Origin of the sequence: Streptomyces sp. NPDC056161 (assembly GCF_042268025.1) — a bacterium.
Lineage (GTDB): Bacteria > Actinomycetota > Actinomycetes > Streptomycetales > Streptomycetaceae > Streptomyces.
This window is the reverse complement of sequence record NZ_JBHJUV010000005.1, coordinates 115,344-158,750: the sequence shown is the minus strand read 5'-3', so window position 1 is coordinate 158,750 and position 43,407 is coordinate 115,344. Positions and strand designations below refer to the sequence as shown.

At 71.6% G+C, this 43,407-nt stretch carries 34 protein-coding genes and 3 pseudogenes (1 of these 37 cut by a window edge); 23 read left to right on the top strand and 14 right to left on the bottom strand.

Annotation, left to right across the window (positions count from 1 at the left end):
• Positions 1-520: IclR family transcriptional regulator (locus ACFC09_RS07115; protein WP_376524602.1), on the bottom strand; the 520-nt coding region annotated here is incomplete at its 3' end.
• 158 nt (positions 521-678) lie between these two features.
• Here ACFC09_RS07115 and ACFC09_RS07110 point away from each other — a divergent pair.
• From ACFC09_RS07110 to ACFC09_RS07090, 5 genes are read left to right on the top strand one after another with little or no spacing between them, the layout of a single operon-like run.
• The gene (locus tag ACFC09_RS07110) at positions 679-2,070 is read left to right on the top strand and encodes an ABC transporter substrate-binding protein (RefSeq protein ID WP_376524600.1); all 1,392 of its coding nucleotides are present in this window, start codon (positions 679-681) and stop codon (positions 2,068-2,070) included.
• A 26-nt stretch (positions 2,071-2,096) separates the two neighbouring features.
• Positions 2,097-3,044, top strand: coding sequence for a carbohydrate ABC transporter permease (locus tag ACFC09_RS07105; RefSeq protein ID WP_376524599.1), 948 nt, complete (start codon positions 2,097-2,099; stop codon positions 3,042-3,044).
• Complete coding sequence (locus ACFC09_RS07100; RefSeq protein ID WP_376524597.1) at positions 3,041-3,919, top strand: carbohydrate ABC transporter permease; 879 nt, start codon at positions 3,041-3,043, stop codon at positions 3,917-3,919. Before ACFC09_RS07105 ends, ACFC09_RS07100 begins: the two co-directional genes overlap by 4 nt.
• Positions 3,919-4,776: an NAD-dependent epimerase/dehydratase family protein gene (locus ACFC09_RS07095; RefSeq protein ID WP_376524595.1), complete on the top strand. Its 858-nt coding sequence runs from the start codon at positions 3,919-3,921 to the stop codon at positions 4,774-4,776. The genes ACFC09_RS07100 and ACFC09_RS07095 overlap by 1 nt, the downstream gene beginning before the upstream one ends.
• Positions 4,773-5,867, top strand: coding sequence for a glycoside hydrolase family 99 protein (locus ACFC09_RS07090; RefSeq protein WP_376524593.1), 1,095 nt, complete (start codon positions 4,773-4,775; stop codon positions 5,865-5,867). The genes ACFC09_RS07095 and ACFC09_RS07090 overlap by 4 nt, the downstream gene beginning before the upstream one ends.
• Positions 5,868-5,969: 102 nt before the next feature.
• On the opposite strand, the gene ACFC09_RS07085 is transcribed toward ACFC09_RS07090, so the two are convergent.
• Positions 5,970-8,171 carry an RICIN domain-containing protein gene (locus ACFC09_RS07085; RefSeq protein WP_376524731.1) on the bottom strand — a complete coding sequence of 734 codons (2,202 nt, stop codon included), beginning with the start codon at positions 8,169-8,171 and terminating at the stop codon, positions 5,970-5,972.
• Between the two features lie 77 nt (positions 8,172-8,248).
• Positions 8,249-9,613: an RICIN domain-containing protein gene (locus tag ACFC09_RS07080; RefSeq protein WP_376524592.1), complete on the bottom strand. Its 1,365-nt coding sequence runs from the start codon at positions 9,611-9,613 to the stop codon at positions 8,249-8,251.
• Positions 9,614-9,935: 322 nt separating this feature from the next.
• Between ACFC09_RS07080 and ACFC09_RS07075 the strand changes: the two are divergent.
• Positions 9,936-10,092: pseudogene (locus ACFC09_RS07075) on the top strand (peptidase E); the annotation flags it as partial.
• A gap of 29 nt (positions 10,093-10,121) precedes the next feature.
• Here ACFC09_RS07075 and ACFC09_RS07070 read toward each other — a convergent pair.
• The 4 genes from ACFC09_RS07070 to ACFC09_RS07055 all read right to left on the bottom strand — a co-directional run bounded on the left by ACFC09_RS07070 (position 10,122) and on the right by ACFC09_RS07055 (position 13,876).
• On the bottom strand, positions 10,122-10,424 hold the full coding sequence (locus tag ACFC09_RS07070; protein WP_376524590.1) for a hypothetical protein: 303 nt from the start codon (positions 10,422-10,424) through the stop codon (positions 10,122-10,124).
• A gap of 365 nt (positions 10,425-10,789) precedes the next feature.
• A complete protein-coding gene (locus ACFC09_RS07065; RefSeq protein WP_376524589.1) occupies positions 10,790-12,001 on the bottom strand; it encodes an NAD(P)/FAD-dependent oxidoreductase in 1,212 nt (403 codons plus the stop codon).
• 382 nt (positions 12,002-12,383) lie between these two features.
• Positions 12,384-13,598, bottom strand: a complete 1,215-nt coding sequence (locus tag ACFC09_RS07060; protein ID WP_376524588.1) for a cytochrome P450 — start codon at positions 13,596-13,598, stop codon at positions 12,384-12,386.
• Between the two features lie 86 nt (positions 13,599-13,684).
• Positions 13,685-13,876: a ferredoxin gene (locus ACFC09_RS07055; protein WP_376524729.1), complete on the bottom strand. Its 192-nt coding sequence runs from the start codon at positions 13,874-13,876 to the stop codon at positions 13,685-13,687.
• A 350-nt stretch (positions 13,877-14,226) separates the two neighbouring features.
• On the opposite strand from ACFC09_RS07055, the gene ACFC09_RS07050 reads away from it, so the two are divergent.
• Positions 14,227-14,691: a MarR family winged helix-turn-helix transcriptional regulator gene (locus ACFC09_RS07050; protein ID WP_376524586.1), complete on the top strand. Its 465-nt coding sequence runs from the start codon at positions 14,227-14,229 to the stop codon at positions 14,689-14,691.
• A gap of 354 nt (positions 14,692-15,045) precedes the next feature.
• Positions 15,046-15,978, top strand: a complete 933-nt coding sequence (locus ACFC09_RS07045) for a LysR family transcriptional regulator (RefSeq protein WP_376524585.1) — start codon at positions 15,046-15,048, stop codon at positions 15,976-15,978.
• Positions 15,979-16,021: 43 nt separating this feature from the next.
• Here the strand turns inward: ACFC09_RS07045 and ACFC09_RS07040 are convergent, their stop codons facing one another.
• On the bottom strand, positions 16,022-17,608 hold the full coding sequence (locus ACFC09_RS07040) for a FadD7 family fatty acid--CoA ligase (RefSeq protein WP_376524583.1): 1,587 nt from the start codon (positions 17,606-17,608) through the stop codon (positions 16,022-16,024).
• Between the two features lie 347 nt (positions 17,609-17,955).
• On the opposite strand from ACFC09_RS07040, the gene oxc reads away from it, so the two are divergent.
• The 4 genes and pseudogenes from oxc (at position 17,956) to ACFC09_RS07020 (ending at position 22,419) form a co-directional block, all read left to right on the top strand.
• Positions 17,956-19,701 (top strand): oxalyl-CoA decarboxylase, encoded by a 1,746-nt coding sequence (oxc, locus tag ACFC09_RS07035; RefSeq protein ID WP_376524582.1) that lies wholly within the window; start codon positions 17,956-17,958, stop codon positions 19,699-19,701.
• Positions 19,702-19,756: 55 nt separating this feature from the next.
• Complete coding sequence (gene frc, locus ACFC09_RS07030) at positions 19,757-21,013, top strand: formyl-CoA transferase (RefSeq protein WP_376524580.1); 1,257 nt, start codon at positions 19,757-19,759, stop codon at positions 21,011-21,013.
• Between the two features lie 130 nt (positions 21,014-21,143).
• Positions 21,144-21,374, top strand: a pseudogene (locus ACFC09_RS07025) (hypothetical protein); the annotation flags it as partial.
• Entirely contained in the window at positions 21,364-22,419 is a 1,056-nt protein-coding gene (locus ACFC09_RS07020) for an NAD(P)-dependent oxidoreductase (RefSeq protein ID WP_376524578.1), read from the top strand. The pseudogene ACFC09_RS07025 and the gene ACFC09_RS07020, both read left to right, overlap by 11 nt.
• A 98-nt stretch (positions 22,420-22,517) precedes the next feature.
• Here the strand turns inward: ACFC09_RS07020 and ACFC09_RS07015 are convergent, their stop codons facing one another.
• Entirely contained in the window at positions 22,518-22,937 is a 420-nt protein-coding gene (locus ACFC09_RS07015) for a hypothetical protein (RefSeq protein ID WP_376524577.1), read from the bottom strand.
• 122 nt (positions 22,938-23,059) lie between these two features.
• Between ACFC09_RS07015 and ACFC09_RS07010 the strand changes: the two genes are divergently transcribed.
• The 5 genes from ACFC09_RS07010 (at position 23,060) to ACFC09_RS06990 (ending at position 28,633) form a co-directional block, all read left to right on the top strand.
• Positions 23,060-23,707 (top strand): HAD family hydrolase, encoded by a 648-nt coding sequence (locus ACFC09_RS07010; protein WP_376524575.1) that lies wholly within the window; start codon positions 23,060-23,062, stop codon positions 23,705-23,707.
• A 324-nt stretch (positions 23,708-24,031) separates the two neighbouring features.
• Complete coding sequence (locus ACFC09_RS07005) at positions 24,032-25,132, top strand: LLM class flavin-dependent oxidoreductase (RefSeq protein WP_376524574.1); 1,101 nt, start codon at positions 24,032-24,034, stop codon at positions 25,130-25,132.
• Positions 25,129-26,529, top strand: a complete 1,401-nt coding sequence (locus ACFC09_RS07000) for an NtaA/DmoA family FMN-dependent monooxygenase (protein ID WP_376524573.1) — start codon at positions 25,129-25,131, stop codon at positions 26,527-26,529. Before ACFC09_RS07005 ends, ACFC09_RS07000 begins: the two co-directional genes overlap by 4 nt.
• A gap of 322 nt (positions 26,530-26,851) precedes the next feature.
• Positions 26,852-28,129, top strand: coding sequence for an ATP-binding protein (locus ACFC09_RS06995; RefSeq protein WP_376524571.1), 1,278 nt, complete (start codon positions 26,852-26,854; stop codon positions 28,127-28,129).
• Positions 28,130-28,333: 204 nt separating this feature from the next.
• The gene (locus tag ACFC09_RS06990; RefSeq protein ID WP_376524569.1) at positions 28,334-28,633 is read left to right on the top strand and encodes a hypothetical protein; all 300 of its coding nucleotides are present in this window, start codon (positions 28,334-28,336) and stop codon (positions 28,631-28,633) included.
• Positions 28,634-28,769: 136 nt separating this feature from the next.
• Here ACFC09_RS06990 and ACFC09_RS06985 read toward each other — a convergent pair whose 3' ends face one another.
• Positions 28,770-29,207, bottom strand: coding sequence for a MarR family winged helix-turn-helix transcriptional regulator (locus ACFC09_RS06985; RefSeq protein ID WP_376524568.1), 438 nt, complete (start codon positions 29,205-29,207; stop codon positions 28,770-28,772).
• Between the two features lie 311 nt (positions 29,208-29,518).
• On the opposite strand from ACFC09_RS06985, the gene ACFC09_RS06980 reads away from it, so the two are divergent.
• The 3 genes and pseudogenes from ACFC09_RS06980 to ACFC09_RS06970 all read left to right on the top strand — a co-directional run.
• The gene (locus ACFC09_RS06980) at positions 29,519-30,988 is read left to right on the top strand and encodes an MFS transporter (protein WP_376524566.1); all 1,470 of its coding nucleotides are present in this window, start codon (positions 29,519-29,521) and stop codon (positions 30,986-30,988) included.
• Between the two features lie 214 nt (positions 30,989-31,202).
• Positions 31,203-31,643 carry a DUF3574 domain-containing protein gene (locus ACFC09_RS06975; protein ID WP_376524565.1) on the top strand — a complete coding sequence of 147 codons (441 nt, stop codon included), beginning with the start codon at positions 31,203-31,205 and terminating at the stop codon, positions 31,641-31,643.
• Between the two features lie 660 nt (positions 31,644-32,303).
• Positions 32,304-33,494: pseudogene (locus ACFC09_RS06970) on the top strand (cytochrome P450); the annotation flags it as partial.
• A 135-nt stretch (positions 33,495-33,629) separates the two neighbouring features.
• Here the strand turns inward: ACFC09_RS06970 and ACFC09_RS06965 are convergent.
• Positions 33,630-34,019, bottom strand: coding sequence for a cupin domain-containing protein (locus ACFC09_RS06965; RefSeq protein ID WP_376524728.1), 390 nt, complete (start codon positions 34,017-34,019; stop codon positions 33,630-33,632).
• 42 nt (positions 34,020-34,061) lie between these two features.
• On the opposite strand from ACFC09_RS06965, the gene ACFC09_RS06960 reads away from it, so the two are divergent.
• The 3 genes from ACFC09_RS06960 (at position 34,062) to ACFC09_RS06950 (ending at position 36,656) form a co-directional block, all read left to right on the top strand.
• Positions 34,062-34,646, top strand: coding sequence for a nucleosidase (locus ACFC09_RS06960; RefSeq protein WP_376524726.1), 585 nt, complete (start codon positions 34,062-34,064; stop codon positions 34,644-34,646).
• A gap of 298 nt (positions 34,647-34,944) precedes the next feature.
• Positions 34,945-35,742 (top strand): MerR family transcriptional regulator, encoded by a 798-nt coding sequence (locus ACFC09_RS06955; protein ID WP_376524564.1) that lies wholly within the window; start codon positions 34,945-34,947, stop codon positions 35,740-35,742.
• Between the two features lie 14 nt (positions 35,743-35,756).
• A complete protein-coding gene (locus ACFC09_RS06950) occupies positions 35,757-36,656 on the top strand; it encodes a hypothetical protein (RefSeq protein ID WP_376524562.1) in 900 nt (299 codons plus the stop codon).
• A gap of 116 nt (positions 36,657-36,772) precedes the next feature.
• Here ACFC09_RS06950 and ACFC09_RS06945 read toward each other — a convergent pair whose 3' ends face one another.
• The 3 genes from ACFC09_RS06945 to ACFC09_RS06935 form a co-directional block, all read right to left on the bottom strand.
• On the bottom strand, positions 36,773-38,005 hold the full coding sequence (locus ACFC09_RS06945) for a glutamate--cysteine ligase (protein WP_376524561.1): 1,233 nt from the start codon (positions 38,003-38,005) through the stop codon (positions 36,773-36,775).
• 169 nt (positions 38,006-38,174) lie between these two features.
• On the bottom strand, positions 38,175-39,359 hold the full coding sequence (locus ACFC09_RS06940; protein ID WP_376524559.1) for a HupE/UreJ family protein: 1,185 nt from the start codon (positions 39,357-39,359) through the stop codon (positions 38,175-38,177).
• Between the two features lie 138 nt (positions 39,360-39,497).
• Positions 39,498-43,407: the 3' portion of a metallophosphoesterase gene (locus ACFC09_RS06935; protein WP_376524558.1), read on the bottom strand. 83 nt of this gene lie beyond the right edge of the window; 3,910 of the gene's 3,993 nt are visible here — the last part of the coding sequence; the start codon falls outside the window, past its right edge; its stop codon occupies positions 39,498-39,500.

The following is a 43,407-nucleotide window of genomic DNA, read 5'->3' as shown; positions in this document are numbered from 1 at the left end:
GGCTCTTTTTCCCCCGGGCCCTGGTGCCCCGGGGCCCCCCCGGGGGGGGGCCGCGGTGGTACACCCCCCCTTGCCCCCGGGGGGGGGGGGGGCCCGCCCCCCCCCGCCCCACCGCCGAGTACATCCGCAGCGCGTGCCGCGACTCGCGTTTGGCCAGGTAGACGATGTGCGTGCCGTCGAGCCTGCCGAGATGCACGGCCTCGCCGGTCTCCTCGGCAAGGGTGTCGAGGACCGGCCCGGCCAGGCTCGCCACGTCGTCGCCCGCCAGGTAGGCGGTGCCGGTGAGCAGGGCTTTGAGACCGAGGCTGTAGCGCGTGCCGGAGGGATCGACGTCCACCCAGCGCCGCCCGTGCATGGTGCGCAGGACCGCGTGCAGGCTGCTTTTGGGCACGGCCATCGCGCTCGCCATCTCGGCGAGCGAGAGACGGGCGCCGTCCTGCCCGAGCAGTTCCAGAACCTCCAGCACCCGGGCCGCCGACTTGACCTCGTCACCCTTGCGTTCCCGCGCGGTATCCGTCACCGATTCCACTGCCCCTCCGCTTGCCACCCAGATGCCGACTGGACCTTCACCCGACACCTAATCCCACCCTGCGTCTTGACGCTATATCAAGGCGAGCCTAAGTTCAGTCACTCCAACGCCATTCGGCCTTCTGAACGGTCGACCCTAGGTAGGGGCTCATGCGTATATCAGCTTCCCGTACGGTCAAGTACGTCGCCACCGCCGTGGCCGCCACCCTGTCGCTCACCTCGCTGACAGCCTGCGGCGGCAGCGGCTCCGGAGGATCGGACTCCAAGAGCCTGGAGATGTGGACCTTCAAGCAGTCCCACGTCCAGGCGCTGCGCAACGCCGCCAAGGAGTTCAAGAAGGAGACCGGGATCTCCGTGAGCGTCGAGGCGTTCACGCCCGAAGAGGCATACATGACCAAGGTGCAGAGCGCCGCGAAGACCGGCGACCTGCCCGATGTCCTGGAGGTGCACTCCGACGGCGAGGACCGTGTGCTCGGCGCGTCCGGCATCGCCGCGGACCTCAAGGACGACTACAAGGGCGCCTGGCTCGACCGGATCCAGTCCTCCGTGCACGACTCCGGCCTCGTCACCCCCGAGCGCTACGAGAAGTCGCGCAGTTCGAAGTCCACGGACAACGGCATCGAGAAGGGCGCGCGGTACAGCGTCCCGCTGACCATCGGCACGTTCGGCATCGTCTACGCCAACAAGCAGAAGCTGGCCGATGCCGGGATCAAGGAGGCCCCGAAGACGTGGGAGGACCTGCTCGCCGCCCTCAAGGCGACGACGGCGAAGGACCCCAGGAACGGCGGCCTGACCACCGGTCTGAAGGCCAGAGGACCCGGCCTGAACTGGATCCTCCAGCCGCTCGCCTTCGCGCAGTTGGGCAAGGAGGGTTACGACAACCTCTTCGGCAAGGACAGGAGTTCCGACTTCGGTTCGCCGAACGGCGTCAAGGCGCTCTCCCTGTACGACCAGCTGACCCCGTACTGGACGCCCGGCACCCAGTCCCTCGACGTCGACCAGGCGGACCAGACCTTCGCCCAGGGCAAGGCCGCGTTCGACGTCGGCGGCACGTTCACGCTCGCCTTCCTCCAGCAGAACGGCATGAAGCCGGACGACGTCTACGCCTTCGGTCTGCCCGCCCCCAAGAACGGCGCGGTCACCGACCTGTCGCTCGCGCCGATGGCCCTGACCGGTATGACGCTCAACTCGGCGAGCAAGCAGCCGGAGAACGCCAAGAAATGGATGGAGTTCCTCTCCGAGAAGCAGGTCGCGGCCCAGTTCGCGACCGACGCCACCGACCTGCCCGCCACCGACCTCGGCGCCGACTCCGCGAAGGCGCTCGGCCCGACGCTCGACTCCATGTTCCAGACCTTCAAGGGCACGCCTGAGACCACCTACGACGCCAACCTCAACCAGGACATCCAGGCCCCCGGTTACGAGCAGAACGACGTCGGCGACATCCTCGCCGACCTGACCCCGCTCAAGCGCGCCTCCGTCGAGGACACCGCGCGCAAGATCAGCGAGCTGAACCAGTCGTACTGGAAGGCAGCCGGCCAGTGACGGTCCAGCCCACACTCCCCGCGAGAGTGGCGAAGGGCCGCGCCGCGGCTCCCGGGAACGCACCCCGGCGGCGCAGGGATCGCAGGTACGAGGCGCTCACGGGCTATCTGTTCGTCGCGCCGGCCGTCGTCCTGTTCCTGGTGATGGGCCTTTACACCGTCGGCTACGGCTTCGTCCTGTCCTTCGCCAAATGGAACGGCTTCGCCCCGAACTGGGAATGGGTCGGCCTCGGCAACTACAAGGACCTGCTGTGGCACGACCCCGTGTACGCGCCACGGCTGCGGCAGGCCGCCGTCAACACCTTCTGGGTGATGCTGGCGGCTCCCGCCCTGACGGTCATCGCGTCCTTCCCGCTCGCGGTCCTGCTCAACCAGGTCAAGCGGTTCCAGAGCGTGCTGCGCTCGGTGTACTTCCTGCCGTACGTCACCAGCGGCGTCGCGGTGTTCTTCGCCTGGCAGTACATCCTGCAGCCGGACGGCGCCATCAACAGCCTGCTCAGCGGCCTGGGTCTGGGCTCGCTTCAGCAGCCGCAGGGATGGCTGGGCAACCCCTCCACGGCCATGCCCACCATGATCGTCGTCCTCGTGTGGGGACACGTGCCCGTGGCGATGCTGCTGTACCTGACCGGGTTGCAGGGCATCGACCGCAGTGTGCTGGAGGCCGCCGAACTGGACGGCGCCGGCTGGTGGCGGACCAATGCGTCCGTGGTGTGGCCGCTGGTCCGGCCGATCACGGCGATCGTCGTGCTGCTGAATCTGCGCGAGGCGCTCCAGGGGTTCCAGACCTTCCTCGTGATGACCAACGGAGGGCCGGGCGACCACACCAACGTGCTGGGTCTTGAGGCGTACCGCCTGGCCTTCCTGAAGAACCTCTCCCCCACCCTGGGCCTGGCCAGCGCCCTGGGCTGGCTGCTGTTCGCGGTCGCCCTCGTCCTCGCCCTGATCAACCTGCGAGCGCTGCGGAGCAAGACATGACATCGATATCGACGGCCCGTCCCCGTGCGGGCCGCCCCGCCCTGCGACCGCCGTCCGGCCGGGCCCTGGCCCGGGTCGTCGTGGGCCTGCTGCTCGCCCTGTACGCGCTGGTCAGCCTGTACCCGTTCCTGTGGATGGTGTCGGCGGCTTTCAAGGACCAGGTCGAGGTGATCAGCGGTGGGCATCTGATCCCGCACCACCCCACGTTCCAGACGCTGATCGACACCTGGAACGAACTGCACTTCTTCGACTTCTTCGTCAACAGCCTCCTCGTGACGCTGTACACGGTCGTGCTGACGGTGGCGTTCTACTCCGCCGCCGGATACGCCTTCGCGGTACTGCGTTTCCCGGGGCGCGGCGCGCTGCAGAAGCTGTTCGTCTCGCTGCTGTTCGTCCCGGGCATCACGGTGATGCTGCCGATCGTGCTCCTGGAGAACAAGATGGGCATCCTCGGCACGCACTGGGGGCTCGTGCTGCCCTTCGTGAACGGGGGTGCGCCGCTCTCGATCCTGTTGATGACGGGTGCGTTCACCGCGGTGCCCGGGGAGCTGCGGGACTCGGCCCGGGTCGACGGCGCCGGCGAGCTGCGGATCTTCGCATTCGTCTATCTACCGCTCGTGCGCCCCGCGTTGATCACCGTCGCGCTGCTGACGGCGATTCCCACGTGGAACGAGTTCCTGCTGACCCGGGTGTCCCTCAACGACCCGTCCACCTACACCCTGCCGATCGGTCTGCAGTCGCTCTCCTCGGAGAACGTGCCGCACTACAACAACCTGATGGCCGGTGCCCTCATCGTCGTGGTCCCCGTCATCCTCCTCTTCCTGTGCCTCCAGAAGTACTTCGTCAACGGCCTGGTGGGGGCGGTGAAGGGCTGATGCGTGTCCTCGTCACCGGTGCCGCGGGGCACATCGGGGGATTCACGACCCGTGAACTGGCCGCCGCGGGACATGAGTTGACCCTCACGGACCGCGTGCCGTTCGACGCCCCGGCCACCGCACAGGTGCTCGTCGGCGACCTTCAGGACGCCGAGCTGGTGCGCAAGGCGGTGGCCGGCGCGGACGCCGTCGTCCACCTCGGGGCGATCCCCCACCCCAACGCCGGCGACCCCAGCACCCTGTTCGCCACCAACTGCCTCACCGCACACCGGGTGCTGGACGAGGCCGGACGGGCGGGCGCGCACCGGATCGTGGCGGCGTCCAGCCTCGCGGCAGTCGGGCTCGCCTGGTCGCCGGTGCCCGTCTCACCGCAGTACGTGCCCCTCGACGAGGACCACCCGCTCCTCGTTCGCGACCCGTACGGCCTGTCCAAGGTGGTCCTGGAGGAGACGGCCCGCAGCACCCGTCTGCGGTGGGGCACGGACATCGTGTGCCTGCGGTTCCCCTTCACCGGGACCGGGCAGCGGCTCGCGCAGCAGTTGGCCGAGGTCGCCGCCGATCCGGGCGCCCACCGGCACGACCTGTGGGGCTGGCTGGACACCCGGGACGCCGCGGCCGTGATCCGCCGTGCCGTGGAGGCCGACATCACCGGCTGCCACGTCCTCAATGTCGCGGCGCCCGACACCTCCTCCCCGCTGCCCACCTCCGAGCTGCTCCAGCGACACCACCCGGGCGTACCGGCGTTCGCGCCGCTGCCCGGCCGCGCGTCCCTGATCGACACGAAGACCTGCGCGGATCTGCTCGGTTTCACCCCGCGCCACTCCCGTCCCTCCGACCAAGGAGATCGACCCGGATGACCGCACATCACAGACACCTGTCCCGGCGCGGCTTCATCGCCGCCGGCGCCGCGGCGACGGCCGCCGTCGCGGCCGGCACCGGCACCGCGTCGGCCGCCGGCCCGAGCAAGGTGTCCCCGCGCGCACACATCTTCTACTACCCGTGGTACGGCTCGCCCCAGGTGTACGGGCAGTGGCGCCACTGGCAGCAGGGCGCGCTGACCCCGCCCGACGAGATCAGCTCCAACTACTACCCGCTGCTCGGCGCCTACGACTCCGGTGACCGCCGGGGAGCCGTCGCCCGGCACATGCGCTGGCTGCGGCAGGCGGGCACCGGTGTCCTGGTCAGCAGCTGGTGGGGGCAGGGCAGTTACGAGGACCGGATGGCGCCCGTGGTCCTGGACGCCGCGGCCGCCGCGGGTCTCCAGGTGGCCTGGCACATCGAGCCGTACCAGGGGCGCGACGCCACGTCGGTCGTCTCCGACATCCGCTATCTCACCGAGCGGTACGGCGACCACCCGGCGTTCCACCGCGCCGCGGACCACGGGAACCGCTGCGCCTATTACGTCTTCAACAGTCTGCTGACCGTGGACTGGTCTCCGCTGCACGAGGTCGAGGACCGGGCGATCGTGATGGCCCAGACCTGGGACCTCACCCGGATCGGCGACTTCGGCGGTGTGTACACGTACGACGCGATCGCCACGGCCAACAAGCCGGACTGGACGCAGGTCGCTGCGTTCTGCGCGGAGCGGGGCATGGTGTGGGCGCCTTCGCTCGGCCCGGGCTACCTCGACGACCGGGCCGTCCCCGGGAACACGACGCCCACCCTGGACCGCGCGCAGGGGCGGACCTATGACCTGGAGTGGGAGTACGCCCTGGCCAGCGGGCACGAGGACGCCGTGCCGGACTGGGTGAGCATCACCTCGTTCAACGAGTGGCACGAGGGCACCCAGATCGAGCCGGCCACGGCCGACGCCCCCGGTTCCCTCGACTATCTCTCGTACGAGGGTGCCTACGGCCGCAAGGGCGTCCACGCGCAGACGGCCTACCTGGACCGCACGGCGTACTGGGTCGCCCGTTTCGAGGCCGCCCGCGCACGGCGGCGCGGCTGACGGCGCTCCGGCACGGCGGGGACCCGCACAGAGCGGGCCCCCGCCACGCCGATCAGGACACCGGCGGGCCGGACCAGTCCCGCCGGCCCGGCCATCGGCCGGTTATGGATAGCTTCTGAGGTTCGCGACGTTGCTGCCGGAGTTGGACGGGCCTCCGGTGTTGTTGATGACGTGGCTGATGGTGCCCGTACCGCCGAGGGAGACCGTCACCATGCTGGTGAAGCGCACGTTCGCGTTGTTCGGTGCCTCGATGGCGTGTGCCGCGGTCACGCTCGGGTTGACGTTGAAGTAGCAGTAGCTGCCGAGGCCGTACGCCTGGTGGCTGGTGACGGAGTCGGCCACCTTGTAGGCGGCGTAGCCCTGGGTGGAGCCGTTCATCCAGGCCGCCTGGTTGGGCGGGTCGTAGGGCATCTCGTTCTGGAAGAAGTAGGTCCGGCCGCCGTTGCCGTTCCAGACGGTCTGGTACTTCTGGAAGTGTTCGACGAACAGGCCGTACATCGTGACGTCGTCGCCGTTGACGACTATTCCGGTGTCCCCGGTGTTGGTGTTCCAGCCGACGCCGCTGCCGTGGTCGGCGCGCCAGATCCACATGTGGTCGCCGATGACGTTGTCGCTGTTGACGACGAGGCTGGTGGTCGCCTTGCCGACGCCCGCGCCGCCGACGCGGAAGTACACGTCGTGCAGGGAGGTCGGGTTCGCCGCGTGCGAGGCCGAGGAGCCGGCCGGGCCGATCTCGACCAGCGTGGAGGAGTTGGTGGTGCCCGCGTCGAAGAGGACACCGGCGATCTTCACGCCGTCGACGTCCGCGACCTTCATCGCAGTGACGCCGTTGTCGGGCACGAACGTGGCGAGACCGAGGCCGAGCACGACCGTGTCGGGGCGGGTCACGTTCAGAGTCTGGTCGAGGTGGTAGACACCCGGGGTGACCAGGAGGTTCTTGCCCGCGGCCAGGGCGGTGTTGATCTGCGCGGCGGTGGAGCCCTGCTTCACGACGTAGAAGGAGTCCAGGGACAGCGAACTGCCCGCCGGACTTCCGCTCGCCCAGCTGGTCGCGGTGGAGTTGGTGCGCAGCGCCGGGACGAACACCTGGTAGTTGCCGGACGCGTCCACGTACAGGAAGGGCTTCTCCCGGGTGACCGGGCTCTGCGCGACCGTCGTGTACGGCGGGCTGGGGAAGCTGGTGGCGGGCACGCCCTGGCTGCCGACGAAGACCATGTTCCAGTTGGACCCGGTCCAGCTGCCCAGCTGCGAGTTGCGGGTCAGCCACTGCTGCTGGCTGCCCGAGTTGACCTGGCCGTCGATCTTGCTGTCGGCGAGGTAGCCGCCGCTGGACCAGCCGCCGTCGTCCAGCGCGAGGTTGCCGCGCAGGTGCATCCGGCGGTACGACGCCGCCTGCGAGACCGCCCAGCGGTCGCTGCCGCCGGTCGGGTTGACGGACAGGTTCTCGGTGCCACGCCAGAAGTTCTGGGTGGCGTTGCCCTGGAACCAGTCGGCCTCGGCGTGCACCGCGCCGTTGACGGTCACCGCGTCGGGCGTCAGGCCGAGTCCGAGCACCTGGGTGTAGAAGCCGACGTTGACGTCGGCGCTGTAGGTGCCCGGCTTGAACATGACGGCGTAGCGCTGGGAGCCGAACTGGTTGGTCTGCTGTTGCTGGAAGATCGAGTTCAGCCGGCTCTGGATGGTGGCGGACGACATGGACGGGTCGAAGACGACCACGTTCGGACCGAGGTCCACACCGTCCGAGGGCGGAGCTGTCACGGGGGCCACCTGGAAGCGCTGGGCGGCGGTGCCGTTGCAGGTGTACTGCACGTACTGCACGCTGTCGGCGGTCGAGGCACCCGGATCGTCCAGGCACTTGCCGCTGCCCCGGTTGACGAAGTGGTAGGCGCCGCCGCCCTCGTCGACCGGGAGCCACTGCTGGTTGGCGCCGCCGCCGTAGGTCCACAGCTGGATCGGGGCGTTGTCGGCCGTGGACACGTCGGTCACGTCCACGCTCTGGGCGGCGTCGTTGCGGTTGTTGATGCGGACGTAGCCGTCGCTGGTCGCGGTGAAACTCCACTGCTGGGCGGTGGAGCCGTTGCAGGTGTACTGCTGCACCGCCGTGCCGTTGGCGGTGCCGGCGGCCCTGGCGTCGAGACACTTGCCGCCGGCCGCGTTCACGACGGTGGCCCAGTCGGTGGGCAGGGCGGCGGCCGCGGAGGCCGCGGCCGACCCAGTGGTCGCCGCGGACCCGGTGGTCGCCGCGCTCGACGGAGCGACCGAGAGGAAGGACGCGGCCGCCACTGTGACCAGGCTTGCGGCCAGGGGTCTGGTGGCGGAGCGCGGAAGTCGGAACACGTATCCTCCTTGCCGAACAGGTCGGCCGATGGTGGGGGCTTCTGTCAGCCGGTGTAGGCGGCGAAGACGCGTGTGTAGTCCCAGGCGGACTGGCTGACGCCGGAGCAGCTGTCGGCGGGGCCGCCGGTGCACGGGCGGTCCCGGTTGGCGGACCAGAAGGTCAGGCGGGCCAGGTGGTGCTGCTGCGCGTAGGCGAGGATGGTACGGAAGTCGGCCACCGTCACCGTCTCGTTGTTGTCGGTGATGCCGTTCATCGAGGAGATGCCCATGTCTCGGTACGCCTGGTCGTCGGTGTAGCCGTAGGCGTTCTTCAGCGCGTTCTTGAGACCTTCGGCGGCCTGCACGGTGAGGTTGCCCATGTTCTGGCCGGCGCCGCCGAAGTCGAAGGGCATGATGGCCCAGCCGTCGGTGGTCAGGCCGGAGGAGGCGGCCCGGTTGATCAGGCTGGTGTCGGGGCCGCTCTGTCCGGTGCCGATGGTGATGTACACCTTCAGGCCCGGGTTGTTGGCCTTCACGGTCTTCAGCGCGTCGACCGTGCGCTGCTGGACGGTCGGGTTGCTGTAGGCGTCGGCCTCGATGTCGATGTCGATGGCCTTCAGACCGTAGGCGTTGATCACCTTCTGGTAGGCGGCGGCGAGTTCTCCCGCGCTGGAGCAGGAACTCTCCAGCTTGTTGCCGCTGTAGCCGCCGAAGGAGGGAATGATGTCGCCGCCGTTCGCGCGCACGGTGTTGACGGTCTGCTGGTCGACTCCGCCGGTCAGCGGCCGGCCGCCGTCCCACTGGGGGTTGCAGTAACCGTTGCTGAGGACAAAGGCGAGCGTGAACCACTTGACGCCGGTGGCGTTGGTGATCGTGGTCGGGCTGGGCGGGCTGCCCCAGCCGTTGTAGAGGTACGGCGCCACGGCCATGGGGGCGGCCGTCGGGGGGGTGCCGCCGCCGTCGGCGGCGGGTGCGGTCCACTTCTGGTTGGCGGCACCGGTGCAGGACCAGATCTGGGCGCGGGCACCGTTGGCCGACGAGTTGTCGGTGACGTCCAGGCACTTGTCGGCCTGCGGGTTGACGATGTCGTGCGCGGCGGTGACGGTCCACTTCTGGTTCGCGCCGCCGCCGCAGGACCACAGCTGTGCCTTGGCTCCGTTGGCGGTCGAATTGCCGGTGACGTCCAGGCACTTGCCGAGGGCGCGGATGGTGCCGTCGGAGCCGACCGTCCACTGTTGGGCGGCGGTGCCGTTGCAGTCGTAGAGCTGGACGGCCGTGCCGTCGGCCGAACTGGCGCCGGCGACGTCGAGGCACTTGCCCCCGAGGCCGGTGATGGTGCCGGTGGCGGCCTGGGCGGGGGCGGCCGTCAGGAGGCCGGCGGAGAGGGTGAGAGCGGCGAGGGACACGATCGCGGGCAGTGGTCTGGCCATTGGGGGTTTGGCCTTTCACGCGAAGATGGCGGAGCGCGGTCCCAACACCCCTGCGACTCAAGGGCGTTGAGCGCATTCCGTGGACTTTGTTTAAGGCGTGAAGCTAAAGGTCCGGACCAGCATCGTCAAGAGGTGAAGCGCGACCGGGCCCACAATCGCCCGAATCCGCAATGAGTTGAACACCAGAGGGGAGCGCGTGCGGGGACCTGGCGTGAGACGTGCCTTGCGGAGGGCGTCGGCCACCGGGCGTCGTTCAGGGCACCCGCCGGCTCCTTCGGACCGCTCACGTCTCTGCCGGAGGGTTTGGGCCCGTCGGTCTGGGCCCGTCGGTCTGGGCTTGTTGCCGGGTTCGGTCTGCCCGCACCACGACAGCGAACCGGGCCGCCGTTCCTCGTGCCGGACGGCCGTGGCCACCGGTGTGCTTCCCGCGGGGTGGGCGGGCGTCGGAGGACGGTGTCGGTGTCCTCTTCACGGTCGGTGAGACCCGGCGGCTGTCGGGAGAAGTGTGTCAGCCGGTCGCCACGACCGTGCCGCAGTCGCTCACCTCCCCGAAGCCGTAGAGCGCGACGACGGAGGGGTCGCCGCACAGGTACGGCGTCGGCCCGACGAACGCTCCACTGATGTCGCTGTGTCCGAGGCGCGCGGTCTCGACGACCACGTATGCCTGCCGGGTGTGCGGGAACCGTGTGTTGAACGTGCCCGCCGAGCTGATCGGTTCCATGCCGTCCAGCGGCAGCAGCACGGCGTCGCCGTGGGTGTCCGGCTCCACCCGGTTCACCTGGGCGAGATAGCCGGAGAGGGCGAACGGCATGATGTCGCGCTGGGCCGGTGAGGCCGGTCCCGTCGTTCTCCTGGGCGGAGTTGGAGACACAGGCGCCCACGCCGCTCTCGCCCAGGCCCAGTGTGGACAGCCACCAGCTACGTGTGCCGGAGCCGAGCTGCGGCAGCTTCGGGTTCAGCGCGACGCCGTTCACCGTGACGCCGTTCACCCGGGTGGTCTGACAGGAGATCTACCGGAGTTCGGTCACCGCGAAGGACCGGCCGCCGAGCGGGCTGTCACCACGGACCGCCGCGGTCACTCCGTCCACCGCGAACAGGATCCGGCTCAGGCCGTTCCGGGAGGTGCCGAGGGGCCCCACGGCGCCTCGCGCCGCCCGGTGACGGCAGGCCCGGACCTCAGTGGGAGGGGAGGGCGTCGGCTACGTCGGGCCACGGGGTGCGGGCGGCCACCAGGGCACGGAGCGCGCGCAGCGGCTTGGTCATGTTGACCCCCACGGCCGCGCAGACCTGTCCTTTCGCACCGTACAGCGCGGTGAACCGGCGTTCGGCCAGGCCGCCGTCCACCACGCGGAACTCGTCGGCGCCCCTGGTCTGTCCATGGATCTGGATCTTCAGGTCGTACTGGTCCGACCAGACGTAGGGCACGGTGGTGAACGCGGTGGCCGCGCCAGGGCCCGCGAGGATGTTGCGGGCCACGGCGAGTCCCTGCTCACCCGCGTTGGTACGGTGCTCGACGCGCAGCCGCCGCCCGGTCGCCCCGTCCGGCCATGAGGCGACGTCACCGGCGGCCCAGACGCCGTTGCCGGCGTACAGCGTGGCGTCGCACTCCACACCGTCACCGGTCGGCAGCCCGCTGTCCGCGAGCCACTCCACGTTGGGACGCGCCCCGATGCCGACCAGCAGGGCGTCGGCGTCGAGCGTCCGGCCGTCGGCGAGCCGTACCCCGGTGGCCCGGCCGTCCCGTGCCAGCACCCCTTCGACCACGGAACCGGTCGCGATCCGCACCCCGCGCTCGGCGTGCACCTCGGCGAGCATGCCGCCGACTTCCGTGCCCAGGGCGGTGCCCATGGGTACCGCGGTGTCGGTGACCAGGGTGACCTCGCAGCCCGCCTGCCTGGCCACCGCGGCCACCTCGGCGCCGATGAAGCCGCCGCCCACGACGACCAGTCGTCGGCCGACGCCCAGGGCGGCACGCAGGTCCAGGGCGTCCCGCAGCGTGCGCAGCACGTGCACGCCCTCGCACGCCCCGGCACCCGGCAGGCGGCGCGCGCGGACTCCGGTGGCCACGACCGCCTGGTCGTAGCCGACCCGCTCACCGCCGGCCAGCACGACCTGGCGCCGCCCGGTGTCCAGTGCCACCGCCCGCTGCCCGAGCCGCAGGTCCAGGTCGAGCGCCGAAAGCGCCTCGGGCGGGCGCAGCCGGAGCCGTTCGGGTTCCCAGGCTCCGGAGAGCACCTGCTTGGACAGCGGCGGACGGTCGTAGGGAACGTCGGCCTCCTCACCGATGAGCGTCAGCCGGCCGGTGAAGCCCCGCCTGCGCAGCCCTTCCACGGTGGCCAGTCCGGCGGCCGAGGCACCGACGACGACCACCTGCGCGGGTCCGGTCATCTCACACCTCCCTGTCGGACGCCGAACGGCCGGCGATCCGCTCCGGCCTGCGCGTCCGGCCGCGCGCGAGCCCGGTCCGGTCAGCTCCGCGTCGCTCCGTGCGCTCGGCGTCGATCGACATGTGTGCTCCTTCGACTGGGGACGGTACGGCCGTGGTCGCCGGCTCGCCGGTCGCTCCGGGACGTCGGTCGTACCGGGACGCCGTTCTTTGGTTCACCGGTCGTACCGCGATGCCGTTCTTTGGTTCAGCGGTCGTACGGGAACGATCGGCCGGCGGGATTCGGTGCCCCGCGCCGGGGGCGGGCGGGTCCGGCCCCCGCGGACGGGTGCCAGCCGCCCACGCGGGCCGGCCGATCCCGTCGGCGCGGGCCACCGGCGCTGCTCACCAGGCGACGGGCAGCTCGTAGACGCCGTAGACGGCCATGTCGTCGCGGAAGGGGATCTCCGACAGCGACCGGTCCAGTCGCAGTCCCGGGAAGCGGCGGAGCAGGGCGGGATAGGCGATCTGCAGTTCCAGCCGCGCGAGGTTCTGGCCGAGGCACTGGTGCGGGCCGGAACCGAAGGCGAGGTGCCGCCTGGCCTGGCGGTCGATGTCGAGCCGGTCGGGATCCTCGAAGATCTCCGGGTCCCGGTTGGCGACGTCGTTGGCGAGGATCACTCCCTCGCCCGCGTGGATGGTGTGCCCGTCCAGCTCGATGTCGGCCAGGGCGACGCGCCGCCGTCCCGAGTGCACGATGGTCAGATAGCGCAGCAGTTCCTCCACCGCTCCGGCCACCCGGTCGGGGCCCGCGTCCCGGACCGCGGCGAGCTGGTCGGGATGCTGCAACAGGGCGCAGGTGCCCAGCGCGATCATGTTGGCCGTCGTCTCGTGGCCCGCGACCAGCAGCAGCCGCGCCTGCTTGGCGCACTCGTCGCGGTCGCTGATGCCGGTGCGCAGATACTGCACGGCGATCCGGCTGAGCAGGTCGGTGCCGGGATTCTTCTCCTTCGCCTCCACCAGGTCGCCGAGGTAGTCGACCATCTCCTGGGAGGCGGCCAGGGCCGCTTGCGGACTGCTCCGGGTGTCGATCATGACGGCGCTGGCCCGCTGGAAGAATTCGTGGTCCTCGTAGGGGACGCCGAGGAGTTCGCAGATGACCAGTGACGGGAGCGGCAGCGCGAACGCCGAGACCAGGTCGGCCGGCGGCCCGGCCTTCTCCATCGCGTCCAGCAGTTCGGCGACGATCGCCTCGATGCGCGGCCGCAGGGCCGCGACGCGCTTGACCGAGAAGTCGCCGGTGAACCTGCGGCGCTGTTCACTGTGTTCGGGCTCGTCCATGGTCAGGAACGTCTGGTTGTGCAGGCGGGTGGCCTCCGCGGCGGGACTGATGCTCGGGTAGCCGGAGTTGCGGTTGTCGGCACTGATCCGCTGGTCGCGCAGGAGCGCGACCTGGTCCGTGTGCCGGGTCACCAGCCAGGCCGTCGCACCGTTCCACAGGCTGGTACGGGAGACCGGCTCCTCCTTGAGCAGCCGTGACCGGTTGGGGGGCGGGTCGAAGGGGCAGCCTGACGCGCGGCGTTCGGTATAGGCGTTGGGGGCGGTGGGCGTCTCGGTCATGTGATTCCCTCCTCGGTGTGGCGACGAGCGGTTGCTCGCGGCGAACGACTCGATGGCGAGCGGTGTTCAGCACCTCCTGGCGGGTGTCAGGACAGCGTGATCGCCGCCGCGGGGCAGACCTGGGCCGCCTCCTCGACGGCCGCGTGCATCTCGTCGGCCGGCTCGGCCTCTAGGAGCACCACGACTCCGTCCTCGTCCCGCTGGTCGAAGACCTGCGGGGCGACCAGCACGCACTGGCCTGCTGCGCAGCACTTCGCACCGTCCACGGCGACCTTCACGGTGATCTCCTCCAAATCGATGCACAATGCATTACTTAACGAAAGTAACTCGACGCCGGGGACGTTACAACCACACGCCCCGGCCAGGCACCGGGCGTTTCCGGACATCCGTCGGCGAGGCGCGAGAGCGAATGTTTCCGGACATTCGCAAGCGGCAACCGGGACGGAACATCGCGCACCGTGGCGATAGACGACGGGACTCCGGTCGGCACCGGCGCGCCACCGCCCCTCCCCCACCCGCGCGGGACGTGGGTGGGGATGCCGACAGCGAGGGGCGCCGGTCTCGGTCCCGGGAGCTCCGATGCCGAATGCCGGGCCCCGGATCGGGTGCCGTGCGGCATCATCTGAACGTGGAGCCCTCGAAAACCACCGACACGACGCCTCTCGACGACCTGTACGCCGCCTTGGCCACGCTGGCGTACACGATGACCGGAAATCGTGCTCATGCCCGGCTGCGCCGACAGGCAGGCGTTCCGGTCGACCGGGCATCCCTGGCCGTACTGCGGGTGCTGGCGGCCTCGCCGTCGCCGCTGCGTCTGGGCGAACTCGCCGACGCGCTCATGGTGAAGGCCCCGCACATCACCAGGGAGGTCCGCAGGCTGGAGGAACAGGGCCTGGTCGCCACCGTCCGTGAGCCGGGCGACCAGCGCGCCCGGCTCGCGGAGGCCACCGCGGAGGGCCGAGAAGCGGTCGTCCGCATCCAGGCGGCGGGCGAGCAGTGGCTCGCCGAGGCGCTGAAGGACTTCTCCGGGGAGGAACTGCGCAGCGCGGCGGCCGTGATCCGCACCATCGCCGACTTCGTCCACACCTCCTAAGCGATCGGATCCGACACCCCGACGATCGAGTCCGACGCAGGTCAGGTCAGGTCAGGCCAGATGATGGTCCGGGACCGCGCGCCGCCGGGCCGGAACCACGTCATTCGGCAGCGCGCGCCGCAGCCGGTTCTCCACCCCGCCCGGTCCCGGACGATTCCGGACGATCCGCCATCGACCGATCACGCAAAGCGAGCGGAGGAAGCCGCCGGGGGACGTTCGCACGCGGCCCGGAGTCCGCCGCGGGATGTCCACCGCGTCGACCTGCCCGTACCCGCAGGATGATGGGGAGGGATGGCCGGATTGATGGCATCCGCTTCACCGACGGCCACCGCCCCAGGCAGGGAGGTCCCGCACATGTTGTTCCGGCAGCTGGAGTACTTCGTGGCAGTGGCCCGGGAGAAACACTTCGCACGGGCCGCCGAGGCTTGCTACGTGTCCCAGCCCGCGCTGTCGGCGGCCATCGCCAAGCTGGAGCGGGAACTGAACGTCACCCTGATCAACCGTGGCCACAACTACCAGGGCCTGACCCCGGAAGGGGAGCGGCTGGTGGTCTGGGCCAAGCGGATCCTCGCCGAGCACGACGCGTTCAAGGCGGAGGTGGCCGCCGTCCAGTCGGGGGTCACGGGGACGCTGCGGCTGGGCACCGAGCCCACCTCGTCGACCACCGTGGCGCTGCCCGTGGCGGCCTTCTGCGCCGCGCACCCACTGGCCAAGGTGCACATCTGCTCCCGGCTGCCGAGCACCGACCTGGCCCGGCTGCTGCGGGAGTTCGAGCTGGACGCGGCGATCGGGCCGTTCCCGCCCGGGGAACGGGAAGGTCTGCTGACCGTACCGCTGTACGAGGAACGCTATGTGCTGCTGGCCCCCGAGGACCGGCTGAAACCCGACATCCGCACGATGACCTGGGCGGAGGCGGCGCAGTTGCCGCTCGCGCTGCTCACGGAGGACATGAAGATCCGCCAGGTCATCGACGGCGCGCTGGCGAGCAGCGGGGTGGAGGTCACCGCCCAGGTGGAGACGGACTCGGTCGCCTCCTTGTACGCGCACGTGGGCGGTGGGGACTGGGCGAGCATCGTGCCGCACACCTGGCTGCGCGCGATGCCGGTGACCGGCCGGACGCGGGCCGTGCGGCTGGTCGAGCCGGAGACCAGAGCGGAGGTCCTGGTGGGGATCAATGCGGCGGCCCCCGGGTCTCCGATCGCCCGGGCGTTCGTGAACGTGGCGACCCGCCTGTCGCTCGACGACTTCTTCGACCGGCCGCTGACCGGCGAGGACCGCCTCGGGTGAAGCGGGCGCGCGCGGGGCGTCGGCCCGCGTACCGGGACACGTGTCAGTGCGCGTACCGGTTCACCAGGGCCCGGCGGTCCAGTCCGCCCTTGGGGGTGTGCGGGAGTTCGGCGACGATCTGCAACCGTTCGGGCATCTCGAAGGGAGCCAGCCGGGCACGGCACTGGTCCAGGATCCGGTCCGGCTCGGTGTTCTCGCCCTCGCGGAGCACGACGGCGGCGCCGACCCGCTGGCCGTAGGTGGCGTCGGCGACAGGGAACACGGCCGCTTCGGCGACACCCGGGCATCCGGCGAGGGCGTCCTCGACGCGCTCCGGCGAGATCTTCTCACCGCCGCGGTTGATGAGGTTCTTGATGCGCCCGGTGAGGTACAGACAGCCGTCCGGATCGAGCAGGCCCAGGTCGCCGGTGCGGAACCAGCCGTCGGCGAAGCTGTGCGCGGTCTCGGCGGGGTTGGCGAGGTAACCGCGCGCGACGGGCGGGCCGCTCACCCACACCTCGCCCGGCTCGCCGGGCGGACACGGGTGTCCGTCCGTGTCGACGATCCGCAGGTCCGCCTCGGTCGCCGTACCGACCGATCCGCCCTTGCGGTGACCGTGCCGCGGCAGTGGCTCACTGGTCGTCTGGTGCGTGGACTCGGTCATTCCGTACGCGCTCAGCACCGGCGCGCCGAGCAGGTCCTCCAGCGCCCGTGCGGTGGCCGCGGGGAGCGGGGCACTGCAACTGCGCGCGAACCTCAGCGGCTGCGCCCGCCGGCCCGGGTACTCCTGGGCCGCCCGCGCCAGCAGGATCTGGTGGATGGTCGGAACCGCCGTGTACCAGGTGGCGCGCGCGGCCCGCATGTCGTCCCAGAACGTGTGGGCCGAGAACCGGCCGCGTGCGGGCAGCAGGACCCGTCCGCCGCCCGCGAGGGAGGCCAGGAGCGCCGCGAACAGCCCGTGACCGTGGAACAGCGGCATCACCGCCACCGTCCCGTCGGCCTGGTCCAGCTCATACGTCGTACAGACGCCGGTCACGCCGGCGACGACGTTGGCGTGGGTGAGCGGCACCATCTTCGCCCGGTCGGTGGTACCGGCGGTGAACAGGACGAGGGTGTCGTGGCCGGTGAGTTCCGTGGACGCTCCCTCGCCGCGCGGTGCCGGCCGCTCGGCGGCGTCCAGGGTCACTGTGGCGGTCCCGGACGGCAGGACCCGGACGCGCACCGGCCAGGCGGGCACCCGTGTCTCCCGCGGTCCGTCGGGGGCGGCGGGTCCGGTGAGGAGCGCCCGTGCGCCCAGCGCGGCCAGCCGCGCGGCCTTCTCCGGCCCGGGAAGCGCCGGATCCAGCGGGCTGGTCACCAGCCCGGCCCGCGCGGCGCCCAGCAGCGCGACGACGAATTCGACGGTGTTGGCGCAGACCAGGCCCACCGGGTCCCCGGGCCGCAGCCCCGTGTCGGCGAGCCGCGCGGCCATGTCGGCGGCCAGGCCGTCGAGCACGGCGTAGGACAGCTGGACGTGGTCCGCGGTGACGATCAGCGCCGGTGCGCCGGGCCGGTCCCGGACGGATCCGGCGATCAGATCGGTCAGCCCGGTGATCGCGGGGGGCCGGTAGAGGGCCGTGGTAGCTGCGGATGCCGTGGCTGACGAGGCCATGGCCATCACCTCCTGGCTCCCGGTCACGGGGGGACGTCGCGGTGGGCCGTGCGGCCACGTCCGCACCTGCGGGACCCGGCCTCCGCTGAAGACACGGCCTCACGCCGAGCCTGCGCCAGGCGGGTGCCGCGGGTCCAATACGCAGGGGCGAACGACTGACACACGGCGCTTATCGATCCAGCGTGGCGCGGGTGCGCGGGATGCTCCGGGATTTATTGACAGCTCTCGCTTATCAACCGGTCACCTACAGGTCTTGGACACGACTGCATGACCTGCCGAACAGTGGGGCAAAACGGACGAAACCGGCACAAGGAGTACCGACCCCGCATCTTATGAGGAGTCTCGACATGACCACCGCCCCCGCACCGCACACCCAGCAGACCTCCGACCGTGCCCCGGAACAGCTCACCGACGGCAACCACCTGGTCGTTGACGCGCTCCTGCGCCACGACATCAAGACCATGTACGGGGTAGTCGGCATCCCGGTCACGGACCTCGCCCGCATCGCCCAGGCGTCGGGGATCCGGTTCATCGGCTTCCGTCACGAGAGCGACGCCGGGCACGCGGCGGCGGCGGCCGGATTCCTGACCGGCAAGCCGGGGGTGTGCCTGACCGTCTCCGGCCCGGGATTCCTCAACGGGCTCGTCGCGCTCGCCAACGCCACCACCAACTGCTTCCCGGTGGTGCAGATCTCCGGGTCCAGCGAGCGCGGCATCATCGACCTGCGGCGCGGCGACTACGAGGAGATCGACCAGTTGGCCACGGCCCGGCCGCTGGTCAAGGCGGCGTACCGGATCGACCGGGCCGAGGACATCGGGCGCGGGCTGGCCCGTGCGATCCGCACGGCGGTCTCCGGACGTCCCGGAGGGGTGTACCTCGACCTTCCGGCCGCGGTGCTCGGTGAGGTCATCGACGCGCGCAAGGCCGCCGAGTCGCTCCCCCGGATCGTCGACCCGGCGCCGCGCCAGCTCCCGCCGGTCAGCGCCGTGGATCGCGCGATCGATCTGCTCGCGAACGCCGAACGGCCGCTGGTGGTGCTCGGCAAGGGCGCCGCGTACGCGCAGGCGGACGAGGCGATCCGGGAATTCGTCGAGCGCAACGGCCTGCCGTTCCTGCCGATGTCGATGGCCAAGGGCCTGCTTCCCGACGACCACCCGCAGTCGGTGGCCACCGCCCGGTCGCTCGCCCTGCGCGAGGCCGACGTCGTCCTGCTCGTCGGCGCGCGCCTGAACTGGCTCCTCGGCCACGGCGAACCGCCGCAGTGGAGCCCGGACGTCCAGTTCATCCAGATCGACATCGATCCCACCGAACTGGACGGCAACCAGCCCATCGCCGCCCCTCTCGTCGGAGACGCGGCTTCGGTGATGGAGCTGCTGGTCGAGCGGACCAAGCCGGGTCAGATCACGGTCCCTCAGGCGTGGCGGACACAGCTCGCGGCGCGCTCGGCGCAGAACGTGACCAAGATGTCCGGCCGCATCGAGGCGGCCGGGACCGCGCAGCCGATGAAGTTCCTGGGCGCGTTGCAGGCGATCCGCGAGGTGCTGCGGGACCATCCCCGTGCCTACGTCGTCAACGAGGGTGCCAACGCGCTCGACATCGCCCGCAACGTGCTCGACATGCAGGTGCCGCGTCACCGGCTGGACTGCGGCACCTGGGGGATCATGGGCATCGGCATGGGATACGCCATCGCCGCGGCCGTCGAGACCGGTGATCCGGTCGTGGCCGTCGAGGGCGACAGCGCCTTCGGCTTCAGCGGCATGGAGCTGGAGACCGCCTGCCGCTACGGCCTGCCCATCGTCACCGTCATCCTCAACAACAGCGGTGTCTACCGCGGCGACGACGTCTCCACCACGTCGGACCCCGCGCCCACCGCGCTGCGGGCCCGGTACCACCTGATGATCGACGCCTTCGGCGGCCGGGGCTACCGGGCGACGACCCCCGCGGAGGTCTCCCGCGCGCTGCGCGAAGCCCTCGCCTCCGGCCGACCGGCCCTCATCGACTGCGTGATCGACCCCACGGACGGCACCGAGAGCGGCCACCTGACCAACCTGAACCCCAAGGGAATCGACAGCACGGCCCGGCCGGCGGCCTGACACCAGGACCCGCGCACGCCCCGCCGAGCGGACCGCACCAGAAAGGGAATCCGTCATGACCGAACTGCCACTGACCGGAATCAAAGTGATCGACTTCACCGGCGTGCAAGCGGGCCCGGCCTGCACCCAGATGCTCGCCTGGTTCGGCGCCGACGTCCTGAAGGTCGAGCGCATCACGGGCGGCGACGTGACGCGCCACCAACTGCGCGACATACCCGACGTCGACGCGCTGTACTTCACCATGCTGAACAGCAACAAGCGCTCCCTGGCCATCAACACCCGCACGCCGGAGGGGAAGGAGGTCATGGAGAAGCTGATCCGCGAGGCCGACGTGCTGGTGGAGAACTTCGCGCCGGGCGCCATGGACCGCATGGGCCTGTCCTGGGAGCACATCCACGAGCTCAACCCCCGCCTGATCTTCGGCTCGGTCAAGGGGTTCAACGAGGACTCGCCGTGGAACGACCTCAAGGTCTACGAGAACGTGGCCCAGTGCGCCGGCGGAGCCGCCTCCACCACCGGTTTCTGGGACGGCCCGCCGACCGTCAGCGCGGCCGCCCTCGGTGACAGCAACACCGGCATGCACCTGCTGATCGGTGTCCTCACCGCGCTCATCTCCCGCGCCCGGACCGGAGAGGGCCAGAAGGTGTCGGTGTCCATGCAGGACGCCGTCCTCAACCTGCTGCGGGTCAAGCTCCGTGACCAGCAGCGCCTCGCCCACGTCGGTTTCCTGGACGAGTACCCGCAGTACCCGAACGGCGAGTTCGGCGACACCGTCCCGCGGGGCGGCAACGCGGGCGGCGGCGGCCAGCCCGGCTGGGTGCTGAAGTGCAAGGGGTGGCAGACCGACCCCAACGCGTACATCTACTTCACCATCCAGGAGCAGAACTGGACGCGGACCGCCGAGATCGTCGGCCACCCCGAGTGGGCCGACGACCCGGACTACAGCACCCCGGAGGCCCGTCAGCTGCGGATCTTCGACATCTTCGCGGAGATCGAGAAGTGGCTGGCCGACAAGACCAAGTACGAGGCGGTCGACATCCTGCGGAAGGCGGAGGTGCCCTGTGCTCCCGTGCTCAGCATGAAGGAGATCGCCGAGGACCCCGCGCTGCGCAAGAGCGGCACCGTGGTGGAAGTGGAACAGAAGGAACGCGGGACCTACCTGACGGTCGGCAGCCCGGTCAAGTTCTCCGGCTTCACCCCCGACATCACGGGCGCCCCGCTGCTCGGCGAGCACACGGACGAGGTCCTGGCGTCCCTCGGCTACGACGCGGACACCATCGCCGCGATGCACTCCGACCAGGTGGTCGCGTGAACCTGCCCGAGCCGCCCGGCCGCGGCGGGACCACGGGCCGGGGGCTCGACACCTCGGCCCGGCACGCCGGGAGTTCAGGGGCGCCGCGAGGCACGTCGCGGAGTCCGAGGGTGCGCCAGGGTCGGTCCGGCTGACGGTGACCACGGTGGCGCACCGGTGCGGCTGGTCGTCGGCCGGCGCGTTCATCGATGTCTTCCGGCGCGCCTTCGGCCACACGCCGGGCGCCCATCCGACGGACCGACGGGCCGGGCGGGCCCCGCACCCGCCGGCCGGACCGACGGCCGGAGCGGCCGGGACGTCGCCCGGGTCCGGCTCGCGGGAGGCAGTAGGGTCCGTCCGGGAGGGATCAAGTGGCACGTAAGCGCGTTCTGTTGCTGGACGCCGCGCCCGGTCGGCTGCTCGACCGGGAGCTGGAACGTCTGCTCGGCCACGGACTGGCCGTCACACTGAACCTTCGGAGAGTGGCCGACCGGGCTGCGGCGCGGGCGGCCTGGGACGGCCGGGTGGAGTTCACCGACTTCGACGCCTTCGACGAGCCGGCCCTGATCGCGCAGACCGTCCGGGACGGGCTCGGACACCACGCGGTCAAGTCGCGTGCGGGGGTGCCGCTGCGTGCCGCGTTCCTCGCCGCGGCGACCGACCCCGCGCTCGTGGGCCGGCTGCGGGTGGTGGGCCGGGCCGGAGCGGGCACCGACCATGTCGAACTGGCGGCCGCCGCCCGGCACGAAGTGGCCGTCACCCACACCCCCGGCTCCAACGCGCAGGCGGTCGCGGAGTTCGCCCTGGCGCAGCTGCTCGCCCTGGTCCGCGGCCTTCCGGCCCACCACGAGGCCGCACACCGAGGCCGCTGGAGCACACCGGCCCCCGCGGTGGAACTGCCCGAACTGACCCTGGGCATCGTCGGACTGGGCCGGACCGGCATGGCACTGGCCGACCGGGCGAGGGCACTGGGCATGCCCGTGCAGGGGCTGTCGCGGCGACCGCACGAGACCTCCGTGCCCCGGGCCGCGTCCCTCGACACCCTGCTGGCCACGAGCGACGTGGTCTCCCTGCACGTGCCGCTGACCGCGCAGACCCGCGGCCTGATCGGCCGTGCGGAGCTGGCGAGGATGCGGCCGGGGGCGATCCTGCTGAACACCGCCCGGGGCGGGATCGTCGACGAGCAGGCGCTGGCCGACGCGCTGCGCGATCCGGCGCATCCGCTCGCCGCGGCTGCCGTCGACACCTTCGTCCACGAGCACGCCGCCTTCGCCTCGCCGCTGTGCGGTTCGCCGAACGCCCTGCTGACCCCGCATGTCGCCGGCATGACGCGCGGCGCCATGGCGACCGCCGCGATCCGCTGCGCCGACCACATCGCGGCCCTCCTCGACGGCCGCCCGGACGGGGTGCCCGTGGTGACCGTCTGACCATGCGCCGGTCGCCTTCCGGTCCGCGCCGACGGCTCGGAACCGTACCCGCCGGACCGGCGCGCACCCGGCACACGCGCGGCACCTGGCGCGCGGCGTCAGCCGAGGACGTGCCGCAGTCGATCGCAGATCCGCTCGACCTCCGCGGCCTCGGGGAAACACCCTGCCGCGCCCATGGCCGTCTGCAGCGCGGGACCGAAGGCTTCGAACCGGGCCAGGTGTTCGCGCCCGACGGGTTGCACGACGAAGTGGATGTGGCCGGGAACCCCGCCGGCATGCGACCACAGGCACACGTACACCTGCTCGGGCGCCGTCACCTCGGTGACGGCGGCGCTCACCCGCCGCAACAGCGGCCCGAGTTCGGCGGACTCCCGCGCGGTCAACTCGGCGACGTGCACGACATGACGGACCGGCTTGACCACGACGGTGCCCAGGCCCAGCGGCCCGACACAGTGCTCGACGGCCCAGAACCGGGTGCGCAGCACGTTTCCCCCGGGCAGCGGCACCCTGTCCGCCATGAGGTCACACGCCAGGCACCCACCGCTGTCGACGTCCCCACCCACCGCTGCTCCCTGTTCCCGGACGGCGGCCGTCCCGTCGGGCGGGAACTCGGAGCCGTGTCCGTGGTCTACTGCCAGTCATGCCCTTGCTGTTGCTGGACCTGGACAACACCCTGGTGGACCGCGACGCCGCCTTCCGCGGCGCCGTCGCCGACTTCTTCACCGAGCACGGGCTGCCCGTCTCGGACCTCCCCTGGGTGATGGGCGTCGACGCCGGCGGTTATACCCCACGTCCCGATGTCGCCGCAGCCCTCGTCGGCCGATACGGCGACATCGTGCCCACCGCCGCCGTCCGTGCCCTCCTCGACACCGGCTCCGCCGCTCGCGTCGTCCTGGCCGATGCCACCCGCCGAGCGCTGGACGAGGCCGGGGCCGACGGCTGGACCTGCGTCATCGTCACCAACGGCCGCACCGCACAGCAGGAAACGAAGATCCGTAACACCGGACTCGACGCGTTGGTCCACGGATGGGTCGTCTCCGAGAGCGTCGGCCACAAGAAGCCGGAGTCCGAGATCTTTCACGCGGCGGCGGCAGTGGCGGGCATCCCCCTGTCCGGGGCGTGGGTCATCGGTGATTCAGCGCACGCCGACATCGCGGGGGCGGACGCGCTCGGCCTGCGCAGCGTCTGGGTGTCCGCCGGCAGGCCCTGGCCCCCGCAGCCCTTCGCACCCACCCACGTCGCCCACGACGTCGCCTCGGCGATCCGGCACGCCCTCGGGAGCCCGTGACCGGGCGCCACCCCACCGTCGGGGCGGTCGCATCCGGCGCCCTTGACAGGCGCACCGGCCGACGACGTACGTTGAGGCTGCTGCTCGACGTATGTCGAGCCTGCGGCTTCCGGACGGGTGGAGGACTTCGATGCGGCGACCTGGCGTGGCACCGCAGGGTGTCCGCACGGGCATGCGTCTGATCACCCGGCGGCACGTCGACTACTGCCGTACGTCCTCCGCGGTCTGTCCTTCCGTACACGTCTGACCCGGCCGGCCCGCCTCGCCGGCCGGCCCGTCGTGGCCTCGCGGCCGTCCTGCCCCGTGTTCCCGGAAGGATCAACCATGTCCGGTTCCGCCCTGCGCCTCGCCGTCGAAGCCGACGGCGAAGGCGCCCATCCCGCGGCCTGGCGCCGCGCCGCGCACTCCCCCGACCAGCTCCTCACCCCGCGCCGGGTGGCCCACGTCGCCGCCATGGCCGAGAACGCCGGGTTCACCCTCGTCACCCTGGACGACGGCGTGCTGCCGCCGGATGCCGCACCGAACCCGGTGGGACGCATCGGCGCGGTGGAGCGCGCGGCGTTCGTCGCCGCGTCCACGAGCACCATCGGTATCGCCCCGGTCGTACCGGTCACGTACGCCGAACCCTTCCACGTCGCCGGTCAGCTGGCGTCCCTGGACCACATCTCGGCGGGCCGGGCCGGGTGGGTGGTGGCGGAAGAGGACCGTCCGGAGGCGGCCCGCGTCTGGGGGCGTCCCTTGGTCGCCGACGCCGTCGCGCGGGCTCGGGAGTCCCGCGACGGCGTGGAGGTGGCCCGTGCCCTGTGGGACTCGTGGGAGGACGACGCGGTCATCCGGTCCGTGGCCACCAGCCGCTACCTCGACCGCGACCGCCTCCACTACATCGACTTCACCGGGGAGACGTACGCGGTCAAGGGCCCGGCGATCGTGCCGCGCCCGCCCCAGGGACAGCTCGTCGTCCTGGGCCGGCCGGACACGGTTCCCGCCGACCGGCTCGACGTCGCCCTGGTCGCGGGCCGTGACCTCACGACGGTCGCCACCTCCGCCGCTGCCGCCGGCGCTCCCCTCGCCTTCGCCGAGGTCGAGGTCGCCCTGGACACCCCGGACGCGACCGGCGCGCAGCGCCTGGCGGACCTGGAACGGCACGCGCCGTGGCCCGACCTCGGACGGCTGCGTCTGACCGGCTCCGCCGCTTCGCTGGTGGCGCTGCTGGCGGAGTTGCGCGCATTCGTCGACGGTGTACGGCTGCATCCGCTGGTACTGGACGAGGACCTTCCCGTCCTCTCCCGCCAGGTCCTGCCCGCACTCGTCGAACGGCGCCTCCTCGTCCGCCCGCTGCCCGGTACGACCCTGCGCTCGGCGCTGGGTCTGCGGCGCCCCGCCAACCGTTTCGCCGCCGCGGCCGTCCGGGAGGAGACCCGATGACCCGCACCGACCCCCTCGACGTCCCCCGGCCGCACGCGCAGCTCCACCTCGGTGTGTTCTTCCAGGGCGTCAACCACTGGACCATCTGGTCCGCTCCCGAGAGCGGCTCCCAGATCGACCCGGCCTCCTTCCTCCGGGTCGCCCGGACGGCCGAGCGGGGCCTGTTCGACGCGTTCTTCCTCGGTGAGGGACTGCGTCTGCGGGAGGTGGACGGCCGTATCCACGACCTCGACGTGGCCGGACGGCCGGACGCCATCACCCAGCTCGCCGCGCTGGCCGCGGCCACCCGCAGGATCGGCCTGGTCAGCACCTCCAACTCGACCTTCAACGAACCCGCCGATCTCGCCCGTCGCCTCTCCGGCCTCGACCTGCTGTCCGAGGGCCGGGCCGGCTGGAACGTGGTGACCACGGACAACGCCTGGACCGGTGCGAACTTCCGCCGTGGCGGCTACCTCGACCACGCGGACCGTTACCGGCGTGCCGAGGAGTTCCTCACCGTGGCCCGCGCCCTCTGGGACGGCTGGGACGACGGGGCCGTCGCCGGTTCCACGGGCGCCCCCGCGTGGTCGTCGCCGGCCGCCGTGCGCCGGGTGCGGCACCGTGGAGCGCAGTTCGACGTCGACCTCGTACCGACCCTGCCGCGCAGCGCCCAGGGGCATCCCGTCGTCTTCCAGGCCGGTGATTCCGCCGAGGGACGTGACTTCGCCGCCCGCAACGCCGATGTCATCTTCTCCGCCCACGGCACGGACTTCGACGACGCGCTCGGCTTCGCCGAGGACATCCGGCGCCGGCTGCGGGCCGCCGGGCGGCCCGACGACGACCTGCGCATACTGCCCGGCACCGAGATCGTGCTGGGCACCACCGAGGAAGAGGCCCGGGAGAAGAAGCGCTGGATCCGGTTGCAGCAGGTCACGCCCGCCACCGCGCTGGGGATCGCCGGACTGCTGTGGGGCCTCGACCTGTCCGGCCGCGACGCCGACGGACCGCTGCCGAAGGAGGATCCGGTCGTCGCCGAGAACGACGGCTCCTTCGGCGCGCGACGCGTCGCCGACCCGCGGACGGTCGTGGCCGAGTGGCGTGCGAAGGCCGAGGCGCGCGGTTGGTCGCTGCGGGAGACGGTCATCGAACTCGGCCCGCAGCGCGGCCACGTCGGCACCCCGTCCGGCCTCGCCGACAAGTTCGCCCACTTCGTGCGGCACGGTGCGCTCGACGGCTTCAACGTCACGCCGTACCTGATCCCGGACGGTCTCGACGACATCGTCGACCTGCTCGTGCCGGAACTACAGGAACGCGGCGTCTACCGCACCGAGTACACGGGTACGACGCTGCGCTCCCACCTCGGACTGCGCGCACCCCTCACCCATCGGGCCGCAGTCGGCCGGCGGCAGGCGGGCTGACCGGCTGACCACCGGCTGACGGGCCGGAGCCGGGACGGACCTGGGCACCCGGTCGGTCGGAGGACCGCCGGGAGAGGACCCGGCTCCAGCCCGTCAGCACGCCACGGCTCCGGCCCGTCCGCCCGTCCGCACGCCACGGACAGGTCATGGGCGCCGCCGGTCCGCGCGGGCCCGGGGCCGCGGGCGACGGCCTGTCGACCGTCACCGCGCCGCTTCCGCGCGCCGCTGCCCCGGTGCTTCCCGGGGTCCGGGAACCGCTGGGTTCGGCACGGGCGCGCTCGCGGGTGACAATGGGGGGCACCGGACCGGGTGAGGTGAGGGCATGCCCGCATGGCATCTGCGTGACTATCACGACGACGATCTCGACCAGGCCGTCCAGATCTGGGACCAGAGCCGCCGGGCCGGCGAGGACCGGGTGTTCCCGGTCTCCGAGGTGATGGCCGCGGCCAAGACCAGCCAGACGGCGGTGGTCGCGGAGGTCGGCAACGAGCTGGTGGGCCTGGCCGTGGCGCAGGCGCACGACAAGCGGGCGTGGATCCTCCTGGTGGCGCTCGCCGCCCACTGGCGCGAACGGGGCATCGGCAGCGCGCTCCTCACCGAGCTGGAACGGCGCCTGCGGGCGCTGGGCGTCCGCCACGTCGGCGCCCTGCTGCCCGCGCACGCGGCCGGGTCGAAGGCGCTGGAGAACTCCGGCTACCAGTCCCGCGACGACCTGATCTTCTACGAGAAGATCGAACCGCCCGGCACCGCCAATTCCGACGTCATCGCGGCGCTGGGCGGCCGTATGCTGCCCGCGGGTCTGTGGAACGCCATGGCCGGGATGGAACGGGAGAAGCAGGTCGTCGAGCGCCGCGTCGTGCTCCCGCTGACCGAGCCGGCGCTGGCCGACCGCTACGGAGTCGTCCCGCCCAAGGCGGTCATCCTGTTCGGGCCGCCCGGCACCGGTAAGACCAGCTTCGCCAAGGCGGTGGCCTCGCGGCTCGGCTGGCCGTTCGTGGAACTGTTCCCGTCCCGGCTCGCGGCCGACACGAGCGAGGGACTCGCCGCGGCGCTGCGGGAGGTCTTCGCGGACCTGGCGGAACTCGACTCGGTGCTTCTCTTCATCGACGAGGTCGAGGAGATCGCCGGCGTGCGGTCCGGGAAGGCGGTGGATCCGGGGCACGGGGTGACCAACGAACTGCTCAAACTCATCCCCGTCTTCCGCGAGCACGACGAACGGCTGCTGGTCTGCACCACCAACTCCGTACGCTCGCTCGACCCGGCTTTCCTACGACCGGGCCGGTTCGACTACGTCATCCCGATCGGCCCGCCGGACCGTGCCGCGCGGGCGGCCATCTGGAACCGCTATCTGGGCGACTCCGGTGGCACGGTGGACGTGCCCCGGCTGGTCGAGGCCAGTGAGCTGTTCACGCCCGCGGACATCGAATTCGCCGCCCGCAAGGGCGCGCAGGCCGCGTTCGAGCGCGAGGTCATCGACCCTCAGGGCCGCCCCGCCACCACCGAGGACTACCTGACCGCCATCGCCGACACCCGGCCGACGCTCACCGCGCGGGCGGTGCAGGAGTTCACCGAGGACATCGAGCAGTACAGCCGCCTGTGACACCCGCCCGTGCCCGCGCCGGCCACGCCGAGTGGCACCCCCTTCTCCGGCTGGACGGCGCCGTGGGCCCTAGCTGCCCGAGCACGAGCTGCGCGCGCTGGGTGAGGCCGTACGCTCGGCACTGCCCCATCGTCCGGCACACGGTCCGCGCGACCCGCCATCCCTCCCTGACCACCGGCGGGGCGGCTTCCTGACCCGCACGCCGTGATCTTCGGTGCGTGGCCGGTCACCCGCTACGCGGACGCACGGACGCCGCTCGCCGATCCACGCATCAGCCCGGACAGCGCCCACCCGCACTTCTCACACACCGGCGCGGGCCAGAAGGAGCGCCGGACGCCGGCGCGGACCTCCCTCTCGATGGACGGCTCGCGTGCACGGCGGCCGGCGCCAGGGGCCCTGGAGGACATCGGGATCGGCGGGGTGACCATCGCGGCCGGCGAGGTTCGACCGGCGCGAGGAGGCTGCGACCGCCTCGCCGCCGCTCCCGCAACCCCGGCCACCTGACCAACCGGGCACACCGCGGGGCCGGACGTCAGCACCCCCCGGGCCACATCGCGTCGGCTGTCGGCGAGGCTCGATGAAGCGCGCCGGCTCGGGCCGGCTGTCGGCCGGGCGCTCCCCGCTACGCGCCGGCCCGAATTCAGCTGTCGGCCAGGCGCTCCATGATGCGGGCCGCCTCGGCGAGTGTCCGGCGTTCGGCGGGCGAGAGGTGCCGCTCGATCGCCCCTTCGAGCCATGCCTCGCGCACGGCGGGAATGGCGGCGAGGAGTTCGCGGCCCGCGTCCGTGATCGAGATGAGCGTCTTGCGCCCGTCGTCGGGGTCCGGTCCGCGGACGACCAAACCTTCGCGGACCAGTGCGGCGACCGTCTCGGCCATCGACTGCGGCCGGACGTGCTCGGCCGCGGCGAGCACGCTGGCCGTCGTGGGCCCTTCGTCGGCGACACGACCGAGCGTGGTGATCTGCGACCAGGTCCAGCGCCTGTCGGTGGGCGCGGACTCGGTCCGTAGTCGCGCCCGCAGCCGCACCATCGCGTGCGGAAGCAGGCGCGCCACATCGCGGGGGAGCGGGGCTGTCATGAGTGGGCACTTTATGTCCCGCCTCGGGAGATTGCCAGTCTGCCTGTATTATTAGACAGGCAGGCTGTGCAGTTTTCCTGTGCATCACTGCGCGGGTGTGGACCAGAAACACCCGCGCAACGGCATCCACCGGCGAGCGGTCGGCAGGTGCGACCCCGAAGCCCGTCGGACGCGAGACCACCTGCCCCGCCGTCCGACGGCGCGACGGGACGGCCGACCCGGCACGGCGTGGTCATCCGGGACCGGCACCGCCGCCCCCGGCCGTCGAACGGCCGGCGCACAGCCCTGGTCCGGAGAGGAAAGGAAGAACGATGACGTCGCCCCAGGCAACGCCCCCCGACGCGCACCGCGAGACCGACAGCGCGGCCGGATCCACCGCCGACCGCCGGCGGAGAGCGTTCTCGTGGCGGTTCGTCACCCCGCTGTACCTGAGTTCGGCGCTCAACCCGATCAACAGCTCGCTCATCGCCACCGCACTGGTGCCCATCGCCCACGCGATGGGCGTGGCGGTCGGAGCGACCGCGGTCCTGATATCCGCGCTCTACCTCGCCAGCTCCATCGCCCAGCCCACCGCCGGCAAGCTCGCCGAGCAACTCGGCCCGCGCAGGGTCTTCCTCGCGGGCATGGTGCTGATTCTCATCGGCGGCGTCATAGGCGGCTTCGGGCAGAACATGGCGACGTTGACGGTCGCGCGCGTCCTGATCGGGACGGGCACCTCGGCCGGCTATCCGGCTGCGATGGTGCTCATCCGCCGCCGGTCGGTCTGGGCCGGGATGAGCGAGCCACCCGGCCAGGTGCTCGGCGGCCTGTCCATCGCCGGTACGGTCACGGTCGCGGTCGGCCCGCCGCTCGGCGGTGTGCTGGTCGCCGCCTTCAGCTGGCACGCGGCCTTCCTCGTCAACCTACCCGTCACCGTCGTCGCCCTGCTGCTGACGGTGCTGTGGGTCCCCCGGGACGCACCACTGCAACGCCGCCCGCTGCGGGAGGTCGCCGCCCGCGTCGATGTCAGCGGCATCCTCCTGTTCGGCGGCACCCTGAGCGCCCTGCTGGTGTTCCTGCTGTCGTTGCCCGACCCGGACTGGATTCCCCTCGCGGTCTCGGTCGCGCTGGGCGCGGTGCTCGTGCTGTGGGAACTGCGGGCGGCCACGCCCTTCATCGACATGCGCCTGCTCGTCTCGAACCTGGCGCTGACCCGCACCTACCTGCGCGGCGCACTGACCCTGTTGGCGTTCTACACCGTGCTCTACGGCCTCACCCAGTGGCTGGAGGCCGCCCATGGCCTGTCGACCCAGGAGGCGGGGCTCGTCCTGCTGCCCATGGGCATCATCGCCGCGATCGTGTCGCGGCCGATCTCGGCCCGCAACCTCGTCCGGGGCCCGCTGGTCGTCGGCGCCGCGAGTTTCGTCCTGGCCGCGGCCGCCGTGACGCTGTTCAGCTCGGAAACACCCGTCCTGGCCATCGTCGGCGTCACGCTGCTGTTCGCGATCACGCTGGGCACGACCACCGTGAGCAACCAGACCGCCCTCTACACCCAGGCGCCCGCCGACCAGGTGGGCACCGCGGCCGGGCTGTTCCGGACCTTCAGCTACTTCGGTTCCATCGCCTCGTCCACCATCACCGGCATCGTCTTCCGGCGCAGCGTCACCGACTCGGGCCTGCACCTGGTCGCAGCGATCCTCGTCGGCGTCAGCGTCGCGGTCCTGGCCCTGACCCTGCTCGACCGCACCCTCAGGACACCCGGGCCCCCCTCGGCGCTCGACGAGAACGGACCAGCCCACTGACGACCACCGACGCACGGCACGTCGGTCACGGCCCGCCGCCCCCACGGGACAACACCGGTGTGCCGTCCGCAGGGCCTGCGGTGGTCCGCCCACGGCACGTCCGCCGGGCCCGTCCACCGGGTCCGTGCGTCCGGCCGCCGTTCGCCCGGTCCCCGGATCCGGGGAAGGACCGGATCCGGCGCAACCGTCCCGGGCGAGCGCCGTTGTGCCGGGCATGAAGATCCGCACACGAACCGGACTGCTCCTGGGTTGCGGCCTCGCCGCGGCCGGCGCCGCCGTCGCCCCCGCGGTCGTGGCCGCCGACGCCCCCGCGGCCACCCGGGACGCCTATGTCGAGACCACGTTGCTGTTCGGGACCGAACGGCCCGACGGCGGCGCGGCGGTGACCGAACCGGAGTTCCAACGATTCCTCGACACCCAGGTCACGCCGCGCTTCCCGGACGGACTGACCGTGGACCAGACCCGCGGGCAGTACCGGGACCGGCACGGTGTGATCGAGAAGGAGCGCTCCTACCAGGTGATCGTCCTCTACCCCGCCGAGACCGCGGCGTCCGCAGGCACGAAGCTCGACCACATCCGACGGCTGTACACGGCCGCCTTCCAGCAGGAATCCGTCGGCCGTGTGGACGAGGACGTCCATGCCTCTTTCGAGTGACGGCGTCCCGGGCTGACCGCCCGCTGCCGGCTCGGCGTCACGCGCGGCCGGACAGCCCGAGGAGAAGCCGTCCCGGAGCGGTGACGCGGGCCCGCACCGGTCGGACGTACCAAGCGCTCATGTCCCCGGCCGAACGTGCCGATTAGTCCATCGGGCGGACCGCACCGGCGACGAAAACCGGTCCGCGCGGTCCGCCCGTGCTTCCATCGCACCAGGAGGCATGCGACATGGCTGACGAGCGACCACGAGAGCCCCGTTCCCGACTTCCCAGGTCCCGGTACCCGGTGCCGGGCGCGGTCGGCCCGGCGCCCGGTCCGACCCGGGTGCCGGCCGGCGCCGATACCGACAGCCGCCACGCGTCCCGCCGGATCCCGCGCCCCTTCGTCCCCGCTCACCACCCCGCCCGGCACTGCCTCGGCCGTCGGGGAACACGCCACCGACTCCCTCTGATGTGCCCCTAGCCACCGTCGACGACCGGGGCCGGCTCATGACCGCACCGCGGCGAGGCGAACTCGTCGAAGCGCACCGGTGCGGGACGGGCGGCCCCCGTCCCTTCCCCGTCCGTTCCTGGGCCGCGGGCGGCGCCGGCCGGGCCCGCCGCGGGCCTCCCCCAGGCCGTGGACCTCACCAACGTCGTACCACTTGCGAGGAGCTTCCCCGATGACCGGGAACGATGAGACAGCCACCTGCCCGTTCGACTACAGCGAAGCCCTGGACTTCGACCCCGTGCTCGGGGAGCTGATGGATCGCGCCGCGCCCGTGCGCATCCGGCTCCCCTACGGCGATGGCGACGCCTGGCTGATCACCGGGTTCGACGGTGTCAAGCAGGTCACCACCGACCAGCGATTCAGCCGGGCGGGCATCGTCGGCCGCGACTACCCCCGGATGACGCCGGAGCCCATCATCTCGCCCGAGTCGATCAACGTGATGGACCCGCCGCAGAGCAGCCGGGTCCGCCACCTCGCCTCCCAGGCGTTCACTCCGCAGCAGGTGGAGAAGATGCGGCCCCGGATCGTCCGGCTCGCGGATCTCCTCCTGGACGACATGGAGAACCAGGGGCCGCCGGCCGACCTGGCCAAGCACCTTTCCGACCCGCTCCCCCAGCACACCGTGCTGGACCTCCTCGGCATCGAACGGGCGGAATGGCCCCGGATCCAGAAGTCCGTGCACCAACTGCTCGTCGTCGGCGAGGGCAACAAGGAGGCCGCCGCCAACGCCAAGGCCGAGCTGACGGCCTACTTCGCCGAACTCGTCAGGCAGCGCCGGACGACACCCGGCACGGACATCATCAGTCTGATGGCCGCGGCGCGGGAGGAGGGCGAGGAGCAGCTCGACGACAGGGAACTGGCGGTCATGACGCTGGTGCTGGCGCTCAGCGGCCAGGACACGGCCACCTGCCAGATCAGCGACATCACCTATCTGCTCCTGACCCGCCCGGAACTCATGGAACACGTCAGGAGCCGGCCCGAGAAGCTGACCGACACCCTGCACGAACTGCTCCGTTACATCCCGTTCCGCAAGGGCGTCGGGATCCCCCGGGTGGCACTCGAAGACGTGGAGCTGGACGGCGCGCAGATCCGCGCGGGCGACTACGTCCACGTGTCGTACCTGACGGCCAACCGCGAGCCGGAGCGCTACCCGAAGCCGCACGAGATCGACGTCGAACGGCCGAACGCGCCGCACATGACGTTCGGTTGGGGCGGCCACCGGTGCATCGCGATGCCGCTGGCGATGGCAGAGCTGGAAGTGGCCATCGGGCGGCTCGTCGAACGTTTCCCCCGGGGGCGGGGGGGGGTGGCGCGGGCGGTGGGGCGGTGGGACACGGCCACTATCGGGGGGTTCCGGGTGGAAGGGCGGGTGACCTGTTTGGAGCGCCGGCCCGGCCGCGGTGACCGGGGGCGGGGACGGCACGGGTGCCTCGCGGCCGCCCCTCCGCGGGCGGGACGTGTCCCGTCCCGCCCGCGGAGCGCGGCGGCCGGCGCGGACTCACCACCGACCTGGTTCGAACCTCGCCTCGTCCGGGCTGTCCGTGGGCCACGCGGGCACCGTCACCGCCACCACCCGCAGTTCCTGCTCCCCCGCGCGGAACTGGAACGTCGTACCGAGCGGGATGGTCAGGCACACCCCCGGTTCCAGCGCCGTCACCTCCTCCCGGCCGTCCTGGCTGCGCCACATCTCCCCCGCGCCCGAGGTGACGTACCAGATCTCCTGCACGGTGGCGTGCGACACCGCCTTCGCGGTCTGCCCGGGGGCAAGTTCGAACTGGGCGAAGCTCGCCGTCCCGGGAAGCACGCACAGCGGCCGTACCCTCGAACCGTCCGGTGCGGTGACCTCGGGAGCCTGGTCGAGCTGAAGTGTCGTGAAGCGTTCGGTCATGACGCCAACGATAAGGACCACGCCGGCCGGTACCGTGACCGCATGCAACTCACCGGCGAGATAACCGCTGACCGTCCCCTGCTCGTCCTCGCGGTCAAGGAAGAGGCCCAGCACCTCGACACGTCCCTGCCCGTCCTGCTGACCGGGATGGGCAAGGTCAACGCCGCGACGGCGCTCGCCACGGCACTCGCCCGCGGCCCGCTGCCGTCCGAGGTCGTCAATCTCGGTACCGCGGGCGCCCTGCGCTCCGGCTGGACCGGAACCCATGTCATCGGGACGGTCATCCAACACGACCTGGACAGCCGCGTCCTGCACACCCTCACCGGCGAGAGCTACGGAACACCCCTGACGGTGGGCGACCCGAACGGCCCCACCCTGGCCACGGGGGACTCGTTCATCGACGACGAGCACGCCCGGACGCGACTGGCGGCGCAGGCATCCCTGGTCGACATGGAGGGGTACGCGCTGGCGGCGGCCGCGCACCGGGCCGGTGTGCCGCTGCGCATCGTCAAGCACGTCAGCGACGACGCCGGCGAGGGGGCCGCCAGGACCTGGCGGGAAACCGTCGCGGAGTGCGCCCGCGTCCTCGCGGACTGGGCGTCCCGCAACATCCCCGCCCACCACTGAGTACGCCCGACCGCCTGGCCCCAGTACATCCGGCCGGCCGGGCGCCAGGCGACGCACGGTCCCGTCGCAACCCAACCCGTGAGCCGTACATGCGCTGTTGGGGCGCCGGCCGCCCGTCGGCCACCTCTTCTTGATCTTCCGAAACGATCGTCCCCCTGTTCGTCGGACCGGCAGGGAGTTCGTATGACATCACCGTCGTCCGCCCGCGTCAGATCCGGCGGTCCGAGCCGCCCCGTCCTGGCCGGGCGGCCCGCACGCCGCTTGACCTTGTCGCAACGACAAGGTTTCTACTGGTGTCATGCGAATCGGAGAGCTCGCCGACCTCGTCGGCGTCACCACCCGCGCGGTGCGGCACTACCACCGCATCGGACTGCTGCCGGAGCCGTCACGGCAGCCCAACGGATACCGCGAGTACTCTCTGCGCGACGCCGTCGAACTGGCTCGCGTCCGCCGGCTGACCGAGCTGGGCCTGAGCCTGGACGAGGTCAAGAACGTCCTGGCGGACGACGCGGGCCGGGACCTCATCGAGATCGTGGCCGAGCTGGACGCCGACCTGGCCCGTCAGGAGGAGGCCATCCGGCAGCGCCGGGCCCGCCTCGGCCAGTTGCTGGCGCAGGCCGAGCGGACCGGGCGGCTGCCCGCCGACGCCCCCGTCTCCCCCGAACTCACCGCTCTCTTCGACGTCATGGCGCGGGCTTCGGCGCAGGTCCCCGGGCCGGAGCCGCTGTCGGCCGCCCGGGAGCGGGAACTGCTCGCCCTGCTGGAGACCGCCTCGCCGGGCATCGACCGGGGCTGGTTCGACGCCCTGGTGCACAGCCTCAGCGCCGACCCGGACGCCATGCGGCGGGCCTACGCCGTCTACGCCCTGCTGGACGAGCTGGCCGGGGCCGCCGAGGACGACCCGCGGGTGGCGCGGACCGGCCGGGCCATCGCCGACGCCATTCCCGACGAGGCGGTACGGGCCATGAACCTCCCCGAGGACGGCGACGTGGCCGAGCCCGGCGGTTTCGCCCACGCCTTCTTCGCCGACTTCGCTCCCGCCCAGGCCGCGGCTCTGCGCCGCGGGATCGAACTGCTGCGGGAGCGTGCCGGATGAGGGGGCCGAGAAGGGTGGTGCGTTGGTCCGTCGCCGCACTCGTGCCCGGGGAGGCGGTGCTCGTCCTGTGCGTGGCCGGCGGCGTGCGGATACCGTCGGCCGTCCGCCTGGCGGTGGAGTCGGCGGCGCTCGCCGTGCTGGCGGCGACGGTCGCGCTGATCCGGCTCGACCACCGACGGCACCGCCGGGACGGTCTCGACCGGCGCTCCGCCTTCCGCGCCGCGGTCGGCGACACCGTCCCGGCGACGGTGCGCAGGCTGACCGCGCACGAGGTCTTCCTCTCCACCAGTCTCCTGCGCTGGGTGTTCCGGCGCGGCCCGCACGGTGTGCGCGAGGGCGACCTGCCCGTCCCCTACGCCGCGGGCCAGACGGCGATGATGTACGGCTTCTTCTTCGTCTGCGTCGTCGAGACCGTGGCCCTCGCCCTCCTGATCCCGTGGCCGGTGGTGCACGCCGTCACGCTCGTGCTGGACCTCTGGGGCTGCTACTTCGTCGTCGCCCTGCACGCGTCCTGCGTGGTGCGTCCGCATGTGATCGGGGCGGACGGTTCGCTGCGGCTGCGCTACGGCGCCCTGCTGGACGTCCGGATCCCGGCCGACCGTATCGCCGCCGTCCGGCTGGACCGGAAGTTCCCGCAGAGCAGGGCGGGCGCCGTGGACGGGAACGGTGTCGCCGAGCTGGCCGTGGGCGGGCAGACGACGATCACCGTCGAACTCACCGAGCCGGTGCGGTACGTGCGTGCCCTGGGCAAACCCGCCGCGGCCCGTGCCTTCCGCTTCTACGCCGACGACTGCGGGCCCGCCGTGGCCGCCCTGAGAGCGGGCGGCCCGTCGGCCGGCGCGGTCCGGGTCCCGGTGGCCGACGGCGGCGGACCGAACGCCCGGGGGACGGGCGACAACGGTCTCCGCCGGTGAGGGTGCGGGCCCCGGCCGGGTGACGCGGCCGGGGCCCGGGGCTTGCGGCAAGCGCGGTCAGTGCCGGGTGGGCCGCTCGGCGACCCGCTGCGGTCCGGCGGGGCGTGGCGGGGTGGTCACGTCGTCTCCTCCTGGTCGGATGCGAGGAGCGCGGTCCGGGTGACCGCCGTCCGTGCCGTGTCGGGGCGTGGGAGCGGATCCGCGACGGCGATGTGCTCCACGAGCCGTTCCAGGCGGCCGGACCGGCGGTGCAGGGCGCGCTGGCGGTCGGCGGCGCCGCCCTCGGTGGCGAGCCGGTCGAGCCAGGAGTCGACCAGCATCCGGTCGCCGGTGTCCGGGAGATAGGGCCGGACCAGGCGACGAGCCGTCTCGATCTGCTGCACGACCGGAGCCACCGCGGCCCCGGTGCCGCCGATCAGATCGAGCAGGTCTCCGGTGACCCCGGTACGCGCCGCCTGCCAGCAGGCGGCGACCAGTGCTTCCTGCTCCACCCGTGGCGGGAGGACTCCGTCCTGGACCGCGGCACGGGCACGGCGGACCACGGCCCGGACCAGAAGCGCGTAGGCCACCGTGTCCGTCACGGTCGGCAGTACGTCCGCGACCCGGACCTCGACGGTCGGCACATGGCGCGACGGGCGGGCGTACCAGTAGACCATCGCCGGGTCCAGCGCCGCGCCGCTGGCCACGAGGGTCTGCACCACCTCCTCGTAGTGTTCGGCGGAGCGCAGCAGGGGAGGCGGCCCCGCCGTGGGCCATCTGCGCCACAGCACGGTGCGCCAGCTCGCGTATCCGGTGTCGGTGCCGTTCCAGAAGGGCGAGTTGGCGGTCATCGCGAGCAGCAGCGGCAGCCAGGGACGCAGGTGGTTCACGACGGCGACGGCCGTGCCCAGGTCCGGAACCCCTACATGCACATGACAGGAACACACTCCCTGGTCCCGTACCAGCGGTCCGAACCGCTGCCGGATGCGTCGGTAGCGTGGCTGTTCGCGCAGGGGCGGGACGTCCGGCGGATCGTCCTCGGCCGCCGGGCCCGTGCGCCCGATCGGCGACGTGCCCGAGGCGAGCAGCAGACAGTCCCGCTCCCCTGCCGCCCGTGCGGCGCTTTCGCGCAACCGCACCAGTTCCGTGCGGAGCTGGGAGGCGGTGGTGCACACACCGCTGACCGTCTCCACCATCGCCTGAGATATCTCCGGCACCAGCTGTTCGGCCCTCAGCCGCCTCCGCCCGGCCGCCAGTACCTCGCTGCCACGGCCCACGGGCCGGTACGCCTTCCGGTCGAGGAGCAGGAACTCCTCCTCGACGCCGAGTGTGACCGACTCGCGTAAATCCCCTGGTCCCGAGCTGTCCACCCAGCCTCCTCGTCGTCGGCACATGGTGCGGTCGGCACCAGGTGGTATGCATTGGTGACTCAGTGCTACCCGCGACGGGGACGCCTCACGACTGTTTGTTCGAGGTGGCTCAGGCGGGCCGGCGGGAACCGGTCGCCGACCGGTGGGGACGGCCGGACGTGCCGGGCCCTCAGGCACTGGTCGCCACCCGGTCCCAGAGCCAGTAGAGGCTGACGATCACGATGGGTGCCGTCAGCGCCGGCAGCGCCCAGCGGTGGACCGGTGACCGGCGCAGCAGCACCAGCAGCGGGAACACCACCGCGACGATGCCCAACTGCACCGCCTCGATGCCGACGTTGAAGCTGAGCAGTGACAGCAGCAGCTCCCAGGACCAGCTCTCGTCGATGCCGAGCGACCCCGCGAAGCCCAGACCGTGGACGAGTCCGCATACGAAGACGGTGGGCAGTCGCCAGCGTGCGTTGTCCGTACGGTCACGCCGCACGAAGCCCGCGACGGCGACGACGGCGATGGACGCGGCGATCACCGGTTCCACCACCGCCGCGGGCACGTCGACGACTCCGCACGCGGCCAGCAGGAACGTGATGCTGTGCGCGGCGGTGAACGCGGTCGCGGTCAGCGTGATGTCGCGCAGGCTGCGGGCGCCGATGAGCAGCGAGAGCAGGAAGAGGACGTGATCCAGGCCGAACAGCAGGTGTTCGGTGCCGAGCAGGAAGAACTCCCAGATCTGGTGGGACTCCTGACCGCCTGACACGGCGGCGGTGACGGAGGGGTCGGAGACGGTCAGGACCTGCGAGCCGCGTGCTCCGTCGAGGTCGTAGTGGACGATGGTCCGCGTGCTGTGCACGAAGCTCTCGGCGTCGGGGAACAGCGCGCTGGAGACGGTGACCGGGCCGGTGGCGCCGGCCGGGCAGGCGAAGGCGAGGGTGAGCACGGCGTACGGCCGTTCGCCGCGGGGGCGGATGTCCGCGTCGCCCTCGGTGCGGGCGGTGCAGGCCGTGTCGTCGCGGGTGACGGCGAAGCGCCCGGTGACGTACTCGGACACCGCGTCCGCGTTCCGTGCGAGCTGGCGCAGTTGCTCGGTGCGGCCCTTGGCGTCGTACGCCTCGCCGTACAGCCAGGCCGACTTCATCAGCAGGTCGTACTCCAGGTCGAGGGTGGCGAACGGGCGGGCCGCGGTGCCGGTGACCTCTGCGTAGGCGGTGGAGGTGGCGTCGTGCGCGGCGACGGGGGCCGCCTGCGCCAGGCCGGCGCCGCACAGCGCGGCCAGCGCGGCGAGAACCGTGAGCAGGGCACGGCAGGGCCGGCCCGGACGGGTCCCGGGAGCGTGGGTGGGGGCAGGAGGTGTCGGAGGCATGGCGGGCTCGGTTCTCGTGACTGGTGATCGCGACAGTGACGGTGGTCGTGATCCGGGCGGGACGGACGGCGCGGGCCCGCCGCCCCGGACCGCTCGGGTCCGGGGCGGCGGGCGGCGACCGCCGGGGGCCTGCGGTGATCAGCCGGCCGGTGCGCGTTCCTCGGCCGGGCCGAACCACTCGTAATAGGGCGTGTCCGCGTTCCACTTGCCCGGGTGGCCCTGGGCGTCCTTGGTCACGAAGACGCTCGGCTCGGAGGCGGTGAGACCGCCGCCGGTGGAGCGGGCCGTGACGAACCACGCGTGGGTGGAGCCGGGCTTGAGGTCGTGCCACGTCACCGAGGCGACCTCACCGGACCTGACCTTCGTCCGGCCCACGGTGCCGACCGGGTTGTACAGCGCGACGGATTCGGTCGCGAAGGTCGTCCTGCGGCTGTTGAGGTCGATCGGGAGCACCATGTTGTCCTCGGTGCCGTCGTACCGGTGGTCGGTGTCGTACTCGGTGGCCCCGAACTCGTCGAGCAGCGGTGAGTAGGTGTCGACGGTCAGCTCGGACCGGGCCACGTCGAACTGAAGCATCCGGAAGAAGCTCGCGCCGAACTGCACCTGGTCGTCGGGCTTGTAACCGCCGATCTCGGTCAGCCCGAGCCGGTCCGCGGACACCGTGTAGAACTGGTAGTCCGCGAGGAGTTCCACCACGTCGTGGCTGATCTCGCCGACCTTCGGCTTCACGTTGGTGCCCACGCCGTGCTCGTGGCCGGCGAGGATCAGGAACACGTTCGGGTTGTCCTGGACCACTGTCTTGTACAGCATCGAACCGTCGGGCGCGGAGAACGGGGCTCCGCGGCCGTCGGGGTCGGAGCTGGGCGCCAGGTAGTCGTGCGAGAGCAGGACGCCGTTGCGTTCGGGGAAGCGCTTGAAGATCGAGTCGGCCCATTCGGCCTCCTCGCGCGTCACGCCGTACGACAGACCGACCACGACGAAGTCCTGGCCGCCGGCCGAGAACAGGTCGTAGTGGTTCTGGTTGTCGCCCGGCCGCCAGGGGCCGCCGTAGCTCGCGTGCTCCCAGCCCTGGGACAGCGCCTGGTAGCGGTCGGGGCCGTAGTACCGGTTGTAGATGGCGTCCGGACCGTTCTCGGTGCCCGACTGGTTGTCGTGGTTGCCCGCGATCACACCGTTCGGGACGCCCGCGTCGTCCAGGATCTTCTGCTGCTTCGAGGACACCTCCAGCTCTCCGGCGACCTGCTTCCGGGTGGCCTCGTCGGCGGGCTTGCGGATGTTGTTCTCGATGATGTCGCCGGTGTGGGCGACGTAGGCGATCTTCCGCTCGTCCTTGTTGTCGACGATCCAGCGGGAGACGTCCCCGTACGCCTTCTCCCAGACCGCGCGCTCCTCGGGCGTCTCCTGCTCGACCGCGCCCTCGGAGAGGTACTGCGTGTCGGTGTAGTGGACGATCGAGAAGTCGTACGAGTCGGGGTCGGCGAACGCGTCCGGGTCACCGGCGTCGATGTCGTCGGCGAACGGGTCCTCGCCCGTCACCATGACGTGGACCTGCTGGCGGTCGACGTAGGCGCGGTCCAGTACGGCGGTGAGCACCGTGTTGCCTTCCGGCGCGCCCCGGGCGCTGTTGACGACGTCCCACCGGTCGGAGTTGTTGTTCCACACCCGCAGCGAGGCGAGGCGCTCGGGGTCGATGACGCCTTCCCAGCGCAGCACCGGCTGGTCGACGTGGCCCTTCACCTGGACGTCGAACCGCTGGAAGCTGACGTCGTCGGAGGAGGGCGCGGCAAGGGTGCGGCCGTCGGCGGGCGCGAGCCCGGCGGCCTTGATCTTCTTCTCGCCCTTGACCTTCAGGGTGGTCGGGACGGCGGTGGCCGTGCCCTGGTAGACCTGGCCCGGGGTGAGGATCTCGGCCTCGGAGAACGTGGCGGTCACCTCGCCCCCGTCCGGCTCGGCCACCTTCGCGGACAGCTCGACGTCCCGGCCGGCGTCGGTCGTGCCGGACGCGGGGGTCAGCTGTGCGGGGGTGTCCGGGATGCCGGCGGAGGTGAACTTCACCTCGCGGGTGCCGGTGTTGCCCAGGGCGTCGGTGGCGGTCACCGCCAGGGTGTGCGCTCCGGCGGACAGGCCGCGCCCGATCTCGGCACCGGCCTTGACCGCCTTGCCGTCGAGCTCGATGTCCGGGCCGTTCACCACGCCGGAGGCGTCCTTCATCTGCACGCCGAGCACGACCGACGCGGTGATCCGCCGACCGGCCGCGGGAGTGCTGCCCACGACCTCGGGCGCCGAGTTGTCGGTGACCAGGACGCGGGTGGCGGTCCTGCCGGACTTCGAGGTGGCGGCCAGCGTGTGCTGCCCGTCCTTGATCTTCGCGGTGTCGAGGTCGGCGCGGACGCCCTGGGCCGGGCCGTCCACGTAGAACTCCAGGTCGACCTCGGTCAGCGGGTTGACGTTGTCACCGCAGTTGCCGTCGCCGAAGCTGTAGGAGCCCTTGACCATCCGGCCCTCGGCGGTGCCGCCGAGGGGCGTCAGCGTGATGCCGGAGAGCGCGAAGTCGTCCCGGTTGGCGCCGCAGGAGGTGGCGTAGGTGCCGGTGACGACATCGACGGTGTTCCAGCCGGGCACCAGCCACTCGTCGGGGAAGGTGAGGTCGACGTGCCGGCTGACGTAGTCGGCGTCCAGCACGAGCTTCTGACCGTTGACCAGGACGTAGTTCTGGTAGCGGGCCTCGATGGAGTTGCTGCCCACGGTGAAGCCGAGGGTGGCGTTGCCGGTGCCGAGCGTGTCGGTGACGGCGACGGCCGGGGCGTCGATCGTGTAGTGGAGGTCGGCCTCGGGCAGGCGGTCGGTGGCGCTGCCGCAACTGCCGTCGCCCATCGCGTAGGAGGGCGCGACGTCCTTGCCGGTGACGGTGGCGCCGTCCAGGGCCAGGCGCAGGTCGGAGATGTCGAAGTCGTCGCGGTTGTTGCCGCAGCTCTCCTTGTACGGGCCGGTGACCACCTTGATGGTGTTGTCGCCTGGCACCAGGTACCGGGCCGGTATCGCGATGTCCACCCGCTGACTGACCCAGGTGCCGCCCAGGTCGATCCGCTTGCCGTTGACCAGCAGGTGGTTGTCGTACTTGTCGTCGAGCGAGTTGGCGCCGACGTCGAAGGAGAACGTGGCCGCGCCGTTGCCCAGTCGGGGTGAGGTGACCGGCTTGCCGCCGTCCACGGTCAGCGTGGAGACCGCGCCGTCGGCGCCCGCCGGGAAGTTGGCGAACACCGACTGCCCGCCCTTGACCAGCGTGCCGTCCTTGGGCAGGAGCCGGGGGGCGCCCGCCGGGGCGTTGTTGACGGTGATCTTGTTGGTCACCGTCTTGCGCGACGTGGTGGTCGCGGTGATGGTGTGTTCGCCGCCCGCGAGCTTCGTGGTGTCCAGGTCGCTCCGCAGGCCGGTGGTGCCCTGCGGGTCGCCGAGGACGAAGAAGCTGAGGGCCGCCTCCTTCAGCAGCGTGCTGTTGGAGCCGCAGTTGCCGTCGCCGAAGGAGTACGTGTACTCGTTCTCCTCGCCGTCCGCGACCTCGCCGAGCAGGGTCAGCTGGATGTCCGACAGCACGAAGTCGTCGTGGTTGGTGCCGCATGAGGACTCGACGGTGCCGGCGAAGAACTGGATCGTGTTCTCGCCCTTGACCAGGTGCTCGTCGGGGATCTCGATGGTGCCGCGTTCGTTGACGAGGTCACCGATGTCCGCCCGGTACGCGCCGTTGACGAGTACGTAGTTGTGGTAGCGGGCCTCCGTCGAGTTCGAGCCGACGTCGAAGCTCAGCCGGGACACACCGAGCGTCTTCTCGGCGGCGATCGCCTGTCCGTCGACCGCGAGCTTCGTCACGGAGTCGCCGGCCAGGGTCGGTACGGCCGTGACCTTCTGGGTGCCCTCCACGTACGTCCCGTCGCCGGGGGTGAGGGTGGGCAGGGCCGTCGCGCTCGGACTCGACGAGTTCTTCTTCTCCGAGGTGCGTTCGTCCCTGTCGGTGTCGGCGTACGCCACCGTCAGGTTTCCGCCCAGCAGG

Bases quoted from the DNA above. Each gene is read 5' to 3' on its own strand.
- ACFC09_RS07110 (WP_376524600.1), top strand. From the start codon at position 679: ATGCGTATATCAGCTTCCCGTACGGTCAAGTACGTCGCCACCGCCGTG.
- ACFC09_RS07100 (WP_376524597.1), top strand. From the start codon at position 3,041: ATGACATCGATATCGACGGCCCGTCCCCGTGCGGGCCGCCCCGCCCTG.
- ACFC09_RS07095 (WP_376524595.1), top strand. From the start codon at position 3,919: ATGCGTGTCCTCGTCACCGGTGCCGCGGGGCACATCGGGGGATTCACG.
- ACFC09_RS07090 (WP_376524593.1), top strand. From the start codon at position 4,773: ATGACCGCACATCACAGACACCTGTCCCGGCGCGGCTTCATCGCCGCC.
- ACFC09_RS07080 (WP_376524592.1), bottom strand. From the start codon at position 9,613: ATGGCCAGACCACTGCCCGCGATCGTGTCCCTCGCCGCTCTCACCCTC.
- ACFC09_RS07070 (WP_376524590.1), bottom strand. From the start codon at position 10,424: ATGCCGTTCGCCCTCTCCGGCTATCTCGCCCAGGTGAACCGGGTGGAG.
- ACFC09_RS07065 (WP_376524589.1), bottom strand. From the start codon at position 12,001: ATGACCGGACCCGCGCAGGTGGTCGTCGTCGGTGCCTCGGCCGCCGGA.
- ACFC09_RS07060 (WP_376524588.1), bottom strand. From the start codon at position 13,598: ATGACCGAGACGCCCACCGCCCCCAACGCCTATACCGAACGCCGCGCG.
- ACFC09_RS07045 (WP_376524585.1), top strand. From the start codon at position 15,046: ATGTTGTTCCGGCAGCTGGAGTACTTCGTGGCAGTGGCCCGGGAGAAA.
- ACFC09_RS07040 (WP_376524583.1), bottom strand. From the start codon at position 17,608: ATGGCCTCGTCAGCCACGGCATCCGCAGCTACCACGGCCCTCTACCGG.
- oxc (WP_376524582.1), top strand. From the start codon at position 17,956: ATGACCACCGCCCCCGCACCGCACACCCAGCAGACCTCCGACCGTGCC.
- frc (WP_376524580.1), top strand. From the start codon at position 19,757: ATGACCGAACTGCCACTGACCGGAATCAAAGTGATCGACTTCACCGGC.
- ACFC09_RS07015 (WP_376524577.1), bottom strand. From the start codon at position 22,937: ATGGCGGACAGGGTGCCGCTGCCCGGGGGAAACGTGCTGCGCACCCGG.
- ACFC09_RS07010 (WP_376524575.1), top strand. From the start codon at position 23,060: ATGCCCTTGCTGTTGCTGGACCTGGACAACACCCTGGTGGACCGCGAC.
- ACFC09_RS07005 (WP_376524574.1), top strand. From the start codon at position 24,032: ATGTCCGGTTCCGCCCTGCGCCTCGCCGTCGAAGCCGACGGCGAAGGC.
- ACFC09_RS07000 (WP_376524573.1), top strand. From the start codon at position 25,129: ATGACCCGCACCGACCCCCTCGACGTCCCCCGGCCGCACGCGCAGCTC.
- ACFC09_RS06995 (WP_376524571.1), top strand. From the start codon at position 26,852: ATGCCCGCATGGCATCTGCGTGACTATCACGACGACGATCTCGACCAG.
- ACFC09_RS06985 (WP_376524568.1), bottom strand. From the start codon at position 29,207: ATGACAGCCCCGCTCCCCCGCGATGTGGCGCGCCTGCTTCCGCACGCG.
- ACFC09_RS06980 (WP_376524566.1), top strand. From the start codon at position 29,519: ATGACGTCGCCCCAGGCAACGCCCCCCGACGCGCACCGCGAGACCGAC.
- ACFC09_RS06975 (WP_376524565.1), top strand. From the start codon at position 31,203: ATGAAGATCCGCACACGAACCGGACTGCTCCTGGGTTGCGGCCTCGCC.
- ACFC09_RS06965 (WP_376524728.1), bottom strand. From the start codon at position 34,019: ATGACCGAACGCTTCACGACACTTCAGCTCGACCAGGCTCCCGAGGTC.
- ACFC09_RS06960 (WP_376524726.1), top strand. From the start codon at position 34,062: ATGCAACTCACCGGCGAGATAACCGCTGACCGTCCCCTGCTCGTCCTC.
- ACFC09_RS06955 (WP_376524564.1), top strand. From the start codon at position 34,945: ATGCGAATCGGAGAGCTCGCCGACCTCGTCGGCGTCACCACCCGCGCG.
- ACFC09_RS06940 (WP_376524559.1), bottom strand. From the start codon at position 39,359: ATGCCTCCGACACCTCCTGCCCCCACCCACGCTCCCGGGACCCGTCCG.